At 67.9% G+C, this 57,671-nt stretch carries 44 protein-coding genes (2 of these 44 only partly in view); 28 read left to right on the forward strand and 16 right to left on the reverse strand.

Annotated elements, in window-relative coordinates:
- The 7 genes from ABN034_RS21495 to ABN034_RS21525 all read left to right on the forward strand — a co-directional run.
- Positions 1–1,007 carry the 3' portion of an MFS transporter gene (locus ABN034_RS21495; protein WP_349692787.1) on the forward strand. It extends 187 nt beyond the left edge of the window, so 1,007 of the gene's 1,194 nt are visible here — the last part of the coding sequence; the start codon falls outside the window, past its left edge; it ends in the stop codon at positions 1,005–1,007.
- 181 nt (positions 1,008–1,188) lie between these two features.
- Complete coding sequence (locus ABN034_RS21500) at positions 1,189–3,825, forward strand: AAA family ATPase (protein WP_349692788.1); 2,637 nt, start codon at positions 1,189–1,191, stop codon at positions 3,823–3,825.
- Between the two features lie 85 nt (positions 3,826–3,910).
- Positions 3,911–4,786 (forward strand): NAD(P)-dependent oxidoreductase, encoded by an 876-nt coding sequence (locus tag ABN034_RS21505; protein ID WP_349692789.1) that lies wholly within the window; start codon positions 3,911–3,913, stop codon positions 4,784–4,786.
- A 31-nt stretch (positions 4,787–4,817) separates the two neighbouring features.
- Positions 4,818–5,426: an NAD(P)H:quinone oxidoreductase gene (gene wrbA, locus ABN034_RS21510; protein ID WP_349692790.1), complete on the forward strand. Its 609-nt coding sequence runs from the start codon at positions 4,818–4,820 to the stop codon at positions 5,424–5,426.
- Positions 5,423–5,860 (forward strand): nuclear transport factor 2 family protein, encoded by a 438-nt coding sequence (locus ABN034_RS21515; protein ID WP_349692791.1) that lies wholly within the window; start codon positions 5,423–5,425, stop codon positions 5,858–5,860. Before wrbA ends, ABN034_RS21515 begins: the two co-directional genes overlap by 4 nt.
- Complete coding sequence (locus ABN034_RS21520) at positions 5,857–7,035, forward strand: MFS transporter (protein WP_349692792.1); 1,179 nt, start codon at positions 5,857–5,859, stop codon at positions 7,033–7,035. Before ABN034_RS21515 ends, ABN034_RS21520 begins: the two co-directional genes overlap by 4 nt.
- Positions 7,036–7,080: 45 nt before the next feature.
- Complete coding sequence (locus ABN034_RS21525) at positions 7,081–7,647, forward strand: TetR/AcrR family transcriptional regulator (RefSeq protein WP_349692793.1); 567 nt, start codon at positions 7,081–7,083, stop codon at positions 7,645–7,647.
- Here the strand turns inward: ABN034_RS21525 and ABN034_RS21530 are convergent.
- Together ABN034_RS21530 and ABN034_RS21535 are read right to left on the reverse strand one after the other, a co-directional pair.
- The gene (locus tag ABN034_RS21530) at positions 7,632–8,981 is read right to left on the reverse strand and encodes an SRPBCC family protein (RefSeq protein WP_349692794.1); all 1,350 of its coding nucleotides are present in this window, start codon (positions 8,979–8,981) and stop codon (positions 7,632–7,634) included. The two genes, ABN034_RS21525 and ABN034_RS21530, sit on opposite strands and share 16 nt — an antisense overlap.
- 94 nt (positions 8,982–9,075) lie before the next feature.
- Positions 9,076–9,528, reverse strand: coding sequence for an NUDIX hydrolase (locus ABN034_RS21535; RefSeq protein ID WP_349692795.1), 453 nt, complete (start codon positions 9,526–9,528; stop codon positions 9,076–9,078).
- 262 nt (positions 9,529–9,790) lie between these two features.
- On the opposite strand from ABN034_RS21535, the gene ABN034_RS21540 reads away from it, so the two are divergent.
- The 4 genes from ABN034_RS21540 (at position 9,791) to ABN034_RS21555 (ending at position 15,120) form a co-directional block, all read left to right on the forward strand.
- Positions 9,791–11,026 (forward strand): ROK family transcriptional regulator, encoded by a 1,236-nt coding sequence (locus ABN034_RS21540; protein WP_349692796.1) that lies wholly within the window; start codon positions 9,791–9,793, stop codon positions 11,024–11,026.
- Between the two features lie 9 nt (positions 11,027–11,035).
- Positions 11,036–12,574 (forward strand): sulfatase family protein, encoded by a 1,539-nt coding sequence (locus ABN034_RS21545; protein ID WP_349692797.1) that lies wholly within the window; start codon positions 11,036–11,038, stop codon positions 12,572–12,574.
- Positions 12,571–14,193 (forward strand): alpha-L-arabinofuranosidase family protein, encoded by a 1,623-nt coding sequence (locus tag ABN034_RS21550; RefSeq protein ID WP_349692798.1) that lies wholly within the window; start codon positions 12,571–12,573, stop codon positions 14,191–14,193. The genes ABN034_RS21545 and ABN034_RS21550 overlap by 4 nt, the downstream gene beginning before the upstream one ends.
- Positions 14,194–14,274: 81 nt before the next feature.
- The gene (locus tag ABN034_RS21555; RefSeq protein ID WP_349692799.1) at positions 14,275–15,120 is read left to right on the forward strand and encodes an alpha/beta fold hydrolase; all 846 of its coding nucleotides are present in this window, start codon (positions 14,275–14,277) and stop codon (positions 15,118–15,120) included.
- A gap of 148 nt (positions 15,121–15,268) precedes the next feature.
- Here the strand turns inward: ABN034_RS21555 and ABN034_RS21560 are convergent, their stop codons facing one another.
- Positions 15,269–15,880 carry a hypothetical protein gene (locus ABN034_RS21560; protein WP_349692800.1) on the reverse strand — a complete coding sequence of 204 codons (612 nt, stop codon included), beginning with the start codon at positions 15,878–15,880 and terminating at the stop codon, positions 15,269–15,271.
- A gap of 61 nt (positions 15,881–15,941) precedes the next feature.
- Positions 15,942–17,438 carry a SulP family inorganic anion transporter gene (locus ABN034_RS21565; protein ID WP_502879070.1) on the reverse strand — a complete coding sequence of 499 codons (1,497 nt, stop codon included), beginning with the start codon at positions 17,436–17,438 and terminating at the stop codon, positions 15,942–15,944.
- 497 nt (positions 17,439–17,935) lie between these two features.
- Here ABN034_RS21565 and ABN034_RS21570 point away from each other — a divergent pair, with 497 nt between their 5' ends.
- The 6 genes from ABN034_RS21570 (at position 17,936) to ABN034_RS21595 (ending at position 27,741) form a co-directional block, all read left to right on the forward strand.
- Entirely contained in the window at positions 17,936–19,420 is a 1,485-nt protein-coding gene (locus tag ABN034_RS21570) for a UDP-N-acetylmuramoyl-L-alanyl-D-glutamate--2,6-diaminopimelate ligase (RefSeq protein ID WP_349692801.1), read from the forward strand.
- 180 nt (positions 19,421–19,600) lie between these two features.
- Positions 19,601–20,929 carry a GNAT family N-acetyltransferase gene (locus ABN034_RS21575; protein WP_349692802.1) on the forward strand — a complete coding sequence of 443 codons (1,329 nt, stop codon included), beginning with the start codon at positions 19,601–19,603 and terminating at the stop codon, positions 20,927–20,929.
- 220 nt (positions 20,930–21,149) lie between these two features.
- A complete protein-coding gene (mraY, locus tag ABN034_RS21580; RefSeq protein ID WP_349692803.1) occupies positions 21,150–22,226 on the forward strand; it encodes a phospho-N-acetylmuramoyl-pentapeptide-transferase in 1,077 nt (358 codons plus the stop codon).
- 38 nt (positions 22,227–22,264) lie between these two features.
- A complete protein-coding gene (gene murJ, locus ABN034_RS21585) occupies positions 22,265–23,797 on the forward strand; it encodes a murein biosynthesis integral membrane protein MurJ (protein WP_349692804.1) in 1,533 nt (510 codons plus the stop codon).
- A 221-nt stretch (positions 23,798–24,018) separates the two neighbouring features.
- Complete coding sequence (locus tag ABN034_RS21590) at positions 24,019–26,520, forward strand: DEAD/DEAH box helicase (RefSeq protein ID WP_349692805.1); 2,502 nt, start codon at positions 24,019–24,021, stop codon at positions 26,518–26,520.
- 168 nt (positions 26,521–26,688) lie between these two features.
- Entirely contained in the window at positions 26,689–27,741 is a 1,053-nt protein-coding gene (locus ABN034_RS21595; protein WP_349692806.1) for an MASE1 domain-containing protein, read from the forward strand.
- 74 nt (positions 27,742–27,815) lie between these two features.
- Here ABN034_RS21595 and ABN034_RS21600 read toward each other — a convergent pair whose 3' ends face one another.
- Positions 27,816–29,801, reverse strand: coding sequence for an ABC transporter substrate-binding protein (locus ABN034_RS21600; RefSeq protein WP_349692807.1), 1,986 nt, complete (start codon positions 29,799–29,801; stop codon positions 27,816–27,818).
- A gap of 153 nt (positions 29,802–29,954) precedes the next feature.
- Positions 29,955–31,547: an ABC-F family ATP-binding cassette domain-containing protein gene (locus tag ABN034_RS21605; RefSeq protein ID WP_349692808.1), complete on the reverse strand. Its 1,593-nt coding sequence runs from the start codon at positions 31,545–31,547 to the stop codon at positions 29,955–29,957.
- A gap of 436 nt (positions 31,548–31,983) precedes the next feature.
- On the opposite strand from ABN034_RS21605, the gene ABN034_RS21610 reads away from it, so the two are divergent.
- Positions 31,984–32,403 carry a cupin domain-containing protein gene (locus tag ABN034_RS21610; protein WP_349692809.1) on the forward strand — a complete coding sequence of 140 codons (420 nt, stop codon included), beginning with the start codon at positions 31,984–31,986 and terminating at the stop codon, positions 32,401–32,403.
- Positions 32,404–32,497: 94 nt separating this feature from the next.
- On the opposite strand, the gene ABN034_RS21615 is transcribed toward ABN034_RS21610, so the two are convergent.
- From ABN034_RS21615 to ABN034_RS21640, 6 genes are all read right to left on the reverse strand, one after another.
- Entirely contained in the window at positions 32,498–32,971 is a 474-nt protein-coding gene (locus tag ABN034_RS21615) for a hypothetical protein (RefSeq protein ID WP_349692810.1), read from the reverse strand.
- Between the two features lie 203 nt (positions 32,972–33,174).
- Complete coding sequence (locus tag ABN034_RS21620) at positions 33,175–33,720, reverse strand: hypothetical protein (RefSeq protein WP_349692811.1); 546 nt, start codon at positions 33,718–33,720, stop codon at positions 33,175–33,177.
- The gene (locus ABN034_RS21625; RefSeq protein ID WP_349692812.1) at positions 33,717–35,099 is read right to left on the reverse strand and encodes a hypothetical protein; all 1,383 of its coding nucleotides are present in this window, start codon (positions 35,097–35,099) and stop codon (positions 33,717–33,719) included. The genes ABN034_RS21620 and ABN034_RS21625 overlap by 4 nt, the downstream gene beginning before the upstream one ends.
- 314 nt (positions 35,100–35,413) lie before the next feature.
- Entirely contained in the window at positions 35,414–36,670 is a 1,257-nt protein-coding gene (locus ABN034_RS21630; RefSeq protein ID WP_349692813.1) for a hypothetical protein, read from the reverse strand.
- Positions 36,667–36,837: an RNA polymerase sigma factor gene (locus ABN034_RS21635; RefSeq protein WP_349692814.1), complete on the reverse strand. Its 171-nt coding sequence runs from the start codon at positions 36,835–36,837 to the stop codon at positions 36,667–36,669. Before ABN034_RS21635 ends, ABN034_RS21630 begins: the two co-directional genes overlap by 4 nt.
- Entirely contained in the window at positions 36,806–37,192 is a 387-nt protein-coding gene (locus ABN034_RS21640) for a sigma factor (protein ID WP_349692815.1), read from the reverse strand. Before ABN034_RS21640 ends, ABN034_RS21635 begins: the two co-directional genes overlap by 32 nt.
- A 505-nt stretch (positions 37,193–37,697) precedes the next feature.
- Between ABN034_RS21640 and ABN034_RS21645 the strand changes: the two genes are divergently transcribed.
- Entirely contained in the window at positions 37,698–37,955 is a 258-nt protein-coding gene (locus ABN034_RS21645) for a hypothetical protein (RefSeq protein WP_349692816.1), read from the forward strand.
- Between the two features lie 24 nt (positions 37,956–37,979).
- A complete protein-coding gene (locus ABN034_RS21650; RefSeq protein WP_349692817.1) occupies positions 37,980–38,369 on the forward strand; it encodes a putative toxin-antitoxin system toxin component, PIN family in 390 nt (129 codons plus the stop codon).
- 76 nt (positions 38,370–38,445) lie between these two features.
- On the opposite strand, the gene ABN034_RS21655 is transcribed toward ABN034_RS21650, so the two are convergent.
- Complete coding sequence (locus tag ABN034_RS21655) at positions 38,446–39,291, reverse strand: phytanoyl-CoA dioxygenase family protein (protein ID WP_349692818.1); 846 nt, start codon at positions 39,289–39,291, stop codon at positions 38,446–38,448.
- 73 nt (positions 39,292–39,364) lie between these two features.
- Between ABN034_RS21655 and ABN034_RS21660 the strand changes: the two genes are divergently transcribed.
- From ABN034_RS21660 to ABN034_RS21680, 5 genes are all read left to right on the forward strand, one after another.
- Complete coding sequence (locus ABN034_RS21660; protein WP_349692819.1) at positions 39,365–40,198, forward strand: helix-turn-helix domain-containing protein; 834 nt, start codon at positions 39,365–39,367, stop codon at positions 40,196–40,198.
- A gap of 160 nt (positions 40,199–40,358) precedes the next feature.
- The gene (locus ABN034_RS21665; protein ID WP_349692820.1) at positions 40,359–42,323 is read left to right on the forward strand and encodes an ABC transporter substrate-binding protein; all 1,965 of its coding nucleotides are present in this window, start codon (positions 40,359–40,361) and stop codon (positions 42,321–42,323) included.
- Between the two features lie 45 nt (positions 42,324–42,368).
- Positions 42,369–44,606: an FAD-dependent oxidoreductase gene (locus ABN034_RS21670; protein ID WP_349692821.1), complete on the forward strand. Its 2,238-nt coding sequence runs from the start codon at positions 42,369–42,371 to the stop codon at positions 44,604–44,606.
- Positions 44,607–44,731: 125 nt separating this feature from the next.
- On the forward strand, positions 44,732–45,508 hold the full coding sequence (locus tag ABN034_RS21675; protein ID WP_349692822.1) for an IclR family transcriptional regulator: 777 nt from the start codon (positions 44,732–44,734) through the stop codon (positions 45,506–45,508).
- Between the two features lie 141 nt (positions 45,509–45,649).
- Entirely contained in the window at positions 45,650–47,506 is a 1,857-nt protein-coding gene (locus ABN034_RS21680; RefSeq protein WP_349692823.1) for an alpha-galactosidase D, read from the forward strand.
- Positions 47,507–47,557: 51 nt separating this feature from the next.
- Here ABN034_RS21680 and ABN034_RS21685 read toward each other — a convergent pair whose 3' ends face one another.
- The 3 genes from ABN034_RS21685 to ABN034_RS21695 form a co-directional block, all read right to left on the reverse strand.
- A complete protein-coding gene (locus tag ABN034_RS21685) occupies positions 47,558–49,549 on the reverse strand; it encodes an ABC transporter substrate-binding protein (protein ID WP_349692824.1) in 1,992 nt (663 codons plus the stop codon).
- Between the two features lie 148 nt (positions 49,550–49,697).
- Entirely contained in the window at positions 49,698–50,585 is an 888-nt protein-coding gene (locus ABN034_RS21690) for an aminoglycoside phosphotransferase family protein (protein WP_349692825.1), read from the reverse strand.
- 241 nt (positions 50,586–50,826) lie between these two features.
- Positions 50,827–52,914 (reverse strand): HelD family protein, encoded by a 2,088-nt coding sequence (locus ABN034_RS21695; RefSeq protein WP_349692826.1) that lies wholly within the window; start codon positions 52,912–52,914, stop codon positions 50,827–50,829.
- Between the two features lie 582 nt (positions 52,915–53,496).
- Between ABN034_RS21695 and ABN034_RS21700 the strand changes: the two genes are divergently transcribed.
- The 3 genes in view from ABN034_RS21700 to aceB are tightly spaced (at most 50 nt apart) and all read left to right on the forward strand, a layout consistent with a single transcriptional unit that may run on beyond the window.
- Complete coding sequence (locus ABN034_RS21700) at positions 53,497–56,088, forward strand: hypothetical protein (protein WP_349692827.1); 2,592 nt, start codon at positions 53,497–53,499, stop codon at positions 56,086–56,088.
- A gap of 1 nt (position 56,089) precedes the next feature.
- Positions 56,090–57,163, forward strand: coding sequence for a TolB-like translocation protein (locus ABN034_RS21705; protein WP_349692828.1), 1,074 nt, complete (start codon positions 56,090–56,092; stop codon positions 57,161–57,163).
- 50 nt (positions 57,164–57,213) lie between these two features.
- Positions 57,214–57,671, forward strand: the 5' portion of a protein-coding gene (gene aceB / locus ABN034_RS21710; protein WP_349692829.1) for a malate synthase A. The gene runs 1,162 nt beyond the window's last position; 458 of the gene's 1,620 nt are visible here — the first part of the coding sequence; its start codon is at positions 57,214–57,216; its stop codon lies beyond the right edge, outside the window.

Here is a 57,671-nt window from a genome sequence, read left to right on the forward strand (position 1 = left end):
TGGCCGACCGCTACCCGCTGCGCTGGCTGCTGCCGGTGAGCACCCTGGTCGCCGGAGTCGGGATCGCGCTGTCCGGGGTGGTCGGTGACTACCTGGTGACGGTGCTCCTGGTGGCGCTGTCGGGCGTGGGGGTCGCCGCGTATCACCCGGAGTCCGCCCGGGTCGCGCGGCTCGTGAGCCGGGGCAGTCACCGGGCCATGGGATGGTTCGTGCTCGGCGGCAACGTCGGCTTCGCCGCGGCACCACTGCTGGTCGGTCTGGTCGCAGCGCTGGGCGGCCTGCGGTACACACCCATCCTCCTGGTCCCGGCGGTGGTCGGGAGCGTGCTCTACCTGCTGGCGGCCCCGGCGGCGCCGGAGCCAGGCCCGACCACGAGCAGGCAGGTCGCCGGCATCGACGACTGGCCGGCGATGGTGAGGCTGGCCGCGGTGGTGGTCTGCCGGTCCATCGTCTTCGTAGGTCTCGGTACGTTCCTCGCGCTGCACGTGGCGCAGCGCACTGGCGGCGGCACCGCGGCGGGCATCGCAGCCCTCGCCGTGCTGTACGTCGGAGGCGCCGTCGGCACCGTGGCCGGCGGCCGACTGGCCGAGCGTTGGCACCGCGTCGATGTGGCCAGGTGGGCGTACGCCGTCGCCGTCGTCGGTGTGAGCGGGATCGTCGTCGTACCGGGGCTCGCGATCTATCCGTTCGTCATCGTCACGGCGATCGCTCTCTACGTGCCGTTCTCCCTGCAGACGACCCTGGCGCAGGACTACCTGCCGAGCAGGATCGGCACCGCGAGCGGCATCACGCTCGGGCTCACCGTCAGTGCCGGCGGCCTGACCAGCCCGCTGGTCGGCGTGCTCGCCGACCACACGTCGCTCCAGGCCGCCCTGGTGCCCCTGGTCGCGATGCCGGCACTGGCGTGGCTGCTGCTGCGGAGGCTGTCGGAGCCGACGGACGCCGTCGGTCTCACGCCCGGAAGGCGGTCGATGCAAAGCCCCGGGTCGCCGCCCGGCTCGGGCTGACGGTCGGCGGCAAAGGCCGTCCGGGTGGAGACCCGTTGCAGGAGCCATCCGCTCACCGTGCACGTTCAAGGGCGGTTGGGGTAAGGGCACTGTGAACCATTCGGTACAAAAAGCTCCGGCTCAGGAATAGCCGGCGGTGCGAGATGACTTCTCTCCACGAAGGCCGGGAGGAGGTCGGGGCATGCTCCACGGCAGGGCGGACGAGCAGGCGCGACTGACGTCGGTGCTGGAGGCTGCCCTCGACGGCACCAGCGGCGTCGTCGTGCTCCGGGGTGAGGTGGGCATCGGCAAGACCGCGCTGCTCGACTGGCTCGCCGGCACGGAGGCGGCACGCGACTTCCGGGTAGTCCGGATCGCCGGCGTCGAGGCGGAGGCCACGCTCGGCCTCGCCGGCCTGTCCCAGCTGGCGTGGCTGCTGCGGGAGCAGCTGACCACGCTGGCACCACGGCACGCAGCGGTGCTCCGCGCGGCGTACGGCGACGGCGCGGCGGACCACAGTGACCGGTTCGCGGCCGGGCTCGCCGTCCTGCACCTCCTGGCACAGGCAGCCGACGACCGGCCGCTGCTGTGTCTGGTGGACGACACCCACTGGCTCGACGACGCGAGTGCGCAGGCGCTCGGGTTCGCGGCCCGTCGGCTCGCCGGGGAGCGGCTGGTGCTGGTGCTCGCGACCCGCGGCGCCGCACCGGCGATCCCGACTGCGACCACGCTGGATCTTGGCCGACTCGCGCCGGACCAGGCTGCCCACCTCCTCACCGACCGCGGTCTGCCGCAGACCGCTCAGCCGCCGATCATCGCCGCCGCCGAGGGCAATCCCCTCGCGATCCTGGAGATCGCCGCCCACGAAATCCCCGCTGCTCACGACGGCACACCGCTGCCCGTGGCCGATCGGGTCGCCGCACGATTCCGCGAGCAGCTGGTCGGACTCCCGTCACAGGCGCGGCTGCTCGCCTTGATCGCGGCGGCCGACGGCGGCCGGAGCACCGTGACGGTCGCGGCCGCTGCCGCGGCTCTCGGCGCCGATCTCGCCGACCTCGCGTCCGCCGAGCGGGCGGGACTGGTCCAGGCGACCGGCGAGCAGGTCCGGTTCCGCCACCCGCTGCTGACGACCGTGATCTACCAGGACGCTCCCGCCGCGCAGCGCGCCGAGGTGCATCGCGCACTCGCCGGTGTCACCGACGATCCGGCACGACGCGCGCAGCACCTCGCCGCCGGCACGCTGGTGCCCGACGAACCGATTGCGAAGGAGGTCAGCGCCGCGGGCAGCCGCCTCGCCGGCTGCGGGGCCCCGGCGGCCGGGTCTCGACTGCTCGCGCGGGCCGCCGAGCTGACGACCGACGTCAGTCTGCGCGCGGAGCGACTGCTCGCCGCAGCCGACGCCGCGCTCGCCGGTGGCGACGCCGCTGCGGCCACCGCGCTCGCCGAGCGCGCCGAGCCGGTCACCACCGACGATGTCACCCGACGGCTCCGGATCCTAGGTACGGCCGAGTTCGAGCGTGGTCATCCGGGACGCGCGGCCCGCCTGCTGCTCGACGGAGCGGCCGTCGCCGCAGACGACGTGGCGTTCGGCCTGTACGCCACCGCGGCGTCGTACGGCTGGTTCGCGACCGACCCGTCGCCGGTGACGGCCGCCGCCGAGCAGCTGCAGGCCCGTGGCCACGAGGACTGCAAGGTCTCCGGCTTCGCCGACCTCGTGGCCGGCAGTTACGAGGCCGGCCTGCGCCACCTGACCGCGGCGGTCGCCTGCGCCCGGTCGTCGGGCGCGACCGCAGATCCGGACGTGCTGTTGCACGGCGCGTACGCCGCCATCGTGCTCGGTGACGACGACGCGGTGCTCGAGCTGACGGCCGCGGGCATCGAGCAGGCGCGCGACCGCGGCGACCTCGGCCGGCTGCCGCGACTGCTCCACGCCAGGTCGTCGGCGGAGTTCCGGGCCGGACGGATGCGGGACGCGAAGGTCTCCGCGACCGAGGCGCTGACGCTGGCCCGTGACGCCGGCCTGCCCACTCGCGCCTCGTCGGCCGAGGTGGCGCTCGCGTGGCCGGCCGCCGTCGAGGGCGACGAGGCGCGGTTGCGCGCGTTGACCAGCCGGCTCGACGACACCGGGCGGGTCTCGGCCGCCTGCGCGCTCAGCCTGAGCGACCTCGGCCACGGACGCGTCGATCAGGCACTGCGGCGACTAGAGGCGGCGAGGAGCGCGCCGGGTCACCACGTCACGGTGCTGATGGCGTCGACGGGTGACCTGGTGGAGGCGGCGGTCCGGCTCGGCGTACCGAAACGGGCCGAGCACCCTCTGGCCCAGTTCGAGCAGTGGGCCGCGGCCGGTGGTCAGCCGTGGGCGCGGGCGGTCGCGGCACGCTCTCGGGCACTGCTCGACCCGAGCGACGAGGCGTTCGAGGCGGCGCTGGCGGCGCACGCGCTCGGCGGCCGGCCGCTCGAGCGGGCCCGCACCGAGCTCGCCTACGGCAGCTGGCTGCGCCGCAACCGGGGCGCGACCGCAGCCCGCGACCAGCTGCGCGCAGCGGAGGAGGGGTTCACGCGGCTCGGTGCCGGGCCGTGGCTCGAGCTGACCCGGGCGGAGCTGCGGGCGGCCGGCGCCCGGATCCGCCCGGCGACCGCCACCGCGGTCGACGGGGTCGACCGGCTCACCGCCCAGGAGCTGCAGGTGGTGCGGCTCGCCGCGCAGGGGCTGGCCAGCCGCGAGATCGGGGAGCGTCTGTTCCTGAGCCGCCGCACGGTGGAGTACCACCTCTACAAGGCCTACCCGAAGCTCGGCATCAGCTCCCGACGCGAGCTGGCGGCGGTCGATCTCCAGTAGCGGCGGTCGATCTCCAGTAGCCGTTACTGAAGCCGGCCGGTAATCCACATCCCTAGCGTCGTCACCGACGACGAAGGGACGTGCGATGAGCGAGCAGAAGCAGCCAGTGAGCGTGGTCGGTCTCGGTGACATGGGCGCCGCCCTGGCGTTGGCCTTCGTGGACGCCGGGCACCCGACCACGGTCTGGAACCGGACTATGGAGAAGGCGGACCGGCTGGTCCAGATGGGCGCGACGGCGGCGCCGAGCCTGGTGGCCGCCGCGAGCGCGAGTCCCCTGGTGGTCGTCAACGTCACCGGCGGTGAGGTGGCCCGCGGGCTGCTGGAGCGGGCCGGCGACGCCCTTGCGTACAGCGACGTGGTCAACCTCTCCGACGGCACCGCCGGCGACGCTCGGCGTACGGCCGCGTGGGCGGCGGCCCACGGCGTCGGCTACGTGCACGGCCAGATCGAGACCATCCCGGCCGGCATCGGCGAGCCGAGCAGCGTGATCGTGTACGGCGGGTCGGCGGAGGTCTACGAGCGTCACCGGACCACCCTCGACGTGCTCGCGGGCAATGGCCGGCTGGTCTCCGGCGACCCCGGCACGGCGGCGCTCTTCGGCATGGGCATCCACTCAGTGATGTGGGGCCTGCTCAACGGCTTCGTGCATGCCTCCGGAATGCTCACCGCCGAGGGTGTCGAGGTCGGCACCTTCCTGGCGGGCGCCGACGTCCAGCTGCGCCAGCTGCACGACTTTCTCGGCGTGCTTGCCGCCGAGATCGACAAGGGCGAGTACGCCGTGCCGACCAGCGGTCTCGCCACGCACCTGCCGTCGATCGAGGACCTGCTCCGGCAGGGCGAGGACGTCGGCCTCGACAACGAGCTGGTCGAGGTCACCCGGCGCTGGGTCGCCCGCGCCGTCGGAGACGGCCACGGCGCCGACAACTACTCCCGGCTCGTCGACTACGTGCGCGCCGGCTGACGACAACCACGAAACCACAAGGAGCAGATCCATGACCCAGACCCGACTCGCGGTGATCTACTACAGCTCGACCGGCAGCGTGCACCGGCTCGCTGAGCGCGCCGCCGAGACCGCAGCCAACGCCGGTGCCGAGGTGCGGCTGCGGCGCGCCGCGGAGCTCGCCCCGCAGCAGGTGATCGACCGCGTGCCGGCATGGGCCGCGCACGCCGCGGCGACCACCGACATCGAGGTGGCGACGCCCGACGACGCGGCGTGGGCCGACGCGGTGCTGTTCGGCACGCCGGTCCGGTTCGGCAACGTTGCTTCCCAGCTCAAGCAGTACATCGACACCCTCGGCGGGCTGTGGGCCGAGGGTCGGCTGGCCGACAAGGTCTACGCCGGCTTCTCCTCCGCCGGCACCGGCGGCACCGAGGCCACCCTGCTCGCGCTGTACAACTGCGTACACCACATGGGCGGCGTCCTGGTGCCGCCCGGCTACACCGACCCGATCAAGTTCGTCGACGGCAACCCGTACGGCGCCGCCAATCTCAGCGGCGCCGACGGCAGCGAGCTCCCGGGCAAGGTGGAGCTGACTGCAGTGGACCACCTGACCGAGCGGGTGCTGCGGTTCGCCCGGCTGGTCCGGCGGCCGGCGGCATGAGCGGCGCAGTGCCCGACGCGGCCGCGTTGGCCGACCTCCGGTTGACGATCGCACCGGAGGCGGCCGCGCCGGCCGCGGTGCTGGAGCCGCTGGTCGCCTACGCCCGCGGCCATGCGACCGGCGACCCCGCCCACTTCCGCCGAGCCTTCCGGCCGACCGCTCACGTGGAGGGCATCCGGGAACACGGCTTCGCATCGTGGCGGCTCGACGACTACTGCGGCCTCTTCCTCGGCGCCCCCGCCGCCGACGAGGCCGACCGTCGGCGGCGGCTCGACGTCGTACGTGTGACCGGGACCGTCGCCACCGCGGCCATGACCCTGCACCACGGCCCCGACGTCTTCACCGACATGTTCGTGCTCGTGGCCGAGGACGGCGAGTGGCGGATCGCCAACAAGGTCTACCACCGCGGCACCTCCACGCCGAGTCAGCGATGAAGCCGGCGGTGGTGGCCAGCAGGGCCGGTGCGCCGCCGGCGGTCGCCGCCCTGGTGCTGGTTGCCCTCAGCGCGCCGATGTCACTCGGCGTCTCGGGGCCGGTGCTGGTGCTGGACCGGATCGACGGCCACGCGGGGCTGATCGTCACCGCGTTCGGCGCCGGCACCTCGATCGGAACCGCGATCGCCGGTGCCGCGCTCGGCCGCTTGGGACCGCGCGGCGTGGTGGCGACCTGTGCGTCCCTGCTCGCTCTCGGAGCGGCTCTGACGCTGACCGGTCCGAATGTGCCGGTGCTGGCACTCGCCGCGCTCCTGCAGTCCCTCGGCGCCGCGGGGTTCACAGTTCTCGCCACCAGCCTCGCCCGTTCGGCGGTGCAGGTGGGTGCCATCACCGGCGGGCTGGCGGTGGTCGGCTCCTCGGGTCCACTGGTCGGGCAGGCGGTGGCCGACCTGACGTCGTGGCGCGTGACGCTCGCGCTTCCGGTGCTCGCGCTGCTCGGCATGCCTGCCCTGCTGCGGGCGCTCGGACCGAGCTTTCGGCCAGCGGTCCGACCCTGGGATCCGCTCGGCATCGCGCTCGTCGCCGGCGTCGTGACGGCCGTGGCGATGATGCCCGTCCACCTCGTCCTCGCCGGCCCGGCAGCGCTGGTGATCGCCGCGCTGGCGTTCAGGTACGTCGGCGCCCGGCCCCGCCGCTTCCCGCCGCCAGGTCTGCTGCGGGCCGGCCGCTTCTGGCTCCTTTGTGGTCTCAGCCTGACGCTGGCCTCGACGAACTTCGGCCTGCTCTACCTCTCACCCGCCCTGCTCGCCGACCAGGGCGTGTCCGCCGCCGCGACCGGCATGGTCATCCTGTGGCCCTACCTGGCGGGCGGCTCGCTGTCGTGGGCCGTCGTACCCCTCGGTGCGCGGTTGCCGACCGCCTGGCTGACGGTGCTGCTGCCGGCGACGGCAATCGTCGGCGCCGTCACCGCCTCGCTTGCGCCGGCCACGGCCGTGGTGCTGGTCGGACTCGGGCTCTGCTCGCTCGCCGCGGTCTCGGGCCAGGGCATGCTGATCCACCGCGCCTCGGCGTTCGTCCCAGAGACTGCGCGCGATGCAGCCATCGGGTTCTTCACCAGCTGCTACCTGCTCGGCATCGCCGTCGGACCGGCGGTGGCCGCCGGCGTCTCTGCCTGACCCGGGCGACGCACGGGCGTCGGCGGGCCGACTAACCTGCGAGCGGTGAGCACATCGGAGACGTCCTCCCCGCGCCAGCGCCTGCTCGCGGCAGTGGTGGCGGTGATGACCGAGCGCGGCTCGACCGACTGGAGCCTCCGCTCGCTCGCCGAGGCGATCGGCACCAGTCACCGGATGCTCATCTACCACTTCGGCTCGCTGGACGGGCTCATGATCGCTGTCGTGGAGCAGGTGGACGCCGCGGCGCGGGAGCGGTACGCCGCACTGTCGGAGGCGTACGACGACCCGCTGGCCGCCGCCCGCGCCTGGTGGGAGCATCTCGCCGACCCCGAGCAGGCGGCGGGGGAGCGGTTGTTCTTCGAGCTCTACGCGGCCGCCCTGCAGGGCAAGGAGCACGCACGGCCACTGCTCAAAGGGGTGATCACCGACTGGCTGGCCCCGCTGACCGCCGCTTTCGCCGAACTCACCGGCGACCCCTCCACCGCGGCCGTCGACGCGCGGCTCGGCGTGGCTGTGGTCCGGGGCCTGCTGCTCGACCTCCTCGCGAGCGGCGACAGCGACGGCGTGACCGCCGCGCACGAGCGCTACCTCGCGCTCTACTCCGCGGACTGAACGCTCTGCTCGGCCGCTTCAGCCAGGCCGGCCAGCTCGAGGTCGACGTACCGTCGGACGGTGCCGGCGACCATCCGCCACATCGGTCGCGCGAACGCGCCTCGCATCTCGATCGAGAGCGTCAGCTCGCTGCGGCGGCCATCGGCCGGGAGGATCCGGTGGGTCGCGATGGTGTGCACGCCGGGGGTGCGGCTGTGCCATGCGAACCCGGCGACCGGCCGCCAGTCATGCACCGTCCAGGTGGCCGGCAGCAGCTTCGGCTGCCAGATCCGCACCCGGCTGCCGAGGCCGAGGGGTCGGCCGCCGACGATGCTGACCCGGGTCATCGATGGTGTCCAGCGCGGCATCGCCTCGACGTCACTGAGCACCTGCCACACGACCTCGACCGGCGCGTCGAGTTCGCGGCTGACGACGTACGACGTCGCACGATCGCGCCGGCCGCGCAGGGTGCTCATCATCCCGAGCCCGGCAGCGACCGCGACCACGTGGATGACGACGAGCAGCCCGAGGTGCTCAGGGAACCACGAGTCCTCGGGCCGGCCAGCAGCCCCAGCGACCAGGATGAACGGGAGCTTCCAGCCGTGCCACGCGACGAGCGCCCCGCTCGTGAGCCAGACGGCACCGACGGCTAGCCAGGCCGCACGACGGATCCGGTGGCGGACCAACGCCAGGTACCCGGCTGCGCCGACCAGCGCCCAGCCGCCGAGCACCGCGTGGAAGACGTGCCAGTGCGGGGCGCGGTCGCCGGGGACGGTGAGCCCGAGCGGGCTGCCGGCCGCCCACTGCAGCAGGACGACCCCGACCAGCGCGGCGCCCGCTGCCGGCCACAGGCGGCCGCCTGCGGCACGGGCGGCGGCGACCCGCGCCGCCGCCGGCCACCGCCGAACGACGTACGCCGGAAGCGCGAGCGCGAGCCCGGCGCCCATCCCGACAAACGCGGTCTGCAACAGCGCCATCTCCCAGGACGCGCCCGACGAGCCGGTGCCGGCTCCTTCCGTCGGATCGCTGAGGAACGCCTGCACCGCGAGGTAGGGCAGCGCCGAGACCAGGAACCCGCCGCCGAGCCAGCCACCGACGACCAGCGGCGTCGCCCGCACCCGCTGGCCCCACGGGCGTGCCAGCGCGAGCGCGACCAGGATCGCCACGGCCGCCATGCCGATCGTCACGATGTTGAGCGCCATGAATGCGGTGGCGTCGCCGTCGTACCGACCGGCGAGCGCCTGCGCCACCCACGAGACCTTGATGAGCAGGTACGGCGTCATGGCGAGCGCGGCGCCGTACCCCGCCCACCTGCCGATCCGATCGAACCCGCCCGCCGTCACCAACTGCCGCATGTACCACATGGTACAGACGGCGGCGTGGCGAGTTACCGGCGCGCACCGCCGGCGTGGGCCCTTGGGGTCCGTCCTCGGGCGCTCTGGCAGGCGGTCAAAGCTTGTCCAGGGAGCGATCGAGCAGTCGCCGGTTGTAGGTGTTCATGTCGGCAGGAAGCCCAGTCGGCGAGAAGTAACGCACTTCACTGCACTCGCCGCCGTCCGGCCGAGGCTCGCCTTCCACGGCTCCGGCAAGATAGGTGGCGCCGACGACGTAGGCCTGGTCTCCGTTGGGGTACTCCAGGAACCAGTCCGGACCAGAGTGCAGATCCAGCAGTTCCAGGTCACGCGCGACAAGACCGGTCTCTTCGTACAGCTCGCGCTTCGCCGTCTCCTCCAGGGTTTCCCCGAGTTCCATGGCCCCTCCGGGGATACCCCATTGGCCAGTCTCGGCATTGCACTGCAGCAGAACGGCGCCAGCGGAATCCTTGACGATCACCCCCGCAGCGACCAGGAGGAGTGGTCGGCTACCCACATGCTTCCGCAGCTCACGCACATAGTCGGACATGCGGCGAAGGCTAGTCGGCCGGGTTCCGGTCCCTGTCGTGCTCACGGGCACAGGTCTCGCAGCGGGACCGACGCGGTCCGGTGGATGCCGGGCTCCGTGCCCGTCGTGCGAACCTAAGGCATGGTGCACACGACAGCGGTTTCATGGACACGGCTGCCGGCGTCGGCGGCGGTGACTGCCAGGGCGCGCGGCGACCACCGCCGTACCCGGTCAATCTTCTTGAGTATTGACAGAATAGTGGCCAGCTCGTCAGACTCCACCCATGCCAGAGCCGCCCTCGAGTGTGCTGCGACTGCTCCGCGAGAGTCATGAGGAGCGGCTGCTCGCCGCGCTCCGCGTCCATGGCGCACTGAGCCGGGCCGAGCTCGGACGGCGTACCGGACTGTCCCGCGCCACGTTGTACGCGATCATCCAGCACCTGATCGCCACCGACCGGGTGGTCGAGCTTCCGGCCGTGGCTTCGCCGTCCCGCGGTCGGGGGCGGCCGGCCACGTTGGTGACGCTGAACCCGTCGGGTGGTCTGGCGCTCGGGCTCGACCTCGGCCACCGGCGCATCCACGCGGCTGTCGCCAACGTCGCCCACGAGGTGGTCGGCGCGGCGAGTGAGCGCTGCGGTGAACGGACTCCGTGGGCCACCCGGCTCGAGATCGCGCTCGGCCTGGTCGACCAGCTCGCCGAGGAGGGGCGCATCTCGCTCGCGGCCCTCGACGGTATCGGCGCGGGGGTGATCGGCCCGGTGTCCGAGCCAGCCGATGCGAAGCATCGTCGCAGTCGGGTCGAGCTGGTGCGGGACGGGCTGGCCGACAGGTACGGCGTGCCCGTCCTCATCGACAACAACACCCGACTCGCCGCACTCGCCGAGTCCATCTGGGGCAGTGGTGCCGGCGTCCCGAACGTCCTCTACGTACGCCTGTCCCACGGTGTCGGCGGCGGCTTGGTGCTGGGCGGCCACCTCCACTCGGGCGCGGCCGGCGGCGCGGGCGAGTTCGGTCACGTCAGCGTCGATCCGGACGGACCTCCCTGTCACTGCGGCGGCCGCGGTTGCCTCGAGCGGTACGTCTCGATCGCGGCGATCCTCGAGCAGTGCGACGCACGGCGACTCGACCACGTACTCGACCGGCTGCGTTCGGGAGACCGGCGGACGCGTGAGGTCATCACCGCGGCGGGCACCCGCCTCGGCAGGGTCATCGCAGCCGCGTGCAACGTCGTCAACCCCGAGGTCGTCGTCGTGGGCGGAGAACTCGCCGCCGCCGGCGACCTGCTGTTCGACCCGGCGCGGGAAGCACTCCACGCCTATGCCCACCGTCAGGTACGCCAGGGCCTCCAGCTCCATGGTGCGGAGCTGGGCGACGAGGCGGCCGCCCGCGGCGGCATCGCCCTGGTCCTGCGCAAGTCAGCCCTGCTGGCCGGATATCCCCCTGCGACGGCCGCTCCTGCGACCCGTGACACAGACAGAGGCGGTTGGGGCACGCTGGCCGTCGACCTCCACCGGGAGTAGGGAGACGGTGTGACCGGAGGATCACGATCCAACGTCCTGCTGCTCATGACCGACCAGCACCGGCTCGACACACTGGGCTGCTACGGCAACGAGGTCTGCGAGACGCCGGCGCTCGACGGGCTCGCGGCGTCCGGGACGCGGTTCGAGCACTGCTACACGCCGACCGCGATCTGTACGCCCGCGCGGGCCACCCTGCTCACCGGCGTCCTGCCGTTCCGGCACACGCTTCTTGCCAACTACGAACGCAACGTCGGCTATCGCGAGGAGCTCGACGGCCGGTTCCCCCCGTTCTCGGAGGCACTGGCGGGCGCCGGCTACCGGCTGGGCCATGTCGGCAAGTGGCATGTCGGTAAGGAGAACGGGCCGCGGGAGTTCGGTTTCGACGGCGAGCACTACCCAGGCTGGGGGAATCCGGTCCGCCATCCGGACTACCTGCGGTATCTCGCCGACCGCGGCCTGCCGGAGTTCCGGCTGCGCTCGCAGGTGCGCGGCTCGTTCCCCAACGGGCAGCCCGGCAACCTTCTCGCCGGGGTGCTCGAGCAGCCGGTCGAGGCGACATTCGAGTACTTCCTCGCCGAGCGGACGATCGAACGGCTCCGAAGCTACGCCGCGCACCACCGCACCGACGGCAGGCCGTTCTTCCTTGCCTGTCACTGGTTCGGGCCACACCTGCCGTACTGCCTGCCGGAGTCGTACTACCACCGCTACGACCCTGCGGCGGTCGAACTGCCGGCCTCGATGGCGGAGACGTTCGACGGGAAGCCACAGGTCCAGCGGCACTACTCCGCGCACTGGACGTTCGACAGCTTGTCCCCCGACGACTGGCGGCAGCTGATCGCGGCGTACTGGGGCTACGTCAGCCTCATCGACAGCCAGGTCGGGCGGATCCTGCGGGCGCTGGAGGAGTTGGGTTTGACCGACGACACCGCCGTGCTCTTCACCGCCGACCACGGCGAGTTCACCGGATCGCATCGCCTGCACGACAAGGGCCCGGCGATGTACGACGACATCTACCGCATCCCGCTACTCGCCCGGGTGCCCGGCAGTGCTGCATCCGCGGCCGGCGCCGCGTGGCCGGGAGGCCGCGTCGACGACTCGTTCGTCACCCTCGCCGACCTCACGCCGACGTTCCTCGACCTGGCGGGACTACCGGCACCCGCGTACTTCGACGGCGCCAGCCTGCTCCCTCTCCTCCGCGAGGGGCGGCGCCCCGATCGGGCGGATCACGTGGTCGCGGAGTTCCATGGCCACCACTTCCCTTATCCGCAACGGATGATTCGCACCCGTACGCACAAGCTCGTGGTCAGTCCCGCCGACGACAACGAGTTGTACGACCTCACCGCCGACCCGCACGAGCTGCGCAACCGCTACCACGACCAGGCGTTCGCGGAGGTACGCCGCGAGCTCCTCGGCACGCTCTACCGCGTCCTGCGCGAGCGGGGCGACAACTTCTACCACTGGATGACGTCGATGTACGACGTGGGCGAGAAGAGCTACGACACCGCGCTCAGCCACGTCGACGACCACGCAGGAAAGGGTTCTGAGTGAACCACGTCGAGGCGAGGATCGAGATCGACCGCGACCGCGAGATCGGCCGGATCGAGGAGAACATCTACGGCCACTTCCTGGAGTCCAGCTTCTTCGGCAACATCGAAGGCGGCGTCTTCGACGAGGGTTCTCCGCACTCCTATGCGGGCGACGGACCGCGGGCGGGGCTGCGCCGCGACGTCATCGAGGCCTGCCAGCAACTGGGGCTGCCGGTGGTGCGCTGGCCGGGCGGGAACGTCGCCTCGCCGTACCACTGGGAGGACGGCGTCGGCCCGCGCGGCGACCGCCCACGCAGGCTCGAACTCGCCTGGGGCTCGGAGGAGACCAACCGGTTCGGCACCGACGAGTTCCTGGCCTGGTGTGCCGAGGTCGGCACCCAGCCGTACCTCGTGCACAGTTGCCGCGACGTCGACGAGGCGGTCCGGTGGGTGGAGTACACCAACCACACCGGTGACACGGACTACACCAGGCGCCGGGCCGCGGGTGGGCATCCTGATGCCTACGGCGTGCGCTACTGGGGACTCGGCAATGAGGTCTACGGTCAGTGGCAGATGGGCCACCGGTCGCCCGAGGAGTACGCCGCCGCTGCCCGCGACCACGCCCAGTTCATGCGCAAGGTGGACCCGTCGATCCGCCTCGTCGCCGTCGGCACTCCCAGTGAGCGCTGGACCCGCCCGGTGCTGGAGCGGGTCGGCAGTCTCGTCGACTACGTCTCCCTGCACCTCTACGGTGCCTCCACGCACCTCTACACCGCCGACAGTGGTGACGACGACTACGACGCGGTGGTCGCCCAGCCGCTCTACTTCGAACGCCAGATCCACGAGTACGCCCACCTCGTCGCGAGCCTTGCCGCGGCGGCCGGGGTGGAGCGGCCACTCGCACTGGCTCTCGACGAGTGGAACATCCGCCACCTCGAACCCGTCGACTGGCCCGAGCCCCAACCCTCCCCCGACGGTGCCGTCGTCAGCCGCGACACCGAGCCGGTGAACGGTCGGCCCGCTCGACTCCGCGTCAACCGGTGGAGTCCGCGCACTCTCGCCGACGCGCTGTTCTATGCGGGCGTCTTCCATGCTCTGCACCGCGCGAGTGGCCTCACCGTGCCGCCGACCATGGCCAACACGGTCAACCTGGTCAACGCCAACGGGCTGCTCGCCGTACGACCGGGCGGTGTCGTACGGTCCCCGTCGTACCACGTGTGGAACCTCTACCAGAACCACACCGGCACCATCGCCATCCACGCGGACGTGTACGGACCGGCGCGCACCGGTGCCGTCCGTCAGGGCGACAGCCGCGACGGCAGTGGAGGCTTCGCGACCCGGCCTGGGTCGGTGCCGATGCTCGACGCCTCCGCCACCCTCACCGACGACCGCCGCCTTCGCCTCGCCGTCATCAACCGGTCGCGCACTGACGGCATTCGTACCCGGATCATCCTCGACGGACAGGCGGCACTACCTCCCGGCACCGTCCACGACCTCGGAGCGGATGAATCCGACACCATGGCCATCAACACCCTCGACAGTCCGAACCGGATCCGACTCAGAGACCGCGGGCACGTCACACTTGACGACGGGACCTACACCTTCCCGCCCCACTCCGTCACCCTGCTGTCCTTCACCTGAGGCGATCCGCGCGGTCGGACCAGGCTCGTCGAGCCCGTAAGCCCCTTTGACGACAGGCTGCGTACCCGGGAGTCTGTGCCGGTGGACGAGACACGGGAACGCGCGGTGACACTCGACGATGGCGCCCAACTGTGGACGATGAGTTCCGGACCCACCAGCGGATCGCCTGTCGTCCTGTGCCACGGCGGGCCGGGACTGTGGGACGACCTCAGCTCGATTGCCACCATGCTGGATTCGACCCATCGCGTCCATCGGTACGACCAGCGAGGCTGTGGCCGATCGACCGGACCTGATGACTACCGGGTCGACCGGGCACTCGCCGACCTCGATGGGCTACGCCGACACTGGGGCTATGACCGGTGGACGGTCTTCGGCCACTCGTGGGGAGCGACCCTCGCCCTCGCGTACGCATGGACCTACCCCGCACACGTGCAGGCCGTGATCTACTGCAGCGGGGTCGGACCAGGGACGGAGTGGCGGGAGCCGTACTACGCAGAGTCCGCCAAGCGGCTCACGCCCCGGCAGCAGGAGCGGCGGGATGAGCTGGAACAGCAGGAGGAGCGGAGCTGGGAGGAGGAAGTCGAGTACCGCATGCTGTGCTGGCTACCGGGCTATGCCGATCCTTCGAGGGCTGAAGCCTGGGCAAGGGAGGCTGCCGCCGTCCCATTCGAAATCAACTGGCGGGCCAACCGAGGCCTTTGGACCGACCGACCTGACGAGATCACACTCGCCACGAAGGTGACCGCTCCGACTCTGATCATCCATGGCGAGCAGGACCCGCGTCCACTGGCCAACGTCCGAAGACTTCTCGACCTGCTGCCGAGCGCCACGCTTGCTGCCATTCCCCAGGCAGGACACTCCCCGTGGCTCGAGGACCCCACAGGCGTGTCGTCCCGACTACGCGCCTTCCTTCCCGCGCACGGATAGCGTGCCACCTGCCTGCCACGGGTAGCGCCCGGAATAGTCGACAACGACGTCGACAAGCCTGAGGTCGACAGGGGTTCCCCACGCGCGCCGTAGTGCGGCAGCGGCCGACTCGATGGTTTCGGTGTAGGGCAAGGCGATCCTCCCGAGCTCAGGTGGGTGAGAGCACGGTGCGGCGGATCGAGGCAGCCAGCGGACTGCGGACAATGTCTGTGGCGGTGCGTCGGGCCCACGCTGCGCCGGCCTCCTCGTAGGCGACGACCGCCGCCTGCAGAGCCCGTTTCAGCTCCGCGCGGTCCATCGAACGGGGTAGGGCGTCGTGGAGTTGCTGAAGTTGGGCAGGCGAGGCCCGTGTCTCGAGTTCGTAGCCGAGCCCGTCATAGAACAGTGGAACGAGCCGGGTATCGATCACCTGCACAAGGTTGGTGTAGACGTGCCAGCAGCGCCCATGTTCGAGCCACCCGTCCAGCCCGAGGAACCACACCCAGGTGCTGGCGTCGACCGCATTCGGATCGTGCCCAGCTGGGTCCAGGTCGGCCAGGGCTCGGGCGAGGTGTGCGGCGATGTTGGTCTTGTCGACCAGGACGCGGTACCCGTTCACCAAAGTTGGCGATGGCTCGACCGGTCCTTCGTCGAAGGTGAGATCCACTGCGGCCAGGTCGACCGTCCACGCTTGGAAGCGGTACGGGCGCCCCGCAACCTCGTCGGCGTCCTGGCCCCAGGCCACCGCGCGACCGATCATCTCCTCGTGAGACGCATTCACATCCGCCGAGCCTAGGCCCTACCCCCTCGAGGGTTGCGGCCGTAGATCCTCGGGCCAGGTCTCAGTGGCTGCCGGTGAGCTCACCGGAGAGCTTGTCGTGGATCTTGGCGCTCTGCCGGTTCAGGCCGACAATCTCAACGGTCTTGCCGCGCTGTTCGTACTTTGTCGTCACCGCGTCCAGGGCTGCGACTGAGGAGGCGTCCCAGATGTGGGCGTCGGTGAGATCGATGACGATGCTGTCGGGATCGTTCGCGTAGTCGAACTGGTACACGACGTCGTTGCTGGACGCGAAGAACAGCTCGCCGGTGACGCAGTACACGACTCCGTTCCCTTTGGGGTCGGTGACCGCGGCGACGTTGACCAGGCGGGCGACGCGGCGGGCGAAGATGACCAGGCCGGTGAACGACCCGACCACGACGCCGATCGCGAGGTTGTGGGTGGCAACCACCGCGGCGACGGTGACCACCATGACGGTGATCTCGCCGGCTGGCATCCGTCTGAGGGTCTTGGGAGCGATGGAGTGCCAGTCGAACGTGCTGAACGCCACCAACACCATCACCGCGACCAAAGCTGCCATCGGGATGTCGGACACGACCGGCCCGCACACGATGCACAGGACCATCAGGAACAGTCCCGCCAGGAAGGTGGACAGGCGGGTGCGGGCACCGTTCTTCACGTTGATCATGGTCTGGCCGATCATCGCGCAGCCACCCATGCCGCCGAAGAAGCCCGTCACAAGGTTGGCGACACCTTGCCCGATGGACTCACGGGTCTTGTTCGAGTGGGTGTCGGTGATGTCGTCGACGAGCTTCGCCGTCATGAGTGACTCCATCAGACCCACCAGCGCCAACGCGAGCGCGTACGGGGCGATGGTCACCAGAGTCTCGGCCGTGAACGGTACGTCCGGCAGGCCCGGCACGGGCAGGAAGCTGGGCAACGCGCCCTTGTCCCCGACGGTGGGGACCGCGATGCCGGCAGCGAGGGTGATCGCGGTCAGGATGATGATCGAGACCAGAGGCGCCGGGACCGCCCGGGTGATTCTTGGGAAGGCCACGATCAGGGCCAGTCCGCCGATGACAAGCGGGTAAACCGCCCACGGCACGTCCAACAGTTCGGGCACCTGGGCGAGGAAGATCAAGATGGCCAGCGCGTTGACGAAGCCGACCATGACCGACCGCGGTACGAACCGCATCAGCTTGGCCACGCCGAGGGCACCGAGGATCACCTGCAGGAGGCCGCCGAGGATGACGGCCGCCACCAGGTAGCCCAGGCCGTGCTCACGGTTGAGTGGAGCGATGACCAGTGCGACCGCACCCGTCGCCGCCGAGATCATCGCCGGACGCCCACCCACCAAGGCGATGGTGACTGCCATGGTGAACGACGCGAACAGGCCGACACTGGGGTCGACGCCGGCGATGATCGAGAACGAGATCGCCTCCGGGATCAGCGCGAGCGCAACGACCAGCCCGGACAACACCTCGGTGCGGAAGACCTTCGGCGAGAGCCAGGAGGGGCGAAAACCGCGCAGCCGTGCGGGCGACAGCAGGAAACTCGGCACGATGGGAACCCGTCAAGCTCGGGCGCGTCCGTGACTCAGCACGCGCGAGGGAAACAGTGGTCGTGTATGGCCGGCCGCTGACTGTTTCGAGGGCGCGACGGGCTGGTCCATTCCGGCGAACCGAGGTCCGGCTCACCAGGCAGAACTCAGGGCGGGCAGGAAGCGCGACGGGACATCAAGGCACGACGATGCCAAACTCCTGACGTCTGCGACCGTGCCGGAGGCTTCATCGGCCCGGCGGTGAACTGAACTGGGCGCCGGTTCCGGGTTGCCACCGTCCTTCGCCCAAGCCTGCCGTACATCCTATCGTCCGGCCCGGGCGCGGTCTCCGGGCGGGCGTTCGTCCGCGGCGTCCGTGCGGCTTGTTCCGGTCGCCGGAGGCTGAAACACTGTCGGCGAGATGTGCGAGCGAGACGTCGGGACGCATCCACCGGGCAGGACGCCGGCCAGCGTCGCTCCCTGCAGACCAGATAGTCGAGGAAACGTCAGAGGAAACGATGCTACTGAGTGACCTGCTGTCTGATCTGGACTGGTCTCTGGTCTCCGGTAATGCGCAACAGCCGATTACAGATATCACTGCTCATTCGGATGACGTGAAAGATGGAAGTCTCTTCGTCTGCCTCAAGGGCGGGCGCGTCGATGGGCACTCCTACATCCCGGAGTGTGGCCTGCGTGGCGCCAAAGCGTTCCTCGTCGAGGACATCCATGCCGCCGCGATGGCGGCACCCGGCTCAACGGTTGTGCAAGTGCCGAGCACTCGGTCTGCCGCAGGACGAGTGGCGAGCCGGTTCTTCCGGCAGCCCACCAGGGACATGAAGGTCATAGCCGTTACCGGAACTGATGGAAAATCCTCGGTGACCAACATGGTCGGTGGAGCCCTTACGAGACTCGGCCGCCCCACGGGAACGGTCGGCACTACCGGTGTATCGCTCGACGGGAGCCCCGTCGCCCATCCCAGATCTACCCCCACGACGCCAGAGGCGATTGACCTGCAGAGGATCTTCGCTGGTCTGCGAGAACGCGGGGCGGCAAGTGTTGTTCTGGAGGCCTCGTCGATCGCGTTGGCTGCCGAGAGGCTTGCCGGATCGAGAGTAGACATCGGCGTCCTCACCAATCTCACGAGTGACCACCTGGACGCGCACGGGTCGATGGAAGGGTATCGTCAAGCGAAACTCAGACTGTTCGAGATGTGCGCTCGTGCCATAGTGAACGGCGATGACAACTTCTCGAGCGTCATTAGTCGGGAGACCCGAGGCCCTGTTCTGACGTACGGAATCGAAGGGCGAGCCCACGCGTTCATGGCCAGCGATATTCAGGTCGATGGAACAGGCGCGACGTTCGTCATATCCCATGGCGGGCACAATGTGCGAGCGGCGTCCGAGACTCCAGGGATCTTCGCGGTGTACAACTGTCTGGCTGCGACGGCGGTCTGCGTCGAATTGGGCTACGGACTTGCGGAGGCTGTGGAAGCCACGTCGCAGTCGAGTTCGGTGCCTGGGAGATTCCAGGTCCTACGGTCAACAGACGGACTGAGAGTCATCGTCGACTACGCGCACACTGCAGTTGGCCTCCGGAGTCCCCTCAAGACTGTGAGGGCGCTCTCGAAGGGGCGAGTTATCACCGTCTTCGGATGTGGTGGCGATCGGGATAAGACGAAGCGAGAGCCGATGGGGATTGTCGCGGGATCTGGCTCTGACGTTTGCGTTCTTACCAGCGACAACCCGAGAAGCGAAGATCCTGAGGCCATCATGAGGCAGGTGGAGGGTGGCCTGAAGCAGACAGCCTGTCGATATGTGAAGCTCGCCAACCGTGAGGACGCCATTCAGTGGGCAATCGACGAGGCGCTCCGTCATGACGTGGTAGTGGTCGCCGGCAAAGGTGACGAGAAGTACCAGATCGTGGGGGACGAGGTAGTCGAGTTCAGCGATGCAGCGGCAGTCGATCGTTGCCTGGCAAGGTCTCAGCGCACCTACGATCGGTGAGCCTGCCGGTCACCAGTGGGTGAGTTCATGCGCGAATACGACCCGGTGGACACCGACGGCATACGTGTTCGGCGGTGTGGACGGTCCAGGAAATTCGGTTGGGCGGTGCAGACCCGTCTCCTACCGTGGTCGAACTGATCAGCGACCGTGGGCGTGGACCTACCGAGCCGGAGGTGCGATGTGCGACGGGACCTTGGTGATGGTCTGGTCCTTCGCTGGTCCACGGCGAGGGACACCGAGGACATCGCCGAGTTGAACAGCCTGGTGTTCCGGGGCAGCGAGGACGACGAACCAAACCTTGGCCTGGCGAACACTGTGCGACGGCACATGCGAGGTGACTACCCATTCATGGGGCCCGAGGATGTCGTCGTCGTCGAGGACACCCGCAAGGAGGGCAACCGGATCGTCGCCAGCGCCTTCTACTTGCAGGAGGACTGGGAGTTCGAGGGGATCGTTGTTCCGGTGGCCCGTCCGGACATCGTGGCGACCGAGCCGGGTTACCGGAACAGAGGCTTGATTCGCACTGCCCTCGATGTCATGCACGAGCGGTCCGCGCGTGAAGGTAGGCCGGTGCAGGCGATTACCGGCATCCCGTTCTTCTATCGCCAGTTCGGTTACGAGTATGCGGTCGACGAGCGTGGTCGGGTCACTGTCGCACTTGGACTGCTGCCCGACGAGCCGTCAGGAAGCGGTGAGCCGTACAGGCTGCGGCAGGCGCGGGACGAGGACATCCCTTCCATTGCCGCCTGCCACCGGCGCCAGCAGTCCACGTACCTGGTGTCGCGTCGCTTACCTGACTCGTTCTGGAAGTACCACATCGACGCGGAGCACGAGAAAGGGCCAGCATGGAGTGATGTTCGTGTGCGGGTCATCGAAACGGCCGATGGTGACATCTGTGGCTTCGTCTTCACGCCGTATCGTCGGTCGGCAGATGTCTTCCTGACCTCCATGATCGGATCCACGCCAGGGACCAACCTTTATGACCTGGCTCCCGCGCTGCTGCGTGAACTCAGGCGCCTGGGTGAAGAGGAACCCACGAAGGGCGGGCCAGACAGGCCGCTGCAGCGGCTCATCCTCGAGTTGGGTCGGGACCATCCTCTCTACGACGCCCTGCGGCCGGAGTGGCTGCCACACCGCGAGCCGCCCGCCGCCTGGTACGTACGTGTGCCTGACCTGCCCGGCTTCCTGCGGCTGATCGCGCCGATCCTCGAACGACGGCTCGTGAACTCGACGTTCACGAGCTACAGCGGCGACCTCACCCTCGACTTCTACCGCGGTGGCCTGCGGATGTGCTTCGAGAACGGCAAGCTGACGAATGTCCAGGACTGTCGGTTCCGAACGTACGAGGCGATGGGCGGCTTTCCGCCGCTGATCTTCCTACGCCTGGTATTCGGACACAGCTCGCTACGCGAGCTGCGCGCCCCGTATCCCGACATCTGGGTGAACAGTGAGGCCGAGGCGCTACTGGATGCCCTCTTCCCCAAGTGCATGTCCCGCCTGGTCGACTAGAGGTGTCCCGTGGATCTTGGCCGGGCTCCCGACCTCCCGCATCCCGCCTGGCTGCCGTCGGTCACGGCGCCGGGTATGACGCGGGGCGACAGACCGTATCGCTATCGTCAACGGTTCAAGAGCGCTGTGGGGCCAGCTGCTGGAAAGCGGCGTGACGGAGGGTAACCGTTGTGGCTGAGGAGATGTCGGCGACCGGCAGGAACGTCGGCGGGTATGACGGATGAAAGCGATCCTCTTCGGTGGTGTCGTATCGCTCGTCCTGTCCCTCGCGCTGACTCCCTTGGTGGCCCGGTTCTTCGTGCGGAAGGGACTCGGCCAACCCATCCACGACGACATGCCGATGCACCAGGTCAAGCAGGGGATCCCCACCATGGGTGGGACGGCGGTCATCGCCGCCGCCGTCCTCGGGTACCTGGTTGCACACCTTGTCGCGGGCGCCGGGCCGTCGGCGTCTGGCATGCTCGTCCTGCTCCTGCTGGTCGGACTCGGTGCGGTCGGCTTCCTCGACGACTACCTGAAGGTCACTCGCGAACGGAACCTCGGACTACGCGGCCGCACGAAGCTGGTCGGCCAAACCCTGGTAGCCGTCGTGTTCGCCATCCTCGCCATCCAGCTTCCCGACGCCGACGGGCTCACCCCCGCGTCGACCTTCGTCTCCTTCATGCGCGACCTCCCCGGCCTGCAACTCGGAGCCGTGATCTTCGTCTTGTGGGCACTGTTCATGGTGTCCGCCACGTCTAACGGCGTGAACCTGATCGACGGCATGGACGGACTCGCCGCGGGTACCTGCGTCCCTGTCTTCGCCGGCTACACGATCGTCTGCGTCTGGCAGTTCAACCAGTCATGCGCGGCAGCCGACCTGCCCGGCTGCTACCAGGTACGCGATCCGTACGACCTCGCGATCATCGCGTTCTCATTGGCCGCCGCCTGCGGCGGATTCCTGTGGTGGAACGCCAACCCGGCCCGGATCATCATGGGCGACACCGGTGCGCTCGGGCTCGGCGGCGCCATCGCCGGCCTCGCTATCACGACCCGGACCGAACTGCTCCTCATCGTCATCGGCGGACTGTACGTCGCCGCCAACGCCTCGGTGATCCTGCAGCGTGGTTACTTCAAGTTGACCAGACGCCTCACCGGCACCCCCCGCCGGATCTTCCTGAATTCCCCCATTCAGCACCACTACGAGCACAAGGGCTGGCCAGAGATCACCATCGTGATCCGCTTCTGGATCATCTGCGGCATCCTCGTCGCCTCGGGACTCGGCATGTTCTATGCCGAGTGGCTCACCCATTCCTGATCTCGTCTGGTCGCGCCGTGTCGGGACGGAGGACGAGAGTGGGCTCTGCGGCAGCCCTGCTGACGCTGCTCAGTGCGGCTTCGGCGCTGCTGGGCTTCGGACGCGACGTGGTCATCGCGGCGGTGTTCGGTGCCGGAGCTGTGCTCGACGCCTACCTGGTGAGTCAGGGGTTGATGAACCTCATCCTGGGCCTGGTCGCGGGCGCGATGGCCAAGGCGCTGGTTCCGGTGGTCGCGCGTGCGACGGCCACCGAGGAGGCCGCACAGCGTGCCAACCACAGTGCGACGGTTGTCCTCTCGGTCACCGTGCTGGTCCTGGGCGTGGCGTCAGTGATGCTGTGGCTGCTCACCCGTCCGGTGGTCAGGGTGCTGGCGCCGGGGTTCGATGCCGCGCAGTCCGAGCTGGCGGTGACGTCGACCCGGATCATCCTGGTCGCCGTCGTCTTCGTCGCCGGCACGAACCTGCTCGCAGCGGTCGCCCAGGCGCGCCGGCGGTTCTTCTGGGCGGGTGTGCAGGGAGTGCCGTTCAACCTGGTCATGATCGGTACGGTCGCGGCGTTCGGTCCACGCTACGGCGTGGCGGCCCTGGCTGCGGGATTCGTTCTCGGTTCGGCTGCCCGGCTGGTGTGTCAGCTGGTCCCGCTGCGGGCGATCGGGCTGCGGCTTCGGATCAGTTTCGACCTGCGTGATCCGGGGTTCCGATCCGTCGCCCGGCTGGCACCACCGCTCCTGGTCGGCAGCGCCATCGTCAATGTCAACACCCTCGTCGACCGGGCAGTCGGCTCGTTCCTGGGTGAGGGCGTCATCTCCGCACTGTCGTACGGCTGGAGGCTCGTCACGCTGCCGGAGATGCTCGTGGTCGTGTCATTGGTGACGGTGCTCTACCCTGCCTTCGGTGCCGCGGCCGACGACCGAGGCGAGCTGCGCCGGCTGGTCGGTCAGGGCCTGAGTACCGTGATGGTCGTCATCGCGCCGATGAGCGCGGCGCTGCTGGTGTGCGCGCCGTTCGTTGTCCAGCTTGTCTATCAGCGAGGCAGCTTTGACGCCGAGGCCGGGGAGGCGACCTCCACGGCGGTGATGTGGTACGCGCCGGCGTTGCTTGCGCTCGCCTGGCGGGAGGTCGTCACCAGAGCGTCGTACGCCGTCGGTGACACCGTGACGCCCGTCCTGGTGGCGCTCGTGGCGATGGCGGTGAACGTCGTCGGCGATGTCACGCTCGGTCCTGTCTTCGGAGTGCCCGGGCTGGCCGGGACGACGGTGCTGTCCGTCGGATGCGCCGCGCTTCTCAACACCTGGCTCCTGCGACGCCGGCATGGGGCCGTACGTCTCCGGCACGTCGCCGGACTGTTGGCACGGACCGGCTGCGCAGCGGTCCTCTCCGTGCCCGCCGGGCTGTTGTGCGTCCATCTCGTCGCCGACCGAATCGGTGACGGAGCCGTGGGTGCGGCCGTCACCGCCGCCCTCTCCAGCATGAGCATCGCTGCGGTCTTCCTCGCCGTCCTCGCAGCGATCCGTGCACCCGAGCTGAGCGTCCTCAACGAGGCCGTACGAATCGTGCTCCGCCGCGGCTGAACGGCGGAAGGCGCGGCGGTCCTGCGCGGACACGACGTGCGACCGAGGCGAAAGCGCTCCCACCTTTTGTGCCCAAACGGGACCATCAGTCCTGGAAGTCTGGGATTTCGTGCCAAATGCGTTTTTATGCCGCCTACCACCGCGTCGCGGCAGATCACCAGCTAGCCAGAGGCCGGGCTCGTCGGTGAGGTCCGGGGGTCCGAAGTGTGACACTGAACGTCATGTCCACGAGCGAGCTTCCCCCGTCGTCGGCCGCCGGTCCGACGGCCGGTGGCGTGGCCCGCCCGGACCCGCTCCGCGTCCTGTCCCGGCTGGCGGCGGGCGACCGGGCGGAGCGGATCGTGCACGTCGAGTCGACACCAGGCCGCCCCAGACGGACGGCGCCATGGCCGGACTGGGTGCCCCGCGAGGTCGTACGCCGGCTCAGGGCGCGGGGGATCGAGCGCCCTTGGACCCACCAGGTCGAGACTGCCGAGTCGATGCGGGCGGGTCGAGATGTCGTCGTCGCGACCGGCACGGCGTCGGGCAAGTCGCTCGGCTACCTCCTGCCCCTGCTCGCCGACGTGCTCACCCCGCAGGCACGTGCCGGTCGAGGCGGAAGACGGCGGGTGTCACGCCGGCCCCGGGACCCGCTGCCGGGCCAGCTCACCCTGGACTTCGACATCGCCGGCATGTTCAGGATCGACGAGCCGAACGGACATCACGCCGGCGCCGGCCGCGGGCGTACCGCTCTGTACCTCGCACCGACCAAGGCCCTCGCCGCCGATCAGCTCCGGGCCGTGACCGCGCTCGGCGGGCCGGACCTGCCGGCCGTGACCTACGACGGCGACAGCTCGCGGGACTACCGCGACTGGGCTCGCAACCACGCGGCGTACCTCCTGACCAACCCCGACATGCTGCACCGTTCGTTGCTACCGGGGCACGAGCGGTGGGCACGGTTCCTCGGCTCGCTTGCCTACGTCGTGATCGACGAGTGCCACCACTACCGCGGCGTGTTCGGCTCCCACGTCGCCCAGGTGCTGCGGCGACTCCAGCGGATCCTCGAACATCACGGCGCCGATCCGGTCTTCGTGCTGGCGTCGGCGACGGTGCGGGCGCCCGCCGAGTCGGCCGAACGACTGATCGGGCGCCCGGCGGCGGAGGTGACGGAGGACGGCTCGCCGCACGGCGGGCTGTCGTTCGCGCTGTGGGAGCCGCCGGTCACCTCCCTGCGGGGTGAGCACGGGATGCCGCTGCGCCGCAGCGCGACGTCCGAGGCCGCCGACCTGTTGTCCCTTCTGGTCGCCGACGGTGTGCGGTCGGTGGCGTTCGTACGCTCCCGGCGAGGTGCCGAGCTGGTCTCGACCCTGGCCCGGGAACACCTTTCCAAGCTCGACCCCGCGCTGGAGAGCAGGGTCGCGGCGTACCGTGGCGGTTATCTCCCTGAGGAACGCCGCGAGCTCGAACGCGCACTGCAGGACGGCAGCCTGCTCGCGGTCGCGGCGACGAGCGCGTTGGAGCTGGGCATCGACATCGCGGGGCTCGACGCCGTGCTCCTCGCCGGCTATCCGGGGACCAGGGCCGCCGTCTGGCAGCGAGCCGGTCGCGCCGGGCGTGACGGGCACGGCGCACTCGCCGTCTTCATCCCGCGGAACGATCCGCTGGACGCCTATCTCGTACGGCACCCCGAGGCATTGTTCGGCCCGCCCGTGGAGGCGACAGTCTTCGACCCGGACAATCCTTACGTCGTACGACCGCACCTGGCGGCCGCGGCGGCCGAACTACCCGTGACGGACGCGGATCTGAAGCGGTTCGGGCCAGCGGCTTCGGAGGCGTTGGCAGCCCTCGTGGCGGAGGGCAAGCTCCGGCGGCGGGCGTCCGGTTGGTTCTGGGTCCTCCGCGACCGCGCGAGCGACCTCACCGACATCCGGTCCGGCGGCGGGCTCCAGGTCAGGCTGATCGAGGCGTCGACCGGGCGGCTGCTGGGCACGGTCGACGCCGCCGCCTCGCACGCCGCGGTGCACGACGGCGCCGTCTATGTCCACCAGGGCGACACCTACGTCGTCGATCGTCTGGACCTCGACGCCGGTGTCGCCGTCGTCTCGGCTGCGGGCAGCGATCACGACCACTCCACGGTCGTCCGCGAGACCAGCGACGTGCGGGTGCTGGCAAGCGACCGGCGGGTGGACTGGGGTGAGGCGTCGCTGGAACTCGGATCGGTCGAGGTCACGAGCCAGGTCGTGTCCTACCTCAAGATCTCGCTCTCCGGCGAGCCGCTGGGTGAGCATCCGCTGACGCTGCCGCCGCGCACCCTGCGGACCCGCGCGGTCTGGTGGACGCTCCCGGACCACCTGCTGACCGCTGCCGGGCTCACCGAGGCGGACATTCCAGGCGCTGCCCATGCCGCGGAGCACGCGTCCATCGGCCTGCTCCCCCTCTTCGCGACCTGTGACCGTTGGGACATCGGCGGCGTCTCTACCGGTCGTCATGCCGACACGGGACGGCCGACCGTGTTCGTGTACGACGGACATCCGGGCGGAGCGGGCTTTGCCGAACGCGGATTCGAGGCGGCGCACGAGTGGCTGGGGGCGACCCGTGCCGCCATCGCCGGCTGCGGATGCGACGACGGGTGCCCCGCATGCGTACAGTCACCGAAGTGCGGTAACGGCAACCATCCACTCGACAAGTCGGGCGCCGTCGGACTCCTCGACGTCCTACTCGCGAACGCACCCGACCGGCAGTGATCGTCGAGGGCGGCAGCGACGGGCAGCCGAGCGCTTCTGCGAGACTCCAGAACTTGGCAGAGCGGTAGGTGACTGCGTAATTTTGGCCCAGACGAGTTCCAGCTTGAACTCAGCGCACCTAGCCGTCGGAAAAGGCGTCCGGAACGGCGGCAAGGCCGGATTTTTTATATGACCTGGGCACGTGACCCCCGAATTCGGGCTTACCTCATCGTCGCCGCGCAGATAGCCGGCGTCGCTGTTGCCTATCACGGTGCCACCAGGCTCGGGATGATGGGCTCATCGATCGGAAACATGAGTCCGTTCTGGCCGGCTTCGGGTGTCGCTCTCGTTGCATTGATGGTGTTTGGGCTACGCGTCGCTCCCGGAATCATGCTCGGCTCCCTGCCTCTCGAGATCGCGCTGGCGCCGACGATCGTTCCGGCAGTGGGAGCCTCGGTGGGGGACACGCTCGGACCCTTGTGCGGCTGCCTACTGCTGCGATGGGTGGGTTTCCGCCCAGAGCTGGATCGGTTCAAAGACGCGGCGGCCCTTGTCCTTCTCGGTGCTTTTGCGGCGACATTGGTGAACGCATTCTTCGGTCCTACCATCCTTCTGCTGACCGACCAGATTCCGGAGCGCCTCTTCGGGCCGACCCTGCTCATCTTCTGGACCGGCGACGTCATCGGGGTCCTGGCCGCCGCGCCCCTGCTCTTCTCGCTGCGCAGATTTCCCCAGCTTCGCACCATGGGGTGGCGCGCCTGGGCAGAGATCGGGTTGTTGGCCGCAGTCTCCTTTGTCGTTCCCTTTGTCGAGCTTCGTGAAGTCGGCCTGTTCTTTCTGGCGTTCCCCATCATCGCGTGGGCGGCTTTGCGTTACCAGCTGATAGCGGTCACACCGTGCACGTTCATCATTGCCGTCGTGGTGGTCGACGCGGCGACCCGCGGTGTCGGCCCGTTCGCTGGCGAGGACGTGATGAGCCGGATGGTCGAGCTGCAACTCCTCAACGGTTCGTTGGTGCTCGGCGGGTTGTTCTTTGCGGTGGTGATCAGTCAGCGCGATCGCGCACGGCTCGACATCGAGCGGGCGTGTACCCGGCTCACCGAGGTCATCGAACACATCGAGGATCGCGAGAGCCTCCTCCAGGCGGGAAAGTTGCCCTATGTGAAGGCCGCAAGCGAACTGCCTAGCCCGACCGACCCTCAGGAGTCGCCGCAGGGTGAGCGGTCACCGAACTCCGGGTGACACCGCGCCGAGCGTCTGGTCCCTCGGCGCCCACCAGCGATGGGCCGGCCCACGTCCCACGTAGGACGTGGGCGTCAACTCGCCTCCTGAGGATTCCGGTACGCCACCTGCTCCATCCCGGTCGTCGCGGTGAACTGGAGCCGATAGCTGAGGACCGCTTCTTCGCGGACGTTCATCAGGTCGGCATTGACGATCAGTGGCGTGAACGGGGTGGTCACGGTGCCGATCATCCACACATTCTCGTCGTGCGCGGCAAGGATCTGTCGACCCAGCTCCTTGCGTGCCTCGTCGTCGATCTCGGTCACCATCTGGTCGTACAACCGCTGCAGCTCACGGAACTGTTCCGGTGGCTCCACTCCCGCCTCACCACCGGTCTCGTACCACTGACCGTAGGCGGGAGCCCAGTAGGTGAAGGCCGAGGTGGGCACGTACCACACCGGGTCGACGTCCCACAGGATTCCCGCAACCGTGTAGCCAGGGATATCCACCAGGTTTCCCGTGACACGCTCTGACCACAGGGTCCGGTCGATCCTCTCGAACTGCGCCTTGATGCCCACCTCTCGCCAGTGCTGCTTGACGAGTTCGTACGCGTCGGTGGCGTTGGCCGATCCACCGTACTCGTAGGTGAAGGTGGTGATGAGGAGCTCGAGGGTCTCGCCGTCTGGCCGGAGGCGGAAGCCCTGGCCGTCCCGTGCTTCCAGTCCGGCCTTGTCGAGCAGGGCGTTCGCCTTGTCCACGTCGTACTCGGTGAACCGCTCGCCCGTACCCTCGACGAAGTAGTCGTCCTGAGGAACGGCGCACGGTTGCCGCGTACCGCCAGCGCCGCCGTAGAGGATCTTGTTGAGCTCGTCCCGGTTGAGGGCGTGGGACAGTCCGGCGCGGAAGTCGATGTTCTGCATCAGTGCGCGGAGCGCCGGATCCTTGGTGCTCTGGTTCATGTACATCGCGATCCATGGCGCGTCACTTGCCCACCGCAACACCCGGTAACCGCCCTTGTCCGCCGACTCCGCCAGCAAGGGCAGGTCGCCGATGGGGACGCTTTCGAACTGCAGGTCGAGGTCGCCGTTGATCGCCCGAAGCGTGATGACCTCTGGATCCAGCAGTTCCTCGACGAGGCGATCGACGTACGGCAGTTGGTTGCCGCTGGTGTCGACCTTCCAGTAGTAGGGATTGCGCTCGGCCACCGCTCTCGATGTGCCGCCGCCCTTGGTCTCGACCTTCCACGGCGCCATGACCGGACGGTCGGGATTGGTGGCCGGGCTGTTCCGGTCGATGAAGTAGTCGACCCAGGTGTCGAACTTCGCGTCCTTCGACTTCGCCTCCAGCTCGTCCTTCGGTACGAAGTCGGGGTGGAACTGGCTGAGGTAGTGCTTCGGTGCCAGCATGCTCCCCTGAAAGGCGCCCCGGAAGGCCAGCTGCCGCAGGAGAAGACCGTGTGGCGCCGGGAAGTTGAACGTGATCGTGTGGTCGTCGACCTTCTTGATCGTGCACGGCTTGCCACCGACGGCGAGCCACGTCGGGAACACCGGCGTGAGTTCCTTGTTGGACAGGATCGCGTCGTAGTAGAACATCACATCGTCAGCGGTGAAGGGCTTGCCGTCTGACCACCGGGCACCCTCGCGGAGGTGGAAGGTATAGACCTTCCCACCCTCACTCACCTCCCACGACTCCGCGAGCCCTGGTTCCACCTGCGTCTGTCCCGGTGCCCACTCCACCAGGCCTTCACGGGACACGATCATGAATCGAGATGATGGTGCGAGTGTCGTGGCCATGCGGATCGTGCCGCCGTAGCGTCCGACTCCCTCCAGCGGTGACACGACCGCCGGCGATCTGGGCAGACGTTCGGTGACGGGTGGCAGCTTTCCCTCCTGGACGAGTTCCGCCAGCATGGGCGCTTCCTTGCCCTGGGCCTCACCGCGGCCGGAGCCTTCTTCGTCCCGCTTCGTCGGCTCGGTGGTCAGCAGGTCGCAGCCGGTCACCAGATAGGTCCCGACGAGCGTGCCGCTCGTCCACTTCAGGAGCGCGCGCCGGTCCATGTCGGAGGCTCGTCTTCGTGTCATCGTCCGATCAACTCATCTCGAGCATGGAGGGGTGATGCAGGGAGAACTCAGAGCTCCGGACTTCCGGTCCTGACCGAACCTCCGTCGTACTTCTAGCAGCCAGCCCGAAGGTCGTCAAGGTCGCGCGGACCGATGAGGACCGGTCAAGTGCCGTCAACCGGATGGAAGGCTCGCCCGCTCGCGGACCCTCCCGTCACCTTCGAATGCGAGCAGCCGATGGGTCACCTTCTCGATGAAGTAGCGGTCGTGGCTGACCACGACGACAGCGCCCGGGAAATGGACGAGTGCCCTTTCCATCACCTGCGTACTGGTGAGATCGAGATGGTTGGTGGGCTCGTCGAGGATGACCGCCGCCGCTCCCGAGAGCAGGCACTGTGCGAGGGCGACCCTGGCCCGCTGCCCGCCCGACAGCGTGCGGATCTTCTGCTGAAGGTCCATCTCCGAGAACTGGAAGAGGGCGAGGAAGCGGTTGACCTTCCGGCGCGGTGCGTGAAACGCCATGCTGTCCGGCAGCGCGTTGACGGCGTGGCTTACGGTGTCGTCCGGATCCAACTCCGCCAGCATCTGGTTGTAGTAGATGAATCGCGTTCCCTTGCTCCACCAGACGCGACCCGCGTCAGGTGGGGACACCCCCGCGAGTACGTCGAGGAGCGTCGTCTTCCCGCAGCCGTTGGGACCTGTGATCGCGAAGCGGTCGCCGCGGTGGATCTCCAGGGAGAGGTCCTCGAAGACGACATGGGGTCCGTACGCCTTCGTGAGGTTCTCCACGCGGCAGAGGTCGTTGCTGACATAGAGGTTGTCGTAGATGCTGGTGATGATGTTGTCGACCGGGCGCGGTGTGGCGTCCTTCCTGATGTTCGCCAGTCGTCGTCGAAGGTGCGGCGTGGGGTTCCTGGCGGCTTCGCGCCGGTCGGCGATCGCCTCCTGCTCGTAGGCCAGTAGCTCCTCTTCATGGACGAACTGTCGCTCCAGCGTCTTGAGCCGCAGCTGCTTCTTGCGTACGTAGTCGGTGTAGGTCCCTTCGTACTCCTGCAGGTGATAGTTCTCGATCTCCACGATGCGATTGGCTACCACGTCGAGGAAGTGGCGGTCGTGCGAGACGACGATCAGGGCACCTCGGAACCCCTGGAACCAGGACTCCAACCATCGCAAACCGTCCAGGTCGAGGTAGTTGGTCGGCTCGTCCATCGAAAGGACGTCGGGTGCCTGCAGGAGAATTCGCGCGAGCGCAGCCCGGTTCCGCCAGCCTCCGGAGAGCCGGTCGACCGGCAGGTCGCGATGGCTGGTGCTGAACCCCAGCGTGGTCAGAACAGTGTCGATCCGGTTCTGGTAGGTCCATCCGTCGAGCGCCTCCATCTGCTCGAAGAGCGCTGCCTGCCGGGCCAGGAGTCTGGTCATCGAGGGCTCGTCGGAGGCTTCGTCGAGGGAGACCTCGAGATCGGTGAGTTCCTTCTCCACAGCATGGATGTCGGCGAACAACCCCTCCAACTCCTCGACGATGGTCTGCGTTCCGCTGAGCTCGGAGAACTGCGAGAAGTATCCGATGGTGACGCCCTCGGTGATGTCGACCGTGCCGGCATCAGCCTCTTCACGGCCGAGAACGAGATCGAGAAGCGTCGTCTTCCCGACCCCGTTGCGGCCGATGAGTCCGATCTTGTCGCCTTGGCTCAGGCGAAGGTGGACCTCGCGCAGGACGACGTTCCCGTCGAAGCTCTTGCTGACATCAGCCAGGCGTATCCAACTCACAACGACTCCTTTCGGTCGTGGAAAGCTGCGTGTGGGTGGGCGTTTCGGTGGGCTGCGTCCGGCTCGAGAACGAAAAAGCACCCGAAGCCACACCGGCCGAGGCGTACGAACCCGGCTGGAACATGGCTTCGGGTGCTCTGAGCAAAGCTTCCGTGAGCTAGCGCGCCAGTGCACTACCCGAGTACATCGACGCGTTCTCCCGAGGGGTGGTGATGAGGTTTTCGCGCACGCTAGCAGCAGCGGGCTCCGTCCGTACAACGGTTTTCCTCCGCCGCAGTGTATGTGTGTCGGCGTGGCAGAACTCAGATAACGTTCACCTGTCTCACGGGAACGAGACACCACGCACCATGGAGAGATATCAGTGACCGGCAGGAAGCAACCTCCAACCTCACGCATCACACAGCCGTACATCGTCGCGCCCGAGGATCAGGCCGCCGTGGAATTCTTCGGTCATGTCGCGCGCGTGCGGCTGGGTGGCGAGCACTCGGCTGGAGAACTGGCCATCATCGACAGCACCATGTCGCGGGGCTCCGCGAGCCCTGTGCACCGTCACCTCCACGCCGCCGAGACGTTCCTCGTCCTCGAGGGCACCCTGCGTGTGCGCGTCGACCGAGAGGAATTCAGCGTCGGCGCGGGCTCGGTCGCGGTGCTGCCGAAACTGATCGACCACGCCTTCCTCGTGACCAGCGACCACGCGCGGCTCCTCTCGCTGCACACGCCCGCGGGATTCGACGAGTTCGTCCTGGGCGTTGGTCATCCACCTGAGCTCACCGACGCCGCGATCGATTCCGAGGAACTCGCGCGCATTGCCGTCAGGTGTGGCATCGAGCTGGTCGGTCCGCCGATGACGCTCTGAGACGCTGATGCTGACGCTGACCTGGTGACCTCACTCGGCGCGACACATCGCCACCGGGCGAGGGCAGCCTGCGACGCCGGTTCCTGATGCGGCATCAGCTGGCCGGCGTACCGCGTAGATAGTGCGGCGACAGGCTGACGATCAGCCGGACATTCCCGACCACCGTCGAGTCGTCGGTGTCGACATGCGTACCGGCCCAGTCGACCGCCTGCGTGCGAAGGCCGTCGTCTCCGGCCAGCAGGACGCCGGCGAGATCAGTGAACAGCCGCTTGCAGGCCTGGTCTCCTGGGCCGTACACGCACAGTCCGTGCACGGCCCGCACCCGTTCCTCGCCGTCGTACTCGATGTTGACCCGGAGATCGTGCGCGGACTTGCCACGTGGCGTGCAGCCCATGAGTGTCGACGCACCGCTGGACGGCTCGGTGCCGGTGTCGGAGACCTCGCACGTCCATGACCGCGTTCCGGCGAGCCAGTCCTCGGCAAGGCCGGAGACCGTAACGCCGCGCAGGTGCCGTTGCGAGGCATCGGGAAAGTCAGCCGTGACGGCGGGCGGACCGGTCGGACCCACCGGCCTCGAACCCACCCGGTGGCCGACCGCCACACCCGCAGAAGCACCGACAAGAAGGGCGATCACGCACGAGACGACCAATGCCATCCAACGGCGTCGACGGACTGGGTGAGCGGGCATGTGCGGGTACGCGGGGGGCCGCGAAGGAGACGGTTGCCCCGGCGGGACGGGTGGGTGCCGTTGTTCGGCGGGGACCTGCGGAGTCATCGCGGCACCACTGTTCTCACCTCGAAGTCGATGACCTGCTCGTCGTCGGCATCCACGCGGTAGCCGTAGCCGCCGACGGCGGCGTGCGTCGTGCCGCCCTTCTCGATCTGCCGGCCGACCCAGGTTCTGATCCGCTGCGCGAACGCCGGGTCATACGCATAGGGCAGCTGCGCCAACCAGGACAGGTACGCGATGGATGTCGTGCCTGGCGGGCCGTCGACCGACGTGCTGACGCGTGCCGAGTACTCGTGGACCTGTCCTCCGATCACCTGGAGCGACAAGGCGTACTCCGTGACACCGATCTGGAGCACGCAGCTCCACCTGTCGAGGGTCCGGTTGCACTCGTGGCCCTGCGTCTTCAACGTACGAATGACGCTCGCCGCCTCCAGCGACGGTATGCACAGGTGCGCCGAACCCCTGCACGGCAGAGGGCCGAAGTCAGGAGTGTCGCGGTTCGCCACCGTGTACCCGCCGAGCCCACCGGCCGCGCAGGCGAACATCCCGACCAGCAAGGAGAGGAGTACGGCACGTGGCGTGCTCATATCGCGCCTCCGCGTACGAACGCTGCCCACCGCTGGAGGAACGCCCGCCCTCGCACGCCCACGACGCGTCGGCAGATGCCGTCGAAGATCGGCGTGTCGACCAACGAGGCTCCGCCGATCTCGCCCTGCTCGATGACGCTCGCGTAGAACTCGACCGCGGCGTTCTGTCCTTTCACCTTGTCGACGTAGGCGAACACCGAGGCACCCAGGTCGTAGTTGAACGCGACGTTCTCGCCGTAGAACGCGTCCGACTCAGGTGGCTTCCCGGAGAACCGGCCTTCCAGCACCGCGACCCGTACGACCAAGCGCAGATCAGCCATTCTGCTCGGGCTGCCCACCGTCTCCACCCATCGGGCGAAGCCCTCGATCGCCCACCTCGGCGCCGCGGTGACGAGCCCGCCGAAGCCGGCCTCGACGCTGGTCGCGCGGGCCGTGACCGCGTGCGCCAACTCGTGGCGCATCACGAGTTCGGGATCGCTCCACGGCCCGCTGCCCTGCAGGTTGACGACGATCCGTGCACCGGCGTACTGGCCGCTGTAGGCTTCGCCGCTCTTTCGTACGCCCTGCAAGGGAATCTGGGCGCCCTCGACTCTCGGGTCGAAGTTGTCGTAGGCACCGATGCTGTACCAGTTCTTGAAGTTCTGGGTGTTCTTCGTGAGAAACAGGATGTGGCCGGGAAACGTGAGACGGTCACCCCAGATGGCCTCGATGTCGCGGAGGTGTGTTCTCGCGGCGTCGGCGTACTGCTCGAGATCGGTGACACTGCCGTCGCCCGCGATCCAGACCTTGCCCGCCCGGATGATGTGCAGTGGCGTGTAGTTCCACGGCGCGTCGGCCATCGGCCCGTTCACCCCGAGTTCCTCGGCCGTGTGGACGTCCAGTCCCTTGATCTCGACGATGGCGAGCTTGTCGTGCCGAGCGACCAGCGTGTACTGGAATGTCTCGGCGGGCGCGAACCCGTCCGTCTGGACGTCAGTCACGAGCTGGGTGATCTGGATGACCGGATCGAAGCGGAGCAGCCTGCCCTCCTCGGCATGCGATGCCCGGTCGAGAACGTAGTCGAACCGGGTGAACTCGAGCTGGCGCAGGTTGGCGAAGACCATCTTCTGCTCGCTGATCAGCCGGCGGTTTCGATCGTCGATGTCGGCGAGGAAGGTGCGCTCGTCGTCGTTGCGCAGCGCTTTCACCCGGCGGTCGAGGATCTCGCGTAGGGCCTGGGTCTGGGGATCGGTGGAACTCTGGTGGCGAATGACCTTGATGGTGGGCCGCTCCGCCTGGCCACAACCCGCCGCCGCGAGTCCGGCCAACAACACCGCCCGCCTGGACACTGACACACCGCCATCGCGGCTTTGGGTGTCGAGGTCGAGGTGCGTTCCCATCCGGCACACACCTCCTCGGGACGAATGGAGATTCCGTGCAGCCCATCCGTCCTTGGCCGCATCGTGAGCAGGGCAGGGACTTCGAGCTCCTGAACGATGCGATGGTGGCCGGAAGTACGCCCACTGGCGCGCAGAAGCTACCACCGGCCGTGCCACCATCGGACCTGAATTCCGACGAGGTCCGGCAGCGGACACGACCCCGGGGGAACCTCACCCGAGGTGTACGTGAACGCAGAAAGAAGCCGGGTGGCCCGAACGACTCGGTTGTTCGGGCAACCCGGACTTCTCGGACAGGGTTTGAGGGCGGAAGGTGCCTAACGAGCGGGGTCTGATGCGTCGATGGCCGCCATGTCGACCAGCTGGTAACCATCCTCTGTCTCGACGTAGTAGAGCCGCTCGTCGCCCATCATCCGAAAACCGCCACCGTCCAGGGCCGCGACCCTGCCGGCCTTCCCCGTCCTGATGTCGTAGATGACGGACCTGGACCCGTCCTCGGCGAGAACGAAGCGATCCCGGGCCGGCTGGTTGCCGTACGTGACCGAGGTCATGACGCTCCCGACTTCGCGGTGGCCCGTGCCGTCGCGGCGCTGTACCGCCCCGCCGTCGTCCGTGGCGCCCACACACCACTGCACCCGACAGGTCCACAGACCGTCGCGTTCGGTGGCAATGCGTTCCTCCCCGGTCTGGAGGTTGCGCAGCGTCCGATAGGTGATCTCGTCCGGCATGCTGCCGGACCAGGACTGACGCGACCGCACCGGAGTGCCGACCCACGGCCAGTCGACGAGGCCGAAGTCGTCGGTCCCCTCGATCAACTCTGCCTCTCCTCCGGCAGCCAACGGAGCCTGGTAGACGCCGCCGCCGGAGTGCGACCACATCACCTGGCCATCGGTGATCGCGATGTCACCTTCCACGCCGCCCTTGGCGTGGACGCGACCGACCAGATGCGCCTCGCCGCCCGCGAGGGGTGCTGCCCACAGCTCGACGCTGGGCAGGCCCATGTCCGGATGGGCGATCCACCACACGACGTGTCCCTCGCCGACGGTGAAGTTCGAGGCGAAGATGGTCGCGTCCTTCGGCGTACGCACGGTTGTCACCTTGCGGGCGGTCCGGTCCTGGATGTCGTACAACCACAGCTCGCCGACGTTCTCGAAGCCGGCGTCGACCGAGACTAGGACCGTGCGGTCGTCGACCATGGTCTGAGGACGGAACTTCCGCCCGTCGGCCAGGCGGTCGGGGACGTCATGGACGGCCGCGGGCCAGATCTTCTCGACGGGCTCGGAGGTTGGAGCCTCCCGTCGCACCTTGCCGGACCCGGCAGCGGGCAGGTCGGCCGGCGGGTCGGCGGGCGTGAGAGTCGTGTCCCCACCGGACGCCCCGGGCGTGCCGAACAACGCCGCGGAACCTCCCGCCACCGCGAGGACGGCACCGGTCGCGAGGAAAATCTGCCCTCGCTGCCTCCGGCGTCGGTGCCGCCGTTCCAGCTGGTCGAGCAGCCCGGGTTCAGGTCTCGGTGCCCGGCCTGCCGCGCTTTCCAGCGTCGTCACCAGTTCGTGTTCGATGCGTCGTGTCATCGGAGCTTTCCCTCCTTTGCGCCAGCGTCGGCCGGCTCGGCAGGTTCCGGGAAGCGCGACCGCAACTTCTCCAGAGCTCGGGCTGCCTGACTGCGGACGGTCCCGCGAGAGATCTTGAGGATTCCCGCGATCTCCTCATCGGTGAGGCACTCGTAGTAGCGCAGCACCAGGACCGCCCGCTGTCGCCGCGGAAGCGGTCAACGCGTCCCACAGGCCGTCCCGAAGCTCGGCCAGGTCGAACGTGTGGTCGGTGTATGGCTCCTCGGGCATCGTCGCGACCAGCGTCTCGCGGCGGCGTCGTCGCCAGATGCTGACGTGCAGCCGGGCCATCGTGGTGCGGACGAAGGCCTCGGGTTCGCGTTTGTTGGCGACCCGATGCCATGCCGTACGCAAGCGGACGAGTGCCTCCTGCATCAAATCGGCGGCATCGTGCGGGTTTCCGGTCAGGACGTAGCCGTAACGAAGCAACGCCGGTGCCCGGGTCGCCACGAACACCTCGTAGTGCTCGGTCTCGTCATTCACACATGGCCCCCTTTCCTGCATCCGAGACGCGGCACCCGCCGGAACTGTTGCATCACCCCGCCCATGCTCTTCGGCACGAGGTGAGAGGCACGGATAGTCGCGAGGAGGGGCAGATGGGCGGCACGAGGTCGGATCCGGTGTCAACATGTGAGGTAAACCCGTCGCAGTAGGTCGTACTTCTACCGGTTCTCCGCTGTGAGGAACGCCGGGGTGCAGTCGGTGCTGAACACCGGAGCCGGCGTGCACGCCTCCCTGGTGATGACGAGCGCGGTGGTGCTCTGCCCAGTACACGTCGAAGGTGGCGGGAACAGCGGAGTCGGGTGGTGCGGTCACCACCGTTCACCGCCGCCGCTCAAATGCCGAACTTGGTTGGATCTGTAGTTTTTGCCGTGCATTAACTCTTTCCTCACCGATTCGGGACTTAGAGGCTGATCAGACCGAACGGGTGTTTCACGACCGCAGTAGCCCCGATGCATCGCTTCGTTTTTTCTGTCAAGATGGCGTTATGGCGCGTAAGAAGACCACGGTGTACATCGAGGAGTCGCTGCTGCGGGCAGCCAAGATCGCTGCCGCTCGATCAGGCAAGCGCGAGTACGAGATCTTCGAGGAAGCCCTGAGCCGGCACCTTGGATTCACTCGTGCGGTCGAGAACATCTGGACCGGCATCAGCCCCGAGGATGCTCCCACCGAGGAGGAGGCCGCCCGAATCGCGGCCGAGGAGCTCGCCGCCGAGCGAGTCGAACGTCGCCGCAAGGCGGGCTGAGTCCTGGCGCCGAGGATCCGGGTCGTGATCGACCCGAACGTGTGGATCGCGGGCCTGATCAACCCGTACGGCACCCCTGCCCGGGTGATCGAAGCGGTCATGGCCGATCGCATCACAGCGGTGGTCTGCCAGGAGCTGCTCGACGAGCTGGCCGGCGTCCTCGCCCGTCCAAAGTTTCGACGCTGGATCAGTCTCGACCAGGCGGCGGCGTTCGTGGAGACCCTCGGGGCTCGAGCCGAACACCACAGCGACCTCGGCCCGCCCGAACGTCGGGTGCGTGACCCAGACGACGACCATCTCGTCGCACTGGCCGATGCCGCGGTAGCGATGCTCGTGACCGGGGATGCAGACCTGCTCGAGGCGAAACTCGATCCGCCAGCGACTACACCACGGGAGCTTCTGGACACGCTCTAGCACGCCACGCCGCATACCGCGGCCTAAGAGTGGTGCGGTACTCGGTGTCGGGTAGCGACGCCCGTCCGCTGGCCGGCTACCGGGTCGGCGGGGGTGGGTCGACGGTGCGGTTCAGCCCGAACGTGTCCTCGCCGCTGACCACGACGCACGCGTGGCCGGGGAAGAGTGGTGGCGCATCCTGGTCGAGGAGAGCGACGAACGGCACGGTGTACCTCGCCGACAGCCCCATCCGGCGCCGGTCGGAGGTGTTCTTGTGCGAGTGGTGCAGCAGGCGTTCGTTGAAGATGAAGAACTCGCCGGGACGCAGCACCATGTCGACGGCAGCGGACGTGTCGACGGCGGCGGGGTCGGCTTCCTGCCCGAACGCCATCCCTTCGCGCGCCGGCAGATGTCGTACGACGGTGCGGTGTGAACCGGGGATGATCTGCACGCAGGAGTTCTCGGTCGTCACCTCGTCGACTGCCATCCAGATGGAGATGTTCAGCGGTGGCTCGATCGGCCAGAAGTTCGCGTCCTGGTGCCAGGGGATCTCCTTGCCACCAGGGTCCTTGGTGAAGAAGTAGCTCGCCCAGACCACGATGTCCGCACCGATCAGGCCGCGGAGCCTGCCGACGATCTCCGGCGCCGCGATCACGTCGTGGAGGAACCGGTGGTCGAGGTGCCTCGCCTGGAGTGGGTTCTTCGGGTTGCGGCCGGGCGTCGGCAGCACCTCGTCCTCGATCCGCCGCCGGAGGCCGGTCATCCGGTCCACCGGCATAGCGGTGTACGGGCCCAGGAAGCCGAGCTCGTGGAACTGCCGTACCTCGTCGCGGCTCAGCGTGGCGGCCGCCCGCCCGGTGGTGAGCCCGGTGGCGTGCCCGGTGACCTGCTCGGTGGCGTGCTCGGCGGCATGCCCCGCGGCCGGCGTCGTGGTCGTCGTCATAGGTCGATCGTCCCGCGTGGGTGGCACGGGCTCCATGCCCCGGTTCGTCGGAAGTTTTGCACTGGATCGGTGTGTGAGAATCGGCCGCGTGGTGTCGCGCTGGCAGCAGGACTGGCTCGATCTGATGCGGACCGAGGGCGACCAGGTGGTCGGCACGCTCTTCGGTTACGACCGGCTGCCAGGCACCTGGGCGCTCAATTTCCCGCGTGGCCTGCCCGAACACCTCGTCTACCTCGTCGTGGCGGGATCGGCGGGCGGCGAGGTGGCGGGCATGGAGGTGTCCTTGGCCGCGGGATCGTTCTTCTGGGTGACTCCGGCGACGCCCTTCCAGTTGCATGCAGCCGGGGATGCCGGCCTCACGTTGTACCGCCTCCGGGTGGCGAGCGACACTGCCGGCTGTCCGGCTGGACACCTGGTGGTGCCGGGCGCCTGGCAGGTGCGTACGACGTTCGATGCCCTGGTCATCGAGCTTTCCGGTGCCCTTGCGTTCCGTGCGGAGCGGTTGCGGGCGTTGCTGGTCGTCCTCTTCTCAGACGTCTTCCGGGCGGCGGCGCGGCATCGGCGTACACCCCCGCTCGACGATGATGACCGTGCGGCGGTGGAGTCCTACGTCGATGCCCGTCCGGCGGAGCGCCTGAGCGCGGAGGACCTCGCGGCGGTGGTCGGGCTCAGCGAGGACTACTTCGTCCGCCGGTTCCGCCAGACGTTCGGGCTCGCGCCGCGGTCATGGCTGGTCAGGCGACGGATCCAGGCCGCGATGCTGCGCCTGGACGAGTCGAGTGACCCGGTAGCGATGGTCGCGCGGGAGCTGGGCTACCCGGACGTGTTCCTGTTCAGCCGCCAGTTCAAGGACGTGACAGGCATGTCGCCGCGCGCATGGCGGGCGAGGGGTTCGGTGCTTCGCTGACCCTTGTCCACAGCTGACTGCCGGTGCTGGCCACTTCCCGCCTGGTGACCAGCACCGCCAAGACGTGCATGCTGTGACGCGAGTATGCGTATAGCGGGTAAGCGACTCCACGATCTCAACAGGCGGCCACAAGTGCCGGGCGCTCGACCAGGAGGACCAGATGAGACCGGACGGCAACAACCCTGGTGCCTCCACGAGGCGGCGTTTCCTGACGACAACCGGCTTCGTGACGCTGGCCGCCGCGTCCCTGCCCGGCTGCGACCTGCTCTCCACCGACCCCGGTGGGGGACGGGACGCCGGTCGCAACCGCGGTCGGCCCGGCGCCAAGGAGTCGCCGATGCTGGCTGACCTGGTCAAGGCCGGGAAGCTCCCGAAGCTGGCCGAACGCCTTCCGAAGGTGCCGCTCACGGTCACGCCCGTCGACGAGGTGGGGACGTACGGCGGCGAGTTGCACAGCGCGATCCTGGGGGCCGCCGAGGCGATCCAGCTCAACCGGGTCGTGGGATATGACTACCTGATGCGGTGGAGCCCGGACTGGGACCCGGAGCCGATCCCCAACATCGCCGAGTCGGTCGACGTCACGCCCGACGCGAAGCAGTTCACCTTCCACCTACGGGCCGGAATGCGCTGGTCCAACGGCGATCCGTTCACCGCCGAGGACATCGCCTTCGCGCAGAACGACGTCTTCAACAACCGGGACCTGTTTCCCGCCGCAGCGGCGAACCCGGTGACGGCAGAGGCGCTCGACCCGCAGACGGTCCGGTTCAGCTTCGACAATCCGCACGGGCTGTTCCTGCAGGAACACGCCTCGACGGTGGGACAGCAGTTCGTCACCAAGCCGGCGCGCTATCTCAAGCAGTTCCACAAGAAGTACAACCCGGATGCGGAATCCCTGGCGAAGAAGGAGAAGTTCGCGAGCTGGACGGAACTGTTCTTCGCGAAGACCGACATCTGGGTGAACGCCGATCTGCCGACACTCTTCGCCTGGAAGATCAGCACCGGTGTCGGCGACGGCGCGCGCGTCATCCTGGAGCGGAATCCGTACTACTGGAAGACCGATCCCGACGGGCGGCAGTTGCCGTACATCGACAAGGTTGTCTACGCGGTCATCTCCGATCCGGAAGTCATCCTCACGCAGGTCCTTGCCGGTGACAACGACTTCCAGCTCCGTCCGAGCAACACACTGGCCAACAAGCCCGTGCTGGCCAGAAGAAGAGAACAGGGCGACTTCCGCTTCGCCCAGGCCGTCCCGTCCAACATGAACACCATGGTGGTGTGCCTGAACCTCACCCACAAGGATCCGGTCCTGCGCGAGATCTTCCGGAACAAGGACTTCCGGATCGGACTCTCCCATGCGATCAACCGCCAGGAGATCATCGATGCGGCGTACCAGAAGCAGGGTGAGCCGTACCAGGCGGCACCGCGACCGGAGTCGGAGTTCTACGACGAGGAGCATGCCAAGCAGTACACGGAGTACGACACGGGTCTCGCCGCCGAACATCTCGACCGGGTCCTGCCGGAGAAGGACTCCGAGGGATTCCGGCTGCGTCCCGACGGAAAACGCCTCAGCATCACGATCGAGTTCGCGACGGCAATCTGGCCCGAATTCCCCAGTGTGCTGGAACTCATCAGAGGCTACGCCAAAGAAGTGGGCCTCGACATCAGGATCAAAGGCGAGGACCGCGCCCTCTTCGACGTACGCACCGGAGAGGCGCAGCAACACGAGGCGGCGGTCTGGCAGGGCGCCGGTGGCTGGAACGACATCTACCTCAACCCCTACTACTACCTGCCGGTCAGCGCGGGTGCGACGTACTTCGGCCGCGCCTGGTGGGACTGGTATCTCAGCGGTGGCGAGAACGGCGAAGAGCCACCGGCGGCGACGAAGCGGCAGTTGGAGCTCTGGGACCAACTGCGGGCGGAAGCCGACGGCGGGAAGCGCACCTCGCTCATGAAGGAGATCCTCGCCATCACCCGGGACGAGTTCTACACGATCGGGATCAACCTCCAGCCCGAGGAGTACGCGACCGTCGCGAACCGGGTCCGAAACGTTCCCGACGAGATGCCGAACTCGTGGGTCTATCCCAGCCCCGGCCCCACGAACCCGGAGCAGTACTTCATTGCCTGACACCGCATTGCCTGACACCCGCGACCTGATCGGAGTGATCACCGCATGCGTCACGAAGAATTCTCCGCGGACCTGACCGTCATCGGCGGCGGCCTTGCCGGTTGCTGTGCGGCGATCGCGGCCGCCCGCCAGGGCGCCAGTGTGGCCCTCGTCCAGAACCGTCCCGTTCTCGGTGGAAACTCCTCCAGTGAGGTGCGGGTCTGGGTCTGCGGCGCCACCGGTCACGGCTCGCATCGCTACGCCCGCGAGACCGGCATCATCGGCGAGATGTTCGTGGAGAACCAGTTTCGCAACCTCGACGGGAATCCGTACTACTGGGATCTCGTCGTCCTCGAAGCGGTCCGCGACGAACCGAACATCACGCTCTTTCTCAACACCGACGTCCGCTCGGTCGAGTCCGACGGTCCCGACGACGCCCGGGTCATCCGTGCGGTCACCGGCTGGATGATGGGCTCGGAACGGGAGATCCGGTTCACGAGCCCGACCTTCATCGACTGCACAGGCGACGGTTTCGTCGGGTTCCTGGCCGGCGCGTGGTACCGCACCGGGTGCGAGTCCCGGAGCGAGTACGACGAGTCGTGGGCCCTCGAGGACGCGGACGACTCCACGTTGGGCAGCACGATTCTCTTCTACACCAAGGATGTCGGGCAGCCGGTGAAGTACGTACCGCCGAAGTTCGCCCGTGACATCACCACGACGTCGATCCCGGAGCGGCGGATCATTCGTACCGACCTCAACGGGTGTGCCTACTGGTGGATCGAATGGGGTGGGGAAAAGGACGTCGTCCACGACAACGAGGAGATCCGCGACGAGTTGCAGGCGGCGATCTACGGCATCTGGGACCACATCAAGAACTCCGGCAAGTTCGACGCCGACACTCTCACGCTGGAATGGATCGGTGCGGTCCCAGGAAAGCGGGAGTACCGCAGGTTCGTCGGCGACCACACGATGACGCAGCACGACGTGTTGGGCCAGGAGTTCTTTCCCGACCGCGTGGCCTTCGGTGGTTGGTCGATCGACCTGCATCCTCCCGGCGGGATGTACGCGACCGAACGGGGATCGCGCCACTGGCACGCGGACGGCAATTACCACATTCCCCTACGGAGCCTGTATTCGCGCAACGTCACGAACATGTGGATGGCCGGCCGCAACATCAGCTGTAGCCACGTGGCCTTCGGCAGCACCCGGGTGATGGCGACGTGTGCGGTCGTCGGCGAGGCGGCCGGGACGGCGGCGGCCCTGGCGACGCAGCGTGGCATCTCGCCGCGGGAGCTGGCGACACAGCAGATCGCCTTGGTGCACAGGGCGATGGTGAGATCGGACGCCTCGCTGCTCGGCGTGGAGAACACCGACCCCGCCGACCTCGCGTTGGCCGCCCGTGCGAGTGCATCGTCGACGCTGCGGAACCTGGCGGTCGAGACTTCGGCCAGCACGCTCGCTCTCGACACCCACGTCGGCATGGTGCTGCCGGCGGATCCGCGGCTCGGCTCGCTCGAGCTGCTGGTCGACGCCGACTCCGACACGGAGCTGACCCTCGAGGTGCACCACACCGGCAATCCGCAGAACTACATTCCCACCGAACTCGTGGAGACGGCGACCACGCCCGTGCCGGCGGGCCAGAAACAGTGGGTGACGCTCACGTTCGACTGGACACCCGGCCACCCGCAGAACGCCTTCGTGGTGGTGCGGGAGAATCGCCACATCGCTTTGCACTGCAGCGATTCGGCCGAGCCTGGGACGTTGTTCTTCCGCCACCGCACGCCTCCGCCGGGCGAGATCTACACCGAGCAGTGGCGGGAGTGGAAGCACATCCTGAACCGGGCGAGCGTGTGTTACCGCCTCGGCAGAGCGACGGACGCGTTCGACGCGCGGCACGTGATCGGCGGGTATGCGCGACCGTACGGCGGCCCACAGATGTGGGCGTCGGAACCACTGGCATGGGACGAGCAGCCGTGGGTGGAGCTCGCCTGGGAGGACCCGGCGACGTTCCGCGAGGTCGCGCTGATCCTCGACGACGAGGTGGAGGAGGATCTCATCAACCTTCACCACCATCGCACGCCGTACGACGTCATGCCCGGGTTGGTACGCCATTACCAGATCCAGGCCGAGGTCGCCGGGGATTGGACCACGCTCGTCGACGTGCAGGACAACCGCCGCCGCCACCGGGTGCACCAGCTCGACACGGACGTCACGGCGCGGCGGCTGCGGGTCGTGATCGAGTCCACCAACGGCGCGCCCCGGGCGCACGTGGTGGCCGTCCGGGTCTACGCCGAACCACGTTGAGCCGGGCGCTGGCCTTGGCATTGGGTGAGGGTGCCCTTCCTCCAGCGCGGCATTGGATGATGGTGCCCTTCCTCCAAGGGCCGGGACGGCAAGGGCATGCACATGACGAGTACTAAGCTCTGGGTATGCGTGAGGAGGTCACCGGGTCGTCGCAGAACCAGGCCCTGGCGCGCGGGCTCGAGGTGCTGCGGGTGCTGGTCGACGAGAGCGAGCCGGTGACGGGCACCGAGATCGCCCGCCGGCTCGGCCTCCATCAGAGCTCGATCTCCCGCATCCTCGCCACCCTGACCGAGGTGGGGTACGTACGCAAGACCGCCAGGGGTTTCGCCCCCGACTTCGGCGTCCTCTCGCTGGCCTCGGCGACGTCGCAGTTTCCGCTCATCCAGAAGCCGCGTGCGGCGATGAAGCAGATCGCCGCCAGCTGCGGAGGGCTCAGCCCGTCGCTCGGCATGCTGTGGCGGGGCCAGATGATCTACTTCCTGCGGACGACCGAACACGGGGACACCATCGACTTCTGGTGGTCGGACTACCCGATCCACCTCTCGGCACCGGGACTCCGGCTCCTCGTGGACCTCCCGCGCGAGGAGGCGCTCGCGATCCTGCGCGGATCGCGACAGCGGTACGGCTGGGACGGGGAGAAGGGCGTCGTGCCGGCGTCCGAGGAGGAGGTGCTGGACCTCGCCGCGAAGAACGTCGCGCACGACGTGATCGTGCTCACCGGGTGGTTCCGGCGCGGATGGATGGGCGCGGCCATACCCGTCGAGGTCGAAGGGGAGCACCGGGTCGCCCTCGCCCTGGCCGGCCCGTCCGACGTGACCGACCTCGCGACACTTCAGCTGTGGTTGCACGACGCGCGTCGTACGGTGGAGGCCGCCCTCCGCCAGCCCACGACCGGCCGGTGACCGCGCACCCTCGGTAGACGGCCGCGGTGGCCTGCGCGACCAAGCTCGGCGGACGTCCCCGACCAGCCGGGTGACGACCTGGACGGAAGCGGCCACCGCCACATTCTTGACCGCGGAAATTAATCGGCCAGGATGCGAGGCGTGACCTACCGGATGAGGCGCCTGATGACGGCCGGCAGCACCCTTGCCGCAGCCGCGACCCTGTTGGCCGGAGGAGTGTTCGGCGTGCCGACCACTGAGGACTCCACGACCGACACCACGCGCAGGCAGCCGCGCGGTGACGAGGCGACACCCATCCGGGAGATCGTCACGGCGCCGACGGGAGCCGCCGTGGTCGAGCCGCCGTACCGCGGCTGGTCCAGTTGGAGCATGCAGTCCAGCAACTATCCCGGCCTCAACCCGCGCGGCCCGGCGAGCTGGCTGCACGAGGAGAACGTCCTCACCCAGGCGCGCGCGATGGCGAAACACCTGAAGCCGTACGGCTATGAGTACGTCAACATCGACTCTGGCTGGACGGCGACGTGGGACTGGCAGGGCGGCTTCGACGCACACGGCCGGCAGACGCCCGACCCCGAGAGGTTCCCGCACGGGATGAAGTACGTCGCCGACGAGATCCACAAGCTGGGCCTCAAGGCAGGAATCTATCTCGCGGTGGGGCTGGAGAAAGGGTCGTACGACAAGGGCGATCTGCCGATCGCCGGTGCGCCGGAGTGCAGTACGCACGACATCGTCTACCCCGACCTGCGCACGACGAACGGCTGGGACTCCTCCTACAAGATTGACTTCGACCAGCCGTGTGCACAGGCCTACGTCGACTCCCAGGCGGCCATGATCGCCGACTGGGGCTACGACCTGCTGAAGATCGACGGTGTGGGACCGGGTTCGTTCAAGTCCGGGCCCAACTACGACAACCGGCCCGACATCAGGGCATGGCACCAGGCGATCGCCGCAACCGGCAGGGACATCCAGCTCGAACTCTCGTGGTCACTGGACCGGGCGGCTGTCAAGGACTGGCAGGTCTACGCCGACGGCTGGCGGATCGACACCGACGTCGAGTGTTACTGCGACACGCTCGTCACGTGGAACAACTCCGTCGACAACCGGTTCTACGACGTGCCTGCGTGGGTGCAGCATGCCGGGCCGGAGGGCTGGAACAACCTCGACACGGTCAACGTCGGCAACGGCGAGATGGACGGACTGAGCGACGCGGAGCGGTACTCGTACATGACGCTGTGGGCGATCTCGGCCGCACCGCTCTACACCGGCGACGACATGACGAAGCTCGACGCGCTCGGCAGGAAGCTCCTGACGAACCGCGAGGTGCTCGCCATCAACGCGGCGGGACGGCCCGCGAGCCCGGTGGTTCCGGATGCACTGCAGCAGGTGTGGAGGGTCCAGAACGCCGACGGGAGCTACACGGTCGCGCTGTTCAACCTGGACCGCAAGCCAGCGGTGGTCGGTGCGCGGTGGTCCGACGTCGGCTTCGCTGGCCCGGCGGCCGTACGGGACGTGTGGGCGGACAAGGGCCTCGGGCAGCAGGCCGACGGATACGTCGCGATGCTGCCGGGCCATGGGAGTCGACTCCTGCGGGTGACACCGAACGTGCCGGCGCTGTCGGTCGAGGCGGAGGCGGCCGGCAACGAGCTGGCGGGTACGGCGAAGATCAACGAGTGCGACGGATGCGCAGGCGGGCTCAAGGTCGGCGACCTCGGCGAGGGCGCTTCGGTGACTGTCAAGGGAATCTTGACAGAGCGTGCTGGTGCCTACGACGTCACGGTTTCCTACGTCGACGGCTCGAGCGGCCGGGCGATCGGCTTGGCGGTGAACGGCGGCCCCGTGCAGGAGGTCATGCTCGGTGGCGCGGACGACGACCGCTGGGACCGACCGCAGGGTGAGACGCTCCGGCTGTCCCTGGCACGCGGACAGAACACTCTCACCTTCAGCAATGTCGGCGGCTATGGCCCGGACATCGACCGCGTCACCGTGCAGGCGCGGTGACCCTGAGGCCACCGGTCGCCGACGGGTGTCCTCGGATGCCCTCAGAGGCCCTCAGGTGTCGATGTAGTACTGCTCCGGATTCGTCCATCCCGGCGAGGGAAAAGTCGTCAACCACGGCACGGACGACGGCACGTTGTGCAGAGTGTTCTTGACGACGCTGTAGCCGCCGACCGGCAACGCCGTGCCGATGATGACGAACTCCTCGCGCGCGATGCTGAGGATCTGCTGGAACAACTCGTCCTGCCGGTCGGAGTCCGATGTCGCCTTCACCTGGTCGTAGAGCTCCATCTGGCGGCGGATCTGGGCCGGCGGTTCCTCACCTTCCTTGCCGCGTGAGGCGTACCAGGTCCCCCACGGGATCGCCCACTGGCAGCCGGCGTGGGAGGGGAAGTACCACGTCGGGTCGAGTTGGACGTCATCGAGGCCGGGATAGCCGTCGTCCATGACGGCGTCGTGCTGGTTGGCCTCCACCCGGCCGATGACGAGCTCACTCGCGCCGGTCTGGACGCGGGCTTCGACGCCGACACGTTCCCAGTAGCGCTTGGCGAGTTCGGCGATGTCGACCCACGTGGAGATCGTGCCCAGGCGTACCTGCAGGGTGAACGCCAGCCGCTCACCGTCCGGGCGCAGCCGGAATCCCTCGCCGTCCCGCTCGGTGTATCCGGCGCGGTCGAGGTGGTCGTTCGCCTTCCCCACGTCGTACGCGGTGTACTGCTTGGCGAGGCCTTCGTCGTAGAACTTCGAACCGCGCAGCGGCGATGTCTGCCAGGGATCGCCTTGGCGTTGCAGGACGGTGTCGATGATCTCCCGACGGTTCAGTGCGTACGACAGGCCGATCCGGAAGTCCTTGTTTCCGAAGACCTTCCGCAGGTTCGGGTCCTTGTGCGCGAGGTTGAAGACGAACGTCGCGGCGTTCATGTTCGACTGCGGGACGTCGATGAAGTGGTAGGCGCCCTTCTTCCGACTGGCCGCGATCACCGGCTTGTCCCGCACCACGGCGAACTCGTCCGGGACCAGGCTGTACCGCCCTTCCGTCGTCTGCAGGACGGCGACCTCGGGATCGGCGACGACGTGGATGACCACCTTGTCGATGTAGGGAAGTTGGCTGTCCTGTGGATCGGTCTTCCAGTAGTACGGGTTGCGCTCCGCGACCAGCCGGAGGTTTCCCGCCAACGGCTCGGAGGTCTTCCACGCGGCGATCGTGGGAATGTCGGGGTTCTGCCACCAGGCGATGTCGGTCATCCCGCCGCCACCCTTCGCCATGAACAGGTCGCTCCAGCGGGGATGCCCTTCCTGCTTGGCGATCGCGTCGGCGTCGGAGGCGTAGTCCTTGTGGAACTGTTCGAAGTAGTGCTTCGGGTACGCGGTGAGCACGTTGCCCGCCGAGGAGGCGAGGTGCTTCAGGAACACGCCGTTGGGTTGGGTGAACGTGAAACGCACGGTGCGATCGTCCACCTTCTCGACCCGTGCTGGCCGTCCGCCCGCGGTGAGCCACTCCGGGAACGCCGGAAAGAGCGCGGCATTGCCGATGACGTCGTTGTAGGCGAAGTCGATGTCGTCGGCGGTGCAGGGTTCGCCGTCGGCCCATCTCGTACCAGGCTTGAGATGGAAGGTGTACTCCCGTCCATCCTTCCCCGCCTCCCATTCGGCGAGGTTCGGAATCACTTCCGTCCACCCGCGGTTCCATCGCACCAGGCCGTCATAGCCGATGGCCGTGTAGATGAAGCTCGCGTCGGGGTTTCCCATGCAGGTGTTCCACGTGCCGCCGTAGCTGCCTGCCCGCTCGGTCGGTTCGACCACGAGCGGGCTCGCCGGCATCCGGTCCTTCCTCGGCGGAAGCTTGCCCGCCTTCACCTGCTCGGTCAGGCTCGGCGCCTCCGGCAGCCGTGGACCGGAGGAGTCAGCGTCACCCTTGCCTCTGTCGTTCGATGAAGGATCGGTGGAGAGCAGGTCGCAGCCCGTGGCCGTGAGCCCGAGGAGGGTGCCGGCGCCAGCGGAGCGAAGTACCCCTCGCCTGCTGAGCTGTGGGTGGGGAGATTCCATCGACTCATCCCATCCGCGCAGTGTGAGAACTGGACAGTGCCGTCGATCATCAAGCCAGCCAGCAAATCATGGACGGAGAACGCGTGCGGCAGATCCTGGCCGCTACCGGCCGTCGTGTCCGTACCGGACAGCACGGGCAGCACGTGTATCACGTGGTGGACCAGTCGTGGATGAGTGAAAGGAGTCGGCGTGTGAGGCGGTCTCGTTCCTCCTGGGTGAGAGAGGCGGCGAAGTGTGGCCAAGCGAATAGCAGAATCTCGATCTCTGCTGCGACCAGTGCGCGGTGAAACAGAGCGGGATCGACTTCGCGATGTGCGACGTACTCGCGCAGCATGGCCTCGTACGGCAACTCGGCGCCATCGGCATTGGCGCGTGACCACAGGAACGCCAGCTCGCTGGCAGGACATCCGACTCCTGCTACCTGCCAGTCGGCCCACACGATCTGCTCGCCTTCGCGCAGGAGGTTGTCGACGTGGCAGTCGCCGTGGCCGAAGCAGTCCGGTATGGCCCGGAGGGCCTCCACGAGCTGGTCTGGTTCGTCGAGAAGCGGTCGTACGCTGTCGGCGGCGCCCGTCGTGGGCCAGTAGGCCTCAGCAACGTCGATGGGTGGTAGGTAGGGAAGCTTCCGGTGCACCGGTGGATCGATCCAGGGATCCTCGCCAGGCGGCGGGATCGAGTGAATGGCCGCTAGTTGCCGTGCTACTTCTAGCCATGCTGGCCGGTCCCATTCCCGGGCAGGTCGCGCAGAACCGTGAGCAGACAGCAGCAGTGCGGTGAAGTGATCGTTGTCGGCGTACCGGAGCAGTCTGGGTGTCGTGACAGGTACCTGGTCGGCCAGCGTCTGATAGAAGGTGAGCTCTCGCCGGGCGTTGTTCTGCCAGTCGCCGGCGACGGTCACCTTCAGCACCGCAGCGTCTCCGTCGATCTGCACGCGATACACCCCGGAGCCGGACGCGCCGCCCGCCAGGTCAATGCGCGTGGCACCCAGCTCCAATCCCACAGATCGCATGACGCGGGCAAGCTCATCGTCGCGCATTCCACACTCCCATCGGTGCCAGTCAGGTACCGCGCCGCCATTGGTGACGACTACTCACGCGTTGTCAGGCCGGTGGGTCTCGGAGGACCTCGTACCTGAGCCAGATCATCACAGGTCCACAGCTGAACGGGACCTGGCTCCATCTCGATCCACTCCCTCTCAACCGCCGATGACCTCGACACGGCGGCAGACGCGACGCCGGCGGCGGGCGTTGCTTACTCGCCCTTGGCTACTGGCGTGTTCATACGGATGGGACGACCTCGCGCAGGGCGGATGGCAGGGGAGTCGCATGGATGACATGCAGGCTGGTGACCGCACGGGTGAGGACGACGTACAGCCGATGAAGGCCGCGCGGCTCCGCCTCGACGATCCGCGACGGTTCGGCCACCACCACGGTGTCGAATTCCAATCCCTTGGCGAGCGGGGCGGGGACGCACACCAGTCGTGACATCTCCATGGCATCCTCGGTCGCTCCGAGGAGAGCGGGTGCGAGCCCGGCGGCGAGGAGTCCTTCGTACAGTGTCACGACGTCGGCGTCCGCGGCGATCACCGCGACCGACCCCTCACCGTCGAGCGCCTCGTGGCTCGTCGCCACGAGCGTGTCGAGGAAGTCGTGGTCGCCGGTCTCGACGATGTGGAGTGCGCCCGGAAGCTCACGGACGCCTCTCGGCTGGCCGAGCGTCGGCGCGATGAGGGGGAGAAGCCGGGCGGCGAAGTCGATGATCTGTGCCGGCACCCGGAAGCCGCGGTCGAGTTCGGTCAGTCGGGCGTCCGGCATGTCGAGGTGCTGGAAGACCTGTGGCCACGAGCCGACCGCCCAAGGTGTCGTGGCCTGGGCGAGGTCGCCGAGCACGGTGGCCGACCCTGACCGGCACCGCCGGCGGAGTGCACGAAGCTGCATCGCCGACAGGTCCTGCGCTTCATCCACGACGAGGTGACTGAGGGAGCCGGTACGCCGTTCGATGAGGTCGGCGAGCTCGTCCAGGAGTACGGCGTCGGCATCGGACCACCTGGCCGACTTCCACGAGCGTGCGGGTTTGGGCCAGAGGAGGGTGGCCTGCTCGTCCGGCGTGAGATCGTTTTCAGCGGCCGAGGCCAGGAAGTCGGCGTCGGAAAGCAGCCGGAACAACACCTGCTCCGGAACGACCCTCGGCCAGATCTCGTCGATGAGCTGCTTGACCGGCTTCGACCTGGCGACGGCGTTCTGCACCCGGTCATCGGGTGACTCACCGCGCTGCTCCATCCGGACCAGGACGGCGTGCGCGATTCGCTGGGCGAGTGCATTCCTGGCGAAGGCGTAGCGGGTCGAGCCACGCAGCGCCGCCACGATCTCCTGGACCTCGAAGTCGGGTACCCGGTAGCGGCGGGAACCCTTGGCGTACAGGATTCCCTCCGTCGGCGTACCGACCTGTGACCACAACGCCCGGTGCAGCACGGTCGCCATCCGGGCATCGGCCTTGATCGCCGCGACGCGCGAGTCGTCTCGTGCGACATCGTCTGCCAGCCCGAGCACCTCGTCGACCGTGGCCTGTTTGACGTCGACCTCGCCGAGCGCGGGAAGCACCTTGCGGATATAGGAGAGGAACGAGCGGTTCGGCCCGACGATGAGGACACCGCCGCCGTGGGCGAGGCGTTCCCTTTCGGTGTAGAGAAGGTACGCGATGCGGTGCAGGCCGACCGCGGTCTTGCCCGTGCCCGGAGCGCCTTGTACGCAAAGCGAAGGCTGCAGCGGCGCCCGGACGAGATCGTCCTGCTCGGGCTGGATGGTGGCCACGATGTCGCGCATCGGCCCGGTGCGTGGTCGTTCGATCTCGGCACGCAGGAACGCGTCGGTGGGGGTGGCCGTTACCGCCTCGTCGAGGAACTCGTCATCGAAGGCAGTCAGCTCCGCGGAGTCGGAGTAGCCGTAGCGGCGCCGCCGCCGGACGAGTTGCCGGTCACTGCGGGTCGCCCGATAGAACGGAACGGAGACCGGTGCCCGCCAGTCGATGACGAGCGGCGTGCCGAGTTCGTCATGCACATGTCGGCGGCCGATGTAGACCTGCTCCATCTCCTCGACGGCGCCGGAGTCGTAGTCCAGGCGGCCGAAGAACAACGGCACATCAGGCAGGTCGACAAGGGCCTGTACCCGGAGCCAGTGGGCCCGTTGGTTGGATTCGTTGGTGAAACGTTCGTCATTGTCCTCACCGCCGATCAGCGGTATTTCGCGGTGAAGGACGTCGTGATGCATGCGGGCGAGCGCGGCGCGTGCGGTGGCGAGAAAGGCGCGCTCGGTGTCGAGTTCTGGATCTTCGGCGTGATGGGTCAGGGGTTGGACGGATTCGACCATGGGAAGAGTCGCCCTCGGCTCGTGAATCGGCGGGGAACATCGGATTGGCGGCAATCAGCAGGGTCCCGCCCCGGACGAGCGATCCGGTTCGTTGCGATCCTTTGAAGTGGTGCGTAGGAAAGCCACCCAAAAAACGGCCCAGGGAGCCTATCAAGATCGATAGTTGGCCGCCACCGAATTTCCCGGGCCTGCCTGTCGACCCGACTCTTGGGACGTCCTCACTACTTCCGGAACACCTTCAGGGCGATCGCCGCCACGACCAGGATGGCGATGATCGCGATCATCAGCTGAGGGGTCTCCATTGTCGACCTCCAGGTCGGCGCTCGGCGGTGGTGGCCGGCTCATCGTGCGCCCGGCCGGTGCGGACAGTCCGGTGCGGACAGTTCGGTGCGTACGGCTTTGCGCGTACGGCCCTCCTCATGCCCGCCAGCCAGCCGCGTCTCACCCAGCGTGTCCGGCCGGGCCGCGTGATGGCCGTTTGTGGACCGGCGAAGCCGTGGCCACCGGCGGAAGGGAGGTTCTACGATGCGAAAATCCACTTCCACGGGATCGGCCCGTGATCGGCAGGAATGAGGACCATCCATGAGCTCCGCGACCGGTGGTGGCGACTCTTCATCCATCGCCATCGTTCTCGACCCGTCCGATCCACTGGCGACCGAGCCGCCCGTGCGGTGGGCGGTCAGCCACATGGCCGACGTCCTGGCCGGCGCGGGCGTCACCGTGCGTACCGACGCGGACTCCGAAGCGGACCTTGTGATCAACGTCGGCGGCGCCGGTGACCCCGGTCAGCCCGCGGGCCCGGAGGCCTTCGCGCTCAGCCGGCCGGACGGAGGCGAAGGTTCGGTGGGGGTGGCTGGTGCGGATGCGCGTGGCCTGGCGTACGGCGTGCTCGAACTCGCCGACCGTGCCCGTTTCACTGGCGACGTTCTCGGCGAACTCCGCGCCACGACGCCGGAAACTCAGCAGGCGGCGACGCCGGTCCGGAGCATTCTGCGCACCTTCACCAGTGACGTCGAGGACAAGCCCTGGTTCTACGACCGGGAATTCTGGACCGACTACCTCACCGAACTCGCCGTCAACCGGGTCAACCGGTTCCAGCTGGCGCTCGGCATGCAGTACAACTACGGCCACCATCCCGCGACCGACAACTACTTCTGCTTCCCGTATCCGTTCCTGCTCGACGTTCCCGGATTCGACATACGCGCCGGCAACGTGCCCGACGACGAACGTGACCGCAATCTCGAGACGCTGCGGTTCATCAGTGACGAGACGAAACGCCGTGGAATGCACTTCCAGCTCGGGCTCTGGAACCATGCCTTCGACCAGGGCGAAGGATCGGACCCGCTCTACCCGGTCACCGGAGTGACACCGGACAACCACGCGACCTACAGCGCGGCCGCACTGAGCCAGTTGCTGAACGAATGTCCGTCCATCGACGGCCTGACCATGCGGGTCCACTACGAAGGGGGAATCCCCGAGCCGAACCACGAGGAGTTCTGGCAGACCGTCATGACTGCCGTCGGCGAGGTCGGACGTCCGATCGAGCTCGACATGCACGCGAAGGGTGTCGACCAGGAACTCGTCGACATCGCGCAGGGAACGGGCCTTCCGGTGATCGTGTCCGCGAAGTACTGGGCCGAACACCAGGGGCTTCCCTATCACCAGACGACAATTCGCGAACGCGAACGGGCCACCAAGGAAGCCGGCAGTGGGCTGATGGCCATCACCGCGTTCCAGCGGCGCTTCACCAGGTACGGATATGGCGACTTCCTCCGCGAGGGCAGCGATCTCGGGTTGTTGTTCAGGATCTGGCCGGGCACCCAGAAGGTGTTGTTGTGGGGCGATCCTGAGCTGGCCGCCGGTTATGGGCGGCTCGGTACGTTCGCCGGCGCGCGGGGCATCGAGCTGTGTGAACCGTTGACCTTCAAGGGGCGCAAGAACACCGGGGAGGAGGGTGGGCGGGATCCGTACGCCGACGGAAGCCTGCGCATGGGCCGGGACGTGTGGAGGAAGTACCTCTACACCTACCGCCTGTGGGGACGGCTGCTCTACAACCCCGACGCCCAGCCGGACGAATGGCGCCGGTTCCTTCGTGCGGAGTACGGAAACGCGGCCGACGCGGTCGAGCAGGCACTCGCACCAGCCAGCCGGGTGCTACCGCTCGTCACCGTCGTCCACGGCCTCGGTGCCTCCAACAACGGTTACTGGCCGGAGATCTATCTCAACATGCCGATCGCCGGCGGACCGAATGCCGACCACTACGAGCGGGACACGGCGAAACCACCGACGTTCGGCGGTGTGAGCGCGTTCGACCCGAGCATGTTCTACCGGGTGGACGAGTACGCCGACGACGCGATCGCCGGCCGGCGGGACGGACGCTACACACCGCTTGACGTCGCTGAATGGCTGGAGGGTCTCGCCGACGAGGCCGAACGGAATCTCGCCACGGCGACCGGTCAGGCCGCGGATCCGGACGCGCCGGTATTCCGCCGGCTGGCGGTCGACGTGAAGGTGCAGGCCGGGCTAGGCCGGTTCTTCGCCGGAAAGTCCCGAGCGGGGGTGGCCTACTCCCTCTACGAACGCACCCGAGATGCGCAGCACCTGGGGGACGCGGTGGCCGCCTACCGTCAGGCGCGCGACGTCTGGGCGGGCATCGTCGAGGAGACGCGCGAGGTCTACCGGCCGGACCTCACCTTCGGCGACCTGCGGTCAGAACACGGCCACTGGGCCGACCGACTGCCGGCCATCGAGGAGGACCTCGCCAACCTCGAGCGGCTGCACGAAACCGCCAGGGCCGAGAAGAACACGCCTGTCAAGGCGAACCTGGCGGTGCCGCGAAGTGCGCGACCGCGCTTCACCCACCCGGCACCGGCCGAGTTCTCCCGTGGCGAGGACATCGCGATCGATCTCGTCCCGAGCGAGGCGTCGTTCGACGGCCACGTGGTCTGCCATTACCGCCATGTCAACCAGGGCGAGGACTTCGAGACCGCGGAGATGCGCTGGAACGGTGCGCGCTATCAGGTAACCGTCCCAGGTTCCTACACCGACTCCGACTTCGCGCTCATGTACTACTTCACCATCCACGACGCGGGCGGTGACGCCTGGATCTCCCCGGGCCTCGAGGATTCGCTGGCCAGCCAGCCCTATCACCTGCTGCGACAGAGGATCCACTGAGATGCCCAACGAACGGGCCGACGTCGCTCACGTCCTCGACGATCCACCGCCCCTGCACCGCAAGCTGCTGGACTACGGCGAGCGGCCCTACTGGTCGGCCGACGGAACCCGGATCGCCTTCATCGAAACGAACTACGGAGACGTCTGCGAACTCGACGTGGAGACCGGGAAGGTGCGGAACTTGACGCAGGGTCTGGGTGACCACCATGCGTTTCTCCGCGTCCTGATCCTGTCCAACGGCGACTATCTGCTGATCGGTCCACGACAGTTCACCGATCGCGACACCAGTCGGCATGTCGAGTCCGAGTTGTGGGTGCTGGACAAGAACGCGAGTCGGCCGCCGAAGCCGCTCGGTCGCCGCATCTTCGAAGGGTGCGGCGTCTCGACGAACAGTCCGCTGATCACCTACGCCGTCACCGGGAGGAACGATCCCGGTCTGGGTGATCCGGACGTCTCCGAGTGTCACGTCACCGAGATCGCCTACGGCGACGACGGTCCGGAGCTCGGCGAGGACCGGGTGTTCTACCGGACCAGGCGCGGTCTGCGCCCGGAACCACAGGACTTCCGCCACGATGACACCGAGGTGGTGTTCGCCGAGTACGTCAGAGTCGCCGGCGATGTGCGCCCGCGCTGCGTGGTCAAGGGCTGCCGGCTCGACACCGCCGAGTTCACCACCTACATCGACGAGCCGATGGTGCACAACGAGTGCGAGGGAATCTTTCCCGACCACGAGTACATCTGTCTCGAGTCCTCCTGCGACACCGACTGGCCGATGTTCCCACCGAGAGACCTGTGGAAGCTCAAGCTCGACGGTTCCCAACAGCGTGTACGCATGACCTCCATGCCCGGCGACCACACGTGGAAGGCGACGAACTCCAACGTGAGCCCGGACGGCAGATGGCTCGCGTTCATGGTGGGCCTTCGTGCGGACGAGGCGGGGTTCGGCCGTGGTCTCGGCCTGTTGGATCTGGACGCCTGGGAACGCACGCCGGAAGCCGAGCGGTGGGAGACGCCGGCGGACCGGGCGCGGGAGAACGCGGCGAAGTTGCTGAACTCCACCTCCGGCAAGCCCTGAATCCGATCAACGTCTTTCGAGTGTGTCTCCCGACGAGCAAGGAGTTTCGCATGCCTTCCCACGCGGCCACGTCAGTCACCGGTCCGTCGGTTCCCCGCAGTGAGGAGGTGCTGACCCCGGAGGCGCTGGCGTTCGTCGGCGCTCTCCAGCAGCGTTTCGGTGCGCGCCGGGAAGAACTTCTCGCGCGCCGCAGACAACGCCGGGACGAGGTGGCAAAGACCGGGACTCTCGACTTTCTCCCAGACACGAAGGCGATCCGGGACGATCCGGCCTGGCAGGTGGCGCCGGCGCCGAAGGACCTGCGTGACCGCCGGGTCGAGATCACCGGGCCGACGGAACGCAAGATGACCATCAACGCGCTCAATGCCGGCGCGCAGGTGTGGCTCGCGGATCTGGAGGACTCGAACACCCCGCACTGGTCCAACGTGGTGAGTGGGCAGGTCAATCTCGCCGATGCGGTCCGGCGACGCATCACGTTCGAGGGACCCGACGGGAGACAGTACGCATT

The organism is Actinopolymorpha sp. B11F2, from assembly GCF_040195635.1.
In the GTDB taxonomy this organism is placed as follows: Bacteria; Actinomycetota; Actinomycetes; order Propionibacteriales; family Actinopolymorphaceae; genus Thermasporomyces.

What these genes read in the sequence shown, in the direction of transcription:
- ABN034_RS21665 (WP_349692820.1), top strand. Translation starts at nt 40,359, where the DNA reads ATGAGACCGGACGGCAACAACCCTGGTGCCTCCACGAGGCGGCGTTTC.
- ABN034_RS21695 (WP_349692826.1), bottom strand. Translation starts at nt 52,914, where the DNA reads ATGGTCGAATCCGTCCAACCCCTGACCCATCACGCCGAAGATCCAGAA.
- ABN034_RS21500 (WP_349692788.1), top strand. Translation starts at nt 1,189, where the DNA reads ATGCTCCACGGCAGGGCGGACGAGCAGGCGCGACTGACGTCGGTGCTG.
- ABN034_RS21685 (WP_349692824.1), bottom strand. Translation starts at nt 49,549, where the DNA reads ATGGAATCTCCCCACCCACAGCTCAGCAGGCGAGGGGTACTTCGCTCC.
- ABN034_RS21700 (WP_349692827.1), top strand. Translation starts at nt 53,497, where the DNA reads ATGAGCTCCGCGACCGGTGGTGGCGACTCTTCATCCATCGCCATCGTT.
- ABN034_RS21570 (WP_349692801.1), top strand. Translation starts at nt 17,936, where the DNA reads ATGCTACTGAGTGACCTGCTGTCTGATCTGGACTGGTCTCTGGTCTCC.
- ABN034_RS21520 (WP_349692792.1), top strand. Translation starts at nt 5,857, where the DNA reads ATGAAGCCGGCGGTGGTGGCCAGCAGGGCCGGTGCGCCGCCGGCGGTC.
- ABN034_RS21690 (WP_349692825.1), bottom strand. Translation starts at nt 50,585, where the DNA reads ATGCGCGACGATGAGCTTGCCCGCGTCATGCGATCTGTGGGATTGGAG.
- ABN034_RS21600 (WP_349692807.1), bottom strand. Translation starts at nt 29,801, where the DNA reads ATGACACGAAGACGAGCCTCCGACATGGACCGGCGCGCGCTCCTGAAG.
- ABN034_RS21675 (WP_349692822.1), top strand. Translation starts at nt 44,732, where the DNA reads ATGCGTGAGGAGGTCACCGGGTCGTCGCAGAACCAGGCCCTGGCGCGC.
- ABN034_RS21645 (WP_349692816.1), top strand. Translation starts at nt 37,698, where the DNA reads ATGGCGCGTAAGAAGACCACGGTGTACATCGAGGAGTCGCTGCTGCGG.
- ABN034_RS21625 (WP_349692812.1), bottom strand. Translation starts at nt 35,099, where the DNA reads ATGGGAACGCACCTCGACCTCGACACCCAAAGCCGCGATGGCGGTGTG.
- ABN034_RS21590 (WP_349692805.1), top strand. Translation starts at nt 24,019, where the DNA reads ATGTCCACGAGCGAGCTTCCCCCGTCGTCGGCCGCCGGTCCGACGGCC.
- ABN034_RS21535 (WP_349692795.1), bottom strand. Translation starts at nt 9,528, where the DNA reads ATGTCCGACTATGTGCGTGAGCTGCGGAAGCATGTGGGTAGCCGACCA.
- ABN034_RS21530 (WP_349692794.1), bottom strand. Translation starts at nt 8,981, where the DNA reads ATGCGGCAGTTGGTGACGGCGGGCGGGTTCGATCGGATCGGCAGGTGG.
- ABN034_RS21630 (WP_349692813.1), bottom strand. Translation starts at nt 36,670, where the DNA reads ATGACACGACGCATCGAACACGAACTGGTGACGACGCTGGAAAGCGCG.
- ABN034_RS21620 (WP_349692811.1), bottom strand. Translation starts at nt 33,720, where the DNA reads ATGAGCACGCCACGTGCCGTACTCCTCTCCTTGCTGGTCGGGATGTTC.
- ABN034_RS21505 (WP_349692789.1), top strand. Translation starts at nt 3,911, where the DNA reads ATGAGCGAGCAGAAGCAGCCAGTGAGCGTGGTCGGTCTCGGTGACATG.
- ABN034_RS21540 (WP_349692796.1), top strand. Translation starts at nt 9,791, where the DNA reads ATGCCAGAGCCGCCCTCGAGTGTGCTGCGACTGCTCCGCGAGAGTCAT.
- ABN034_RS21515 (WP_349692791.1), top strand. Translation starts at nt 5,423, where the DNA reads ATGAGCGGCGCAGTGCCCGACGCGGCCGCGTTGGCCGACCTCCGGTTG.
- ABN034_RS21595 (WP_349692806.1), top strand. Translation starts at nt 26,689, where the DNA reads ATGACCTGGGCACGTGACCCCCGAATTCGGGCTTACCTCATCGTCGCC.
- mraY (WP_349692803.1), top strand. Translation starts at nt 21,150, where the DNA reads ATGAAAGCGATCCTCTTCGGTGGTGTCGTATCGCTCGTCCTGTCCCTC.
- ABN034_RS21705 (WP_349692828.1), top strand. Translation starts at nt 56,090, where the DNA reads ATGCCCAACGAACGGGCCGACGTCGCTCACGTCCTCGACGATCCACCG.
- wrbA (WP_349692790.1), top strand. Translation starts at nt 4,818, where the DNA reads ATGACCCAGACCCGACTCGCGGTGATCTACTACAGCTCGACCGGCAGC.
- ABN034_RS21670 (WP_349692821.1), top strand. Translation starts at nt 42,369, where the DNA reads ATGCGTCACGAAGAATTCTCCGCGGACCTGACCGTCATCGGCGGCGGC.
- ABN034_RS21655 (WP_349692818.1), bottom strand. Translation starts at nt 39,291, where the DNA reads ATGACGACGACCACGACGCCGGCCGCGGGGCATGCCGCCGAGCACGCC.